Annotated in this window: 50 protein-coding genes and 1 riboswitch; of the genes, 22 read left to right on the top strand and 28 right to left on the bottom strand. The window is 33.3% G+C overall.

The window, feature by feature from the left end:
• The 6 genes from OH814_RS19915 to OH814_RS19890 form a co-directional block, all read left to right on the top strand.
• A partial coding sequence (locus OH814_RS19915) for an Rrf2 family transcriptional regulator (protein WP_308829374.1) occupies positions 1-252 on the top strand: 252 nt, incomplete at its 5' end.
• A gap of 81 nt (positions 253-333) precedes the next feature.
• Entirely contained in the window at positions 334-1,026 is a 693-nt protein-coding gene (locus OH814_RS19910) for a phosphoadenylyl-sulfate reductase (protein WP_308829373.1), read from the top strand.
• A 25-nt stretch (positions 1,027-1,051) separates the two neighbouring features.
• Positions 1,052-1,960, top strand: a complete 909-nt coding sequence (gene cysD / locus OH814_RS19905) for a sulfate adenylyltransferase subunit CysD (RefSeq protein ID WP_308829372.1) — start codon at positions 1,052-1,054, stop codon at positions 1,958-1,960.
• Between the two features lie 75 nt (positions 1,961-2,035).
• Complete coding sequence (locus OH814_RS19900; protein WP_308829371.1) at positions 2,036-3,277, top strand: GTP-binding protein; 1,242 nt, start codon at positions 2,036-2,038, stop codon at positions 3,275-3,277.
• A 26-nt stretch (positions 3,278-3,303) separates the two neighbouring features.
• A complete protein-coding gene (locus OH814_RS19895; RefSeq protein WP_308829370.1) occupies positions 3,304-4,188 on the top strand; it encodes a sulfite exporter TauE/SafE family protein in 885 nt (294 codons plus the stop codon).
• A gap of 83 nt (positions 4,189-4,271) precedes the next feature.
• Positions 4,272-4,562 carry a putative quinol monooxygenase gene (locus tag OH814_RS19890; protein WP_308829369.1) on the top strand — a complete coding sequence of 97 codons (291 nt, stop codon included), beginning with the start codon at positions 4,272-4,274 and terminating at the stop codon, positions 4,560-4,562.
• 231 nt (positions 4,563-4,793) lie between these two features.
• On the opposite strand, the gene OH814_RS19885 is transcribed toward OH814_RS19890, so the two are convergent.
• Positions 4,794-6,095 carry a T9SS type A sorting domain-containing protein gene (locus OH814_RS19885; RefSeq protein ID WP_308829368.1) on the bottom strand — a complete coding sequence of 434 codons (1,302 nt, stop codon included), beginning with the start codon at positions 6,093-6,095 and terminating at the stop codon, positions 4,794-4,796.
• 199 nt (positions 6,096-6,294) lie between these two features.
• Entirely contained in the window at positions 6,295-7,119 is an 825-nt protein-coding gene (locus OH814_RS19880) for a T9SS type A sorting domain-containing protein (RefSeq protein ID WP_308829367.1), read from the bottom strand.
• A gap of 252 nt (positions 7,120-7,371) precedes the next feature.
• Here OH814_RS19880 and OH814_RS19875 point away from each other — a divergent pair, with 252 nt between their 5' ends.
• The 9 genes from OH814_RS19875 (at position 7,372) to OH814_RS19835 (ending at position 17,251) form a co-directional block, all read left to right on the top strand.
• A complete protein-coding gene (locus tag OH814_RS19875; RefSeq protein ID WP_308829366.1) occupies positions 7,372-9,492 on the top strand; it encodes a TonB-dependent receptor plug domain-containing protein in 2,121 nt (706 codons plus the stop codon).
• A 10-nt stretch (positions 9,493-9,502) separates the two neighbouring features.
• Positions 9,503-10,612 carry an HmuY family protein gene (locus OH814_RS19870; protein WP_308829365.1) on the top strand — a complete coding sequence of 370 codons (1,110 nt, stop codon included), beginning with the start codon at positions 9,503-9,505 and terminating at the stop codon, positions 10,610-10,612.
• Positions 10,613-10,635: 23 nt separating this feature from the next.
• Positions 10,636-11,514: an ABC transporter substrate-binding protein gene (locus OH814_RS19865; protein WP_308829364.1), complete on the top strand. Its 879-nt coding sequence runs from the start codon at positions 10,636-10,638 to the stop codon at positions 11,512-11,514.
• Entirely contained in the window at positions 11,498-12,538 is a 1,041-nt protein-coding gene (locus tag OH814_RS19860) for an iron ABC transporter permease (RefSeq protein ID WP_308829363.1), read from the top strand. Before OH814_RS19865 ends, OH814_RS19860 begins: the two co-directional genes overlap by 17 nt.
• Positions 12,538-13,311, top strand: coding sequence for a heme ABC transporter ATP-binding protein (locus OH814_RS19855; RefSeq protein ID WP_201134874.1), 774 nt, complete (start codon positions 12,538-12,540; stop codon positions 13,309-13,311). Before OH814_RS19860 ends, OH814_RS19855 begins: the two co-directional genes overlap by 1 nt.
• Positions 13,312-13,962: a class I SAM-dependent methyltransferase gene (locus OH814_RS19850; protein ID WP_308829362.1), complete on the top strand. Its 651-nt coding sequence runs from the start codon at positions 13,312-13,314 to the stop codon at positions 13,960-13,962.
• 4 nt (positions 13,963-13,966) lie between these two features.
• Entirely contained in the window at positions 13,967-14,995 is a 1,029-nt protein-coding gene (locus OH814_RS19845; RefSeq protein WP_308829361.1) for a ChuX/HutX family heme-like substrate-binding protein, read from the top strand.
• Positions 14,996-15,363: 368 nt separating this feature from the next.
• The gene (locus tag OH814_RS19840) at positions 15,364-16,236 is read left to right on the top strand and encodes a ChaN family lipoprotein (RefSeq protein WP_308829360.1); all 873 of its coding nucleotides are present in this window, start codon (positions 15,364-15,366) and stop codon (positions 16,234-16,236) included.
• A 385-nt stretch (positions 16,237-16,621) separates the two neighbouring features.
• Positions 16,622-17,251 carry a peptide deformylase gene (locus OH814_RS19835; RefSeq protein WP_308829359.1) on the top strand — a complete coding sequence of 210 codons (630 nt, stop codon included), beginning with the start codon at positions 16,622-16,624 and terminating at the stop codon, positions 17,249-17,251.
• Between the two features lie 9 nt (positions 17,252-17,260).
• On the opposite strand, the gene OH814_RS19830 is transcribed toward OH814_RS19835, so the two are convergent.
• The 5 genes from OH814_RS19830 to OH814_RS19810 form a co-directional block, all read right to left on the bottom strand.
• Positions 17,261-17,887: a hypothetical protein gene (locus OH814_RS19830; protein ID WP_308829358.1), complete on the bottom strand. Its 627-nt coding sequence runs from the start codon at positions 17,885-17,887 to the stop codon at positions 17,261-17,263.
• Between the two features lie 64 nt (positions 17,888-17,951).
• On the bottom strand, positions 17,952-19,073 hold the full coding sequence (locus tag OH814_RS19825; RefSeq protein ID WP_308829357.1) for a lactonase family protein: 1,122 nt from the start codon (positions 19,071-19,073) through the stop codon (positions 17,952-17,954).
• Between the two features lie 726 nt (positions 19,074-19,799).
• On the bottom strand, positions 19,800-20,222 hold the full coding sequence (locus OH814_RS19820) for an organic hydroperoxide resistance protein (protein ID WP_308829356.1): 423 nt from the start codon (positions 20,220-20,222) through the stop codon (positions 19,800-19,802).
• Positions 20,219-20,656: a MarR family winged helix-turn-helix transcriptional regulator gene (locus OH814_RS19815; RefSeq protein ID WP_123885531.1), complete on the bottom strand. Its 438-nt coding sequence runs from the start codon at positions 20,654-20,656 to the stop codon at positions 20,219-20,221. The genes OH814_RS19820 and OH814_RS19815 overlap by 4 nt, the downstream gene beginning before the upstream one ends.
• 27 nt (positions 20,657-20,683) lie before the next feature.
• The gene (locus OH814_RS19810; protein ID WP_308829355.1) at positions 20,684-21,316 is read right to left on the bottom strand and encodes an NAD(P)H-dependent oxidoreductase; all 633 of its coding nucleotides are present in this window, start codon (positions 21,314-21,316) and stop codon (positions 20,684-20,686) included.
• A 280-nt stretch (positions 21,317-21,596) separates the two neighbouring features.
• Here OH814_RS19810 and pheT point away from each other — a divergent pair, with 280 nt between their 5' ends.
• The 3 genes from pheT to OH814_RS19795 all read left to right on the top strand — a co-directional run bounded on the left by pheT (position 21,597) and on the right by OH814_RS19795 (position 25,644).
• Positions 21,597-23,999 carry a phenylalanine--tRNA ligase subunit beta gene (gene pheT, locus OH814_RS19805; protein WP_308829354.1) on the top strand — a complete coding sequence of 801 codons (2,403 nt, stop codon included), beginning with the start codon at positions 21,597-21,599 and terminating at the stop codon, positions 23,997-23,999.
• A 69-nt stretch (positions 24,000-24,068) separates the two neighbouring features.
• Positions 24,069-25,148: a hypothetical protein gene (locus OH814_RS19800; RefSeq protein WP_308829353.1), complete on the top strand. Its 1,080-nt coding sequence runs from the start codon at positions 24,069-24,071 to the stop codon at positions 25,146-25,148.
• A gap of 85 nt (positions 25,149-25,233) precedes the next feature.
• On the top strand, positions 25,234-25,644 hold the full coding sequence (locus tag OH814_RS19795; protein ID WP_076562174.1) for an META domain-containing protein: 411 nt from the start codon (positions 25,234-25,236) through the stop codon (positions 25,642-25,644).
• Between the two features lie 51 nt (positions 25,645-25,695).
• Here the strand turns inward: OH814_RS19795 and OH814_RS19790 are convergent, their stop codons facing one another.
• From OH814_RS19790 to OH814_RS19745, 10 genes are all read right to left on the bottom strand, one after another.
• Positions 25,696-25,935: a hypothetical protein gene (locus tag OH814_RS19790; RefSeq protein WP_002977986.1), complete on the bottom strand. Its 240-nt coding sequence runs from the start codon at positions 25,933-25,935 to the stop codon at positions 25,696-25,698.
• Between the two features lie 156 nt (positions 25,936-26,091).
• Positions 26,092-26,982, bottom strand: a complete 891-nt coding sequence (locus OH814_RS19785) for a 3-hydroxybutyryl-CoA dehydrogenase (RefSeq protein WP_308829375.1) — start codon at positions 26,980-26,982, stop codon at positions 26,092-26,094.
• Positions 26,982-27,398 (bottom strand): hypothetical protein, encoded by a 417-nt coding sequence (locus tag OH814_RS19780; RefSeq protein ID WP_308829351.1) that lies wholly within the window; start codon positions 27,396-27,398, stop codon positions 26,982-26,984. The genes OH814_RS19785 and OH814_RS19780 overlap by 1 nt, the downstream gene beginning before the upstream one ends.
• Positions 27,399-27,428: 30 nt before the next feature.
• Positions 27,429-28,301, bottom strand: coding sequence for a CGA/CIA family class A beta-lactamase (bla-A, locus tag OH814_RS19775; RefSeq protein ID WP_308829350.1), 873 nt, complete (start codon positions 28,299-28,301; stop codon positions 27,429-27,431).
• Between the two features lie 173 nt (positions 28,302-28,474).
• On the bottom strand, positions 28,475-29,185 hold the full coding sequence (locus tag OH814_RS19770) for a response regulator transcription factor (protein WP_308829349.1): 711 nt from the start codon (positions 29,183-29,185) through the stop codon (positions 28,475-28,477).
• Entirely contained in the window at positions 29,163-29,933 is a 771-nt protein-coding gene (locus OH814_RS19765; protein WP_308829348.1) for a histidine kinase, read from the bottom strand. The genes OH814_RS19770 and OH814_RS19765 overlap by 23 nt, the downstream gene beginning before the upstream one ends.
• A 128-nt stretch (positions 29,934-30,061) precedes the next feature.
• Entirely contained in the window at positions 30,062-30,433 is a 372-nt protein-coding gene (locus OH814_RS19760; protein ID WP_308829347.1) for a hypothetical protein, read from the bottom strand.
• A gap of 79 nt (positions 30,434-30,512) precedes the next feature.
• A complete protein-coding gene (locus OH814_RS19755) occupies positions 30,513-31,706 on the bottom strand; it encodes an alanine dehydrogenase (protein WP_076562168.1) in 1,194 nt (397 codons plus the stop codon).
• Positions 31,707-31,773: 67 nt separating this feature from the next.
• A complete protein-coding gene (gene tsaE, locus OH814_RS19750; RefSeq protein ID WP_308829346.1) occupies positions 31,774-32,181 on the bottom strand; it encodes a tRNA (adenosine(37)-N6)-threonylcarbamoyltransferase complex ATPase subunit type 1 TsaE in 408 nt (135 codons plus the stop codon).
• A 123-nt stretch (positions 32,182-32,304) separates the two neighbouring features.
• Positions 32,305-33,234 (bottom strand): hypothetical protein, encoded by a 930-nt coding sequence (locus OH814_RS19745; protein WP_308829345.1) that lies wholly within the window; start codon positions 33,232-33,234, stop codon positions 32,305-32,307.
• Positions 33,235-33,386: 152 nt separating this feature from the next.
• On the opposite strand from OH814_RS19745, the gene dnaG reads away from it, so the two are divergent.
• Positions 33,387-35,372 (top strand): DNA primase, encoded by a 1,986-nt coding sequence (gene dnaG, locus OH814_RS19740; RefSeq protein ID WP_308829344.1) that lies wholly within the window; start codon positions 33,387-33,389, stop codon positions 35,370-35,372.
• A gap of 238 nt (positions 35,373-35,610) precedes the next feature.
• A complete protein-coding gene (gene clpP, locus OH814_RS19735) occupies positions 35,611-36,297 on the top strand; it encodes an ATP-dependent Clp endopeptidase proteolytic subunit ClpP (RefSeq protein WP_074231705.1) in 687 nt (228 codons plus the stop codon).
• 82 nt (positions 36,298-36,379) lie between these two features.
• Here the strand turns inward: clpP and OH814_RS19730 are convergent, their stop codons facing one another.
• From OH814_RS19730 to OH814_RS19695, 8 genes are all read right to left on the bottom strand, one after another.
• Positions 36,380-37,501, bottom strand: a complete 1,122-nt coding sequence (locus OH814_RS19730; RefSeq protein WP_308829343.1) for a T9SS type A sorting domain-containing protein — start codon at positions 37,499-37,501, stop codon at positions 36,380-36,382.
• 8 nt (positions 37,502-37,509) lie between these two features.
• Positions 37,510-38,781: a T9SS type A sorting domain-containing protein gene (locus OH814_RS19725; protein ID WP_308829342.1), complete on the bottom strand. Its 1,272-nt coding sequence runs from the start codon at positions 38,779-38,781 to the stop codon at positions 37,510-37,512.
• A gap of 102 nt (positions 38,782-38,883) precedes the next feature.
• Positions 38,884-39,080, bottom strand: a riboswitch (cobalamin riboswitch).
• A gap of 152 nt (positions 39,081-39,232) precedes the next feature.
• Positions 39,233-39,991, bottom strand: a complete 759-nt coding sequence (gene tpiA, locus OH814_RS19720; RefSeq protein ID WP_308829341.1) for a triose-phosphate isomerase — start codon at positions 39,989-39,991, stop codon at positions 39,233-39,235.
• A 2-nt stretch (positions 39,992-39,993) separates the two neighbouring features.
• Positions 39,994-40,674, bottom strand: a complete 681-nt coding sequence (locus OH814_RS19715) for a DUF4276 family protein (protein ID WP_115619603.1) — start codon at positions 40,672-40,674, stop codon at positions 39,994-39,996.
• A complete protein-coding gene (locus OH814_RS19710) occupies positions 40,671-42,050 on the bottom strand; it encodes an AAA family ATPase (RefSeq protein ID WP_115619602.1) in 1,380 nt (459 codons plus the stop codon). Before OH814_RS19710 ends, OH814_RS19715 begins: the two co-directional genes overlap by 4 nt.
• A gap of 17 nt (positions 42,051-42,067) precedes the next feature.
• Positions 42,068-42,418: a TerB family tellurite resistance protein gene (locus OH814_RS19705; protein WP_115619601.1), complete on the bottom strand. Its 351-nt coding sequence runs from the start codon at positions 42,416-42,418 to the stop codon at positions 42,068-42,070.
• 86 nt (positions 42,419-42,504) lie between these two features.
• The gene (locus tag OH814_RS19700) at positions 42,505-43,614 is read right to left on the bottom strand and encodes a BT_3928 family protein (RefSeq protein ID WP_308829340.1); all 1,110 of its coding nucleotides are present in this window, start codon (positions 43,612-43,614) and stop codon (positions 42,505-42,507) included.
• Positions 43,615-43,619: 5 nt separating this feature from the next.
• Complete coding sequence (locus tag OH814_RS19695) at positions 43,620-44,183, bottom strand: DUF1599 domain-containing protein (protein WP_308829339.1); 564 nt, start codon at positions 44,181-44,183, stop codon at positions 43,620-43,622.
• 112 nt (positions 44,184-44,295) lie between these two features.
• Here OH814_RS19695 and folP point away from each other — a divergent pair, with 112 nt between their 5' ends.
• Positions 44,296-45,144, top strand: coding sequence for a dihydropteroate synthase (gene folP, locus OH814_RS19690; protein WP_308829338.1), 849 nt, complete (start codon positions 44,296-44,298; stop codon positions 45,142-45,144).
• Between the two features lie 74 nt (positions 45,145-45,218).
• Here folP and OH814_RS19685 read toward each other — a convergent pair whose 3' ends face one another.
• The 3 genes from OH814_RS19685 to OH814_RS19675 form a co-directional block, all read right to left on the bottom strand.
• Complete coding sequence (locus OH814_RS19685; protein ID WP_308829337.1) at positions 45,219-47,672, bottom strand: DUF5686 family protein; 2,454 nt, start codon at positions 47,670-47,672, stop codon at positions 45,219-45,221.
• A gap of 134 nt (positions 47,673-47,806) precedes the next feature.
• The gene (locus OH814_RS19680) at positions 47,807-48,043 is read right to left on the bottom strand and encodes a hypothetical protein (protein ID WP_308829336.1); all 237 of its coding nucleotides are present in this window, start codon (positions 48,041-48,043) and stop codon (positions 47,807-47,809) included.
• A gap of 86 nt (positions 48,044-48,129) precedes the next feature.
• The gene (locus OH814_RS19675) at positions 48,130-50,535 is read right to left on the bottom strand and encodes a hypothetical protein (protein ID WP_308829335.1); all 2,406 of its coding nucleotides are present in this window, start codon (positions 50,533-50,535) and stop codon (positions 48,130-48,132) included.
• A gap of 642 nt (positions 50,536-51,177) precedes the next feature.
• Between OH814_RS19675 and OH814_RS19670 the strand changes: the two genes are divergently transcribed.
• The gene (locus OH814_RS19670; RefSeq protein WP_308829334.1) at positions 51,178-52,167 is read left to right on the top strand and encodes an IS110 family transposase; all 990 of its coding nucleotides are present in this window, start codon (positions 51,178-51,180) and stop codon (positions 52,165-52,167) included.
• Positions 52,168-52,725: the final 558 nt, after the last annotated feature.

The raw sequence follows: 52,725 nt of genomic DNA, 5'->3' as shown, positions 1-52,725 counted from the left end.
ATCCTTGATAGTAAAAAGGGAAAAGGAGGAGGCTATTTTTTCAAAGAAAATCCTCAAAATGTAAATCTGGCGAAGATTATTCGTCTCGTAAATGGTCCCATTGCAATGCTTCCTTGTGTAAGTCTTAATTTTTATGAAAAATGTGCAGATTGCAACGAAGATCACTGCAGTTTACACGATGTTTTGATAGAGGTGAGAGATGCATCGCTTAAAATTTTAGAAGAAAAAACACTTTTAGACCTAATTGATTAAGTCCTAATTTTGATTTTATAAGTCTACTTATTTGGTAGGATAACATTTTTGTTAGATATTTGCTGGTATCAAACAGAAATTATGTTTTCAAAAGAGGATATAGATACTTTACAGCAGCTTACTTTGGAGGACGGATTACAATTTGTTTCTTCTAAATTCTCAGAAGGGATTGTTTTCTCAACCTCGCTTGGTCAGGAAGACCAGGTAATTACAGATGCTATTTTCAAAAATAATTTACCGATAAAAGTTTTCACCTTAGATACAGGACGTCTTTTTTATGAGCATTACGATTTGCTTTCGAAAAATAATTCGCGTTATCAAAAGAAAACTGAAGTTTACTTTCCCGAATCTTGCGATGTTGAAAAATATGTGATGGAAAAAGGTATCAACGGTTTTTACCATTCCGTTGAGAACAGGAAAGAATGTTGTTTTATACGAAAAGTAAAGCCGTTGAACCGTGCTTTGGAAAATGCCAAAGTCTGGATTACCGGTTTACGCTCTGAACAATCTGAAAACCGTGAAAATATGCCAATTTTGGAGTGGGATGAAGAACGGAAATTATACAAATACAACCCATTAATTAACTGGACTTATCAGGATGTTCTACATTATTTAGAACAACATAAAGTTCAGGAATTGTCTTTACATAAAAAAGGTTTCATCAGTGTGGGTTGCCAACCTTGCACAAGAGCCATCGAAGAAGGCGAAAACCCACGGGCCGGAAGATGGTGGTGGGAAACTTCACAAAAAGAATGCGGTCTGCATTCACATTAATTCACATTTAATTTTTCGAATAATAATGAGTGACTATAAACTAAATTATCTGGAACAACTGGAAGCCGAAAGCATTTATATCATGCGTGAAATTGCGGCTCAGTTTGAGAAACCAGCTTTGCTTTTCAGCGGTGGAAAAGATTCTATTACATTGGTTCATCTGGCGAAAAAGGCTTTTGCTCCGATGAAAATTCCTTTTCCTTTTGTACATATTGATACGGGACACAATTTTCCTGAAGCATTGCAGTTTAGAGATTATTTTGCTGAAAGTCTTGGTGCAGAGCTGATCGTCAGAAAAGTTGAAGACACCATTAAAGCAAAAAAATTAACCGAGCCAAAAGGAAAATTTGCTTCTAGAAACTGGTTACAGACGCATACTTTATTAGATACCATTGAAGAGTTTCAGTTTGATGCCTGCATTGGCGGAGCGAGAAGAGATGAGGAAAAAGCCAGAGCAAAAGAAAGATTTTTCTCTGTTCGTGACGAATTCGGACAATGGGATCCGAAACTTCAACGCCCGGAATTGTGGAATATCTACAACGGAAGAATCAACAAAGGTGAAAATGTAAGAGTTTTCCCTATTTCAAACTGGACGGAACTCGATGTTTGGAATTATATTAAAAAAGAAAATATTCAGCTGCCTTCGATTTATTTTGCGCACGATCGTAATGTGATTGAGTATGACGGACAATTAATTGCGGTATCAGATTTCATTCAGATTGATGAGAATGATCAGATTCAAAATAAAAAAGTGCGCTACAGAACGGTTGGAGATATGACTTGTACTGCTGCAGTTGAAAGCGCTGCTGAAACTTTAGATCAGGTTGTGAACGAAATTACCGCTTCCCGAATTTCAGAACGTGGCGAAACCCGAATTGATGATAAAGTAACGGAAGCCGCAATGGAAGACAGAAAGAAGGGAGGTTACTTTTAATATAAATGATAAACGATTTTTAAAAGAAAGTTGAGATGATTTATCATTGATCAATTATCATTAATAAATAAACTTATGGACATATTAAGATTTATAACTGCAGGAAGTGTAGACGACGGTAAAAGTACGTTGATCGGAAGACTTCTCTACGACAGCAAAAATATATTGATCGACCAGCTTGAAGCGCTGGAAAAACAATCAAAAAATAAAAACGAAAACGGAGTAGACCTTGCGATTTTGACCGACGGATTAAGAGCCGAAAGAGAACAGGGAATTACCATTGATGTTGCTTATCGATATTTTTCGACTCCAAAAAGGAAATTCATTATTGCCGATGCACCGGGACATATTCAGTACACTCGAAATATGATTACGGGAGCTTCAAATTCGCAATTGATTATAATTTTGATTGATGCAAGACAAGGCGTTATTGAGCAGACCAGAAGACATTCCATCATCGCTTCATTATTAAAAATGAAAAATGTGGTAGTTGCGATTAATAAAATGGATTTGGTAGATTATTCCGAAGAAGTTTTCAATGATATTAAAGCTCAATATGAATTGGTTGCCAAAAAACTGAAGCTGGAAAACGTCAATTATTTTCCGATTTCGGCTTTTAATGGGGATAATATTGTTTCTAAATCTGAGAAAACAGATTGGTATCAAGGTTCAACACTTTTAGATTTCTTAGAAAATGTGGAAATCAATCAAGATCAGGAAAAAGAAAATCCAAGATTTCAGGTGCAGTATGTTATTCGTCCGCAAACTGATGAGCTGCATGATTACAGAGGTTATGCCGGAGAAGTGATTTCAGGAATTTACAGAAAAGGAGATGAAATTACGGTGCTTCCACAAAATATTCAGACTAAAATTTCCAAAATTGAAACAGGAGGTCATGAAGTAGATTTTGTATTTACCAATCAGCCTGCCGTGATTCATGTGGAAGATGATATCGACATCAGCCGTGGAGATTTTTTAGTAAAAACCAATCAACAGCCGAAAGTTGAAAATGAGTTTGAAGCTGTAGTTTGCTGGCTCGATAAAAAAGAACTCAACGAAGGAAACAAATATTTCATTCAGCATAAGAGCAAGACTCAGAAAGCTATCATTAAAGAAATTGAATATAAAATCGATGTTAATACTTTAGAGCAAACTCCAATTACCGAAAATGTAAAGCTTAATGAAGTAGTAAAAGTAAGATTAAAAACAGCATCGCCTTTGGTTTTTGACAGTTTTGAAGAAAGCAAGTCCACCGGAAATGCCATTTTGATTGATGAAACCAGCAATTCTACTGTTGGAGCGGTGATGATTTTATAAGTTTTTAATTTAACACACATGATGATATGATAATTTCGCAAAAAATTCAGTTCAGGCTCAATCTGCTATTGATTACAATTGCAGTTTTGGCAATCACATTTCTGTCGATGTACAGCTTAGGATATTTGGATGAACTTGAAATTATTCTTGCCAAAGACAATTACATTTTTTACTGGATGCTTTTGGTAGGAGTTTTTGCTGAAATTGTCGCCGGATCAATGGGGATGGGATATGGAGTGATTTGCACCACAACACTTTTATTTCTGGGAATTCCTCCGCATGCGGTAAGTGCAAGTATTCATTCTGCTGAAAGTTTTACAACAGCAGCCGGAAGTATAAGTCACATTAAACTAAAAAATGTAAGCAAAAGTCTGGTGAAAAGGCTCGCGATTCCTGCGATTATCGGAGCAATTATTGGAGCCGTTTCGTTGACTTATCTCGGTGAATATTATTCGAAAATTACGAAAACAGTAATTTCTTTTTACACTCTGTATCTTGGAATTCAGATTTTATCGAATGCTTTTAAACCTAAACAGAATAAAGCTTTAAAGAAAAAAACAAATCTTACCCGATTGGGAGTGATTGGTGGTTTTATCGATTCTTTTGCTGGTGGAGGATGGGGACCTTTGGTAACCGGAACTTTAATTAAAAACAGTTTTACGCCCAGATTTGCAGTAGGAAGTTCTACGGTTGCAAAATTTATTTTGACTGTTACTGCAGCAGTAACTTTCTTTTTAACCTTAGGAATTCAACACTGGAATATTATTTTAGGGCTTTTGATTGGCGGAATTATTACTGCACCTTTTTCTGCAATGCTTACTGCAAAACTTCCTGTAAAAAATATGTTTATTATCATCGGAACTTTGGTGATCGTGATGAGCTCGATTACGATATTTAAGTCGATCTTTTAGACTATTTTTTTGTGAAAAATTTAGGATAATTTGAATTCAATTAAAATCAAAAATAATTTACATTTACTGCCTAAAAATAATACATGAATTTACATATCGTTGCCCTTTTCAAATTTAAAGAAAACAACTTAATGGATGCTGTAGAACTATTTCAGACTTTGGTAAGAGAAACCAGAAAAGAAGATGGATGCCTGCAATATGACTTAATTGAAGATAAAGATAATAAAGGAACTTTTTTCCTGATTGAATTATGGGAAAGTGTAGAGCATCACAGCCAACACAACGGAACGGATCATCTAATGGATTTCAGAAAAAATGCGTCTAAAATACTGGAAGAAGCAACACAGGTTTATAAAGGCTTTAAGATTTATTAATTTTGCTAGATGCTAGATGCTAGATGCTAGATGCTAGATGCTAGATGCTAGATGCTAGATGCTAGAAAAAATGCAAAAGGCAGTTTCATCATTCTTGAAACTGCCTTTTTATTAGAAAAAATAGAAAGTATTAATTTTGTGGTGAATGGTCAATTAGTTTCGCTGTTAATGGTGAATTTAAAATTGACTACTGACAATTCACTGCGAAGAAAATTCACTTCTTCATGTTTCTTATTTTACAATAAGTTTTTTAGTTTCTGTCTTACCACCGTAAGAAATTTTCACCAGATAATTTCCTGCCGGAAGATGAGATAAATTAAGATCTTGTTTGTAGAAACCTGCCTGATTGCTCAGCTCTGCATTATAAACTCTCTTACCGGTAAGATCATAAACTTCAACGCTTCCTTTGTTGTTGTCTTTTTCTTTTACATCAAATAAAACAGTTACTTTTTTGTCGGCCGTTGTCGGATTCGGATAAATACCGAATGACGCTTTCTTGCTAACCTCTGTAATACCCAATGTTGAGGTAATATTTTTGTATTTGAAGTACATATTTCCTGTAGATGACCCATCATTTGAAACAAAGTACATTCTGTAATAATCAGAGCCTTGTTTTACATAATAAACAACATCGGAGTAAGGCAATCCTATTGTAGGTTTCCAGTAATGTCCGATTGTTGTGATATTGTTTGAAAATGCAGTTAATGCAGGCACAGCGGAAGTCGTGGTAGCCTGTGTTTCAGGTTTTACTCTTGCTACAGTAATATTTGGATTTTGAATAACGCCAGACAATCTGTATTTCATTGTTTGTGGGTTTCCTTGCTGATCAACATATGGATAATCATTCCAGTATCTTGTAAACATCATATCCCAATTGGCTCTCGGCGGCTCAAGATTTGCAACTTTATCTCCTGTGGCAAAAGAGAAATAGTTGAAGAAAGCATCATCAGTTCCGTTAGCTATCGTTTTTGTTTGTGTAGCATCCCAGGAAGAAGTGGTAGAATTCCATTTTGCATATTTAAAAGTGTACCCGCCAAAGAAATCTTCAATCATAAATTTATAGAAAACATCTGAAGGATATTTTAAAATAAAAACGACGCTTCCTACCACATGATGATTAGAAGGGTTATATTCTCCCCAGCCATAGGTTGCAGAACCTTGTTCAAAGGCACCATTCTCAAGAGCAGTTGTATTATCCAAATTATATAAAGGCGCTCCGTAGGTCGAGATATTATTAGTGGTAATCGTATTCCAGGCACTTGCTGTATTTGCGGCTTGATACACTTCTACATTCTGAGCATCATTCATTCTGGTTCCGAATCCGTAAGTAGAGTTTCTGTAGAATGCAATATCCCAAGAATTTGCTGGTTGAGAAACAATATTGTTTGCACTAAAATCAAAGAACACTCTGTTTTGATACGAAGGTCCCATTGTAAGGTTTACCGTAGTATATCCGTTTGCATCTGTCTGAGCCAATACAGTTTGCTGCACTGATAAAGCAAATACTGATGCCAAAAATAATTTTGTTTTCATAACCTTAATTTCCTTATTTAGAATTATTCTACAAAACTAGATAATTATTTTTAATAATTCTAAATAAAAACATGACATTTGTCTTGTTTTGAATTTTGTAAATAAGTATTTTACATTAAAGTGTTGGTTTTCAAAGATTTAAAACAAAAAAAAGTGAATTACATTAGTAACTCACTTTTTAGAATATATTTGAAATCAATTATTTCTTGATGAATTTTGATTGAATAGCTTTTCCATCTTTAGTCTGGGCTGAGATATAATAAACCCCGGTTTGAAGAGTGTTGATGTCAAAAGAATTATTATTAGGTTTCCCTGAAGCTACATTTTGACCAGCTGCAGAATAAACATCTACTTTTTTAATTTCTGTTTTACCCACAAAAAAAAGAGCAGTATTGTCTGCATTTACAGCGAACTGAATGTAGTTATTTTTTTTTGAGTTATCAGAAACAGATAAGCTAGCCGTTAAGTCATAAACCACGTCGTCAAAATCTGCTGCTGTGTGAGGTACACCTGTAACAGCATTTACAGTTTTAAAAACAATATAGCTTAAAGATGAGCTTGGGATTGCTCTTGTAATAGTCTGATAGGTATTGTCTGTAAGTGTAACGGGTGCTCCTACAGCTACAAAAGTAGTCATATCTGTAGGGCTCGATGCCAATCCTACTTGTACAATTATTGGAGCAGCATTTTGTCCATTTCTTCTTGCTTTGAAAGAGAGCGTTTTATTTCCTGTTGGCGCAACAATTTGTGGAGACACTAAATATTGCGGAGTGTCTTTATTACCTCCGGAATACGATGACACATATCTGTTTGTAGCATCATTTGCTTCTGCATATACAATCATCATTGGAGACGGCGGGCTCGGCGGAGTATTCATCGGAGGGAGTACGGCAGACCAACTATTCTGAGGAAATGTTGTATTTCCTATTGTAAAATTGTTAAAATTCTGGTTAATTGTAGCCACTTGTGCATTTGCTGTAACGGCTGAAAAAACTAATCCTGCAAAAAGTAATTTTAATTTCATTTTTTCTAATATTTATAAGTCACAAAATTACTGATTAGTTTTTAATTGTTCTAAATAAAATAATGATTTTTGTCTTGTTTTTAAATTTAATAATATTGTTGACATACAATGTATTATAATAATTTTCAGAATATCTGTTATCATTATCAAAATTCTGTTATCATCATTTTCAGTTAAAATATCATATGACAAAACTTTAATTATTTTTACTTATTCTAAATAAAGTCCTATATTTGTCGAAATTTTGAATCTATGAAGAAGAAAGTGTTTTCAATTGTGTCGTTATCAACAGTTTTATGGATTAATGCACAGGAAAAAGATTCTCTTAATCAAAAGAAAATAGAAGAGGTTGTTATCACCGGACAATACATGCAGCAATCGATCAATAAATCAATTTACAAAGTTGAGGTGATTGATGCTCAGCAGATTAAAAATATGGCTGTAACAAATGTTGCAGAAGTTCTGAATCAAAGTTTAAATGTTCTTATTGTATCGGATCGTAATTCAGGAAATTCTACAGCAAGTTTAATGGGTTTGGGTGGTGAATACACCAAAATTTTAATTGATAATATTCCTGTGGTAGGCGATATAGGCTTAGGAAATAATATTGATTTAACTAAACTTAATGTAAACAATATTGAAAGAATTGAGCTTGTAAGAGGTTCAATGGGTGTAGATTACGGTTCTAATGCTGTTGCAGGTGTTATTAATATTATCACTAAAAAAAATAGCCAGAAAAAACTAAGTTTATCAGCTTCTTTACAAGAAGAAACTGTAGGTAAAGAGTATGATTGGTATAAAAAAGGAGAGGGAAGGCATATTCAGAATTTAAATGTGGGTTACAATATCAATGAGAATTGGTATGTTGGAGCAAATATTAATCATAATGATTTTCAAGGTTTTAGAGGAGATCAAAATGGATATAAATATTTTAATGAATCTAATGACGGAAAAAGAGGATATGATTGGCAACCTAAAGATGTTTTGAATGTTGACGGTATTTTACGATATACTAAAAATAAAACGTCAATCTTTTATAAGTTTGGATATTTAAATGAAAAGCTAAATTATTATAATCCGATAATTACTGAGCTATATTTAGGTGAAGGAAACAGAACCTATACTGCAACAGATAGAGATTATCTTACTACAAGATATCTTAATCAGCTGAATGTACAGACAAAATTGGGTACAATCAATTATACAGGAGACTTTTCTTATCAAACTCAGGATCGAAAATTCAGAGATTTTGAATATGATGTTCCAAACAGACAGACGGCACAAAAAGATGAATACAAATCTTATAATAAAGCAGACGTAATTTACTCGAGAGGAGTTTTTAGTAATTTCCTAAACAGCGATAAAATTAATTTCCAATTAGGATATGAATTGGATCATACATCCGGTTTTGCAGGGAATGCTGCGGGGGTTTTTCAAGGAACCAGCGACGTAACAAGAAAAATTTTCAATTATGCCAACTTCATTTCTGCAGAATGGACTGCCAATAATTGGTTATCAATCCGTCCCGGTTATCGTTTGGCATTAAGTGATAAATTTGAGACGCAACATAATTACTCGGTTACTGCAAGAGCAAAAATTACTGAGAATGATAATCTTAGGCTGGTCGTTGGAAGCGCAAATAGGTTTCCAAATTTTGATGAGCTTTATACCTATCGAGTAGACAGTAATCATGATATACAAGGAAATCAAGATCTTGTTCCTGAAGAAGGTATGACGGTTTCACTAAATGGAGAAAAGAAAATAAATACAAGTTCGGGCTGGAATTTAAAAGTAGGAACAAGTGGGACCTATCTTAATCTGAAAAACAGAATTGAATTAGCACTTATTAATCAATCGCCGTTACAGTATAAATATATCAACATTGATAAATTTGAATCTTACTTATTCGAGGCAAATTTCAGAGCTCAGAAAAATAATTTTGTTGTCGGTGCAAATGCTTCTTACTATGGTATTTCCAGAGTGTTAAAAGCAGGCGGTGCTACTTCACCAGACGATTTTTTCTATACTTTAGAGGCTAATTTATCAGCAAATTATACACTTCCAAAGATTAATACAACTCTTTCATTGTACTATAAATATACAGGGAAAACTCAAATCCCTGTTTTGGTTTCAGATCTTACATCATCATATTTCGTAATCGGTGAGAGAAAAGATTTCAGCATGATGAATTTTATTGTTTCTCAGCCATTCTATAATAATCATTTTGAGCTAAGTGTAGGAGTGAAAAATATTTTTGATGTTTCATCCGTAAGAGATACTACAATAGGAGGTACAGCACATAATTCAGCCGATTCTGCAGCAAATCTCTTCTATGGCAGAAGCTACTTTGCCAGATTAAATTATAATTTTTAAATAAATTAAAATGAAAAAAATACTATTTGGGTTATTAATAGGAGCCTCTTTCATTTCTCAGTCTTGTATTAACGATAACGAAGATCCTGTACAAGTTTCAAAAACCGATGGTAATGTGGTAGACGCCAACGTTGGAGGTGCTGCACAGCCTAATCAGGTTTGGATAGATTTGGGAACTGATACCAAAACATATACAAAAAGAACCGATTGGGATTTGGCATTGTACTCTGGAAACGAATTTAAAGTAGTTCTCAACTCATCAATTATGATGGCAGCGGGGAAAATTGATGGTGCTACCAATATTGATTTGGTTACAGAAGCAAGTGTAGCTGCTTTGAAAGATCAGGTACAAGTTGCCAACTTTAATCCTGCAAATGTAGTTTACATTGACGATGTTAATGGAGATTTCCCGTCAGGAACTACTGCAATTGAAGAAATCAAAGCTAATGACTCAGAAAATGCTATCTATCTGGTGAATATGGGAAAAGATATCTTTCACGGAGTAACAGCTGTTGGTTCAATTACTACCGGAGGTGATAGTCGTGGCTGGATGAAAGTACAGATTATAAGATCTGGAGCAGGGTACAAAATAAAATATGCTGAAATGAATAAAACGGATCATAAAGAAATTACAGTTTCGAAAAATTCAGCTTACAACTTCAAATTTGTAAGTATGAAAGAAAATAAAGAGCTTTTTATTCAGCCAGAAAAAAAGAAATGGGATCTGTGTTTCACAGTATTTACTAATACGATTACAGGAGCAGGAAGCTATATTTACGGAGACTTTGTAACGAGTAATAATGTCGGAGGAGCAGGAGCATACGAGGTTGTAATTCCTTCACCTACTTCGGGAGTTGAGGCATATACGAATTTCAACTTTTCAGATATTGATCAATCGAAATTTATATACAATGATCAAAGAGTTATTGGTGCAAACTGGAGAAATCCTGTGGGAACAAATGGTCTTGAAGTGTATGGTGATCGTTTCTACGTGATTAAAGATCCTGATGGGAATTATTTTAAATTAAGATTCACAAGACTTACAAAAGCAGCAACCGATCAATACGGTCAGGCTGGTGAAAGAGGTTTTGCCCAGTTCGAATATAAACCATTGTATTAAAATCAAATAATAATTAGATAAAAATGAAAAAATTCATCCTTGCAGCTTCTGTTTTAGTGGCAGTATATTCTTGCAAAAAAGAAGTTCAAAAACCTACAGAAAACGGAACTGAAGTTTCTTCTGACACTCCGAAATCTGATAATAAAATCGTTTCTATCAGTGGAGGCATCACAGAGATTGTTGCTGCTCTTGGTCACGAAAACGAAATTGTAGCAACAGATGTTACCAGTACATATCCTGAATCTCTGAAAGCTACTGCTGAAAATTTGGGTCATGTAAGATCTATGACGATTGAGCCGATCATGGCGGTAAATCCAACTTTGATTTTAGCTTCAGATAAAGATATCAATCCAGATTTATTAGGGAAAATAAAAGCTTCAGGTATCAAAACTGAATTATTTAAACAAGAATTTACAGTTGACGGAACCAAAAAATTAATTGCTGATGTTGCAAAAGCTGTAGGAAACACAGATTATCAGAAATTAAACGATAAAATTGATACCGATTTAAAGCAAATTCAGCCAATTGCCAAAAAACCGAAAGTACTATTCATCTACGCAAGAGGAAATATGATGATGGTTTCTGGTAAAAATACGCCTATGGCAGCTTTAATTAATCTTGCAGGAGGTGAAAACGCAATCAATGACTTCGAAGATTTCAAACCATTAACTCCGGAAGCGGTTGTAAAAGCAAATCCTGATGTTTTATTCTTCTTTACGACTGGCCTTCAGGGATCAGGTGGAAACGAAGGTGCATTAAAAATGCCAGGTGTTTCTCAAACCAATGCAGGTAAAAACAAAAGAATTATCGCAATGGATGGAGGTTTAGTTTCAAGCTTCGGACCCAGACTTGGTGAGGCTGCAGTTTCATTAAATAAACTTTTAGTTGAAAGCACAAAATAAATTATATATTTATCTTATTATAAGTGCCCTTTTGCTGGTTATACTGGCAATTGTGGCACTTTATATCGGTGTCTACGATTTCAACGGCGTTTCACCTTTTACCGTTTTAGGTCAGTTCATTCAGGGGGATCCCAATCTGCAGTTAAGTGATAAATATGTACTTTGGGACGTGAGAGCATCGCGAATTATCATGGCTATTTTGGTAGGAAGTATGTTGGCGGTTTCAGGCACGAGTTTACAGGGATTGTTTAAAAATCCTTTGGCAACGGGAGATTTAATAGGTCTTACTTCGGGAGCAACTTTATTGGCGGCAATTGCAATTGTTTTAGGAGGGCATTTCAAAGAATATCTTCCTGAAATGGTACAGTTTTCACTGACGGGTATTTCAGCTTTCATAGGAGCTTTATTAGCAATGTTGTTGGTGTATAGGATATCTACAAGTGGTGGGAAAACCAATGTTGTGATGATGTTGTTGAGTGGAGTTGCAATTACCGCAATCGGATTTTCTATCACTGGTTTTTTGATTTATATCTCGAAAGACGAACAATTAAGAGATCTTACTTTCTGGAATATGGGAAGTTTGGCTGCTGCAACCTGGACTAAAAATATTGTTTTAGCAATCGTAATCGTAATTTCTTACACTATTCTTCTTCCGAAAGGAAAAGCGCTCAATGCAATGATGTTGGGTGAAAAAGATGCACAGCATTTAGGAATTAATGTTGAAAGATTAAAAAAACAGATTGTTATTTTAACGGCTTTAATGATCGGAACCTGCGTTGCTTTTTCAGGAACGATTGGTTTTGTAGGGCTTATTGTACCGTATATTTTAAGGCTTTTATTTAAATCGAATTATACGTTTATTTTACCGCTGTCTGCAATTTTCGGAAGCATTTTACTGTTGGTGGCAGATACGTTTAGCCGAAGTGTGGTGCAGCCTTCAGAATTACCGATTGGTATTTTAACGGCGTTAATGGGCGGCCCTATTTTTATCGCTATTTTAATTAAATTTAAAAAATCATTCTAATGTTAAAGGCACGTCAGATTGATTATAAGCATAAAGAATTTTTTATTCTGAATGATGTAGATGTCACGTTAGATTACGGGGACTTTTTGGCAATTGTTGGTCCAAACGGAGCCGGGAAGTCAAGTTTGCTCAGTATTCTGGCGAATGAAGTGAAGCAGGGACAGCAGAAAATAATGTTTAAAGATAAAGATATTTCTGAATGGGAAGTGAGAGAATTGTCATTACACAAAGCTAAATTTTCTCAGCATAATTCCAACGAGATTCCTTTGCAGGTAAAAGATGTGGTGATGATGGGGCGTTATCCTTATTTTGATTCTCAGCCAAGAAAAGAAGATTTCGAAGCGATGAACAAATTGATGTACGAAACCGACGTTTACCATCTTAAAGAAAGAGATTACAATACGTTGTCTGGTGGTGAAAAGCAAAGAGTGCATCTTTCGAGAGTAATGGCGCAACTTGAAAATGAGTTAGAGCAAAAACTTGTTTTTCTTGATGAACCTTTGAATAATTTAGATGTAAAGCATCAGTACAAAGCTTTAGAAATCATAAAAAAATTTACACAGCATGCCAATTCAGCCATCGTTGTTTTGCACGATCTGAATCTTGCTGCTCAGTTTGCAGATAAAATTTTATTGATGAAATCAGGAAAAGTTTCGGCGTACGGTACGCCGGAAGAAGTTTTTACTTCCGAAAATATTACGCAGGCCTACAACTTTCCTTGTACTATTTGTCCGCATCCGGTCAACTCAAACCCAATGATTATTTTTGGATAAATGGAAGAGAAAGATTTAAAAATATTAGCCCAAAATCTTGCCAACCCGCAAGGTGAAAAAGGTGTTGAAATTGGTGAAATGATGAATGCCACCAATATAGGAATGACGCTTGAAAGCATCAAAATACTTTTGATAGAAGATGATGAGCATATTCTTGAAATTGGTCATGGAAATGCAGGTCATCTTAAAAGTATTTTAAATAAAGCCAAAGACCTTACATATACAGGAATTGATATTTCTGAAACAATGCGTAAAGAAGCTCAGAATCTGAATACAGAATTCAAATCTCAGGCTGATTTTATTTTGTATGAAGGCAGAAAGCTTCCTTTTGAAGATGAGGTTTTTGATAAAATATTTACAGTCAATACCGTTTATTTCTGGGAACATCCGGTTGAGTTTCTCAACGAGATTTACAGAGTTTTAAAAAATACGGGAACCTTCGTCCTTACTTTCGCACAGAGAGATTTCATGGAGAAATTACCATTTACAAAATTTAATTTTACGCTTTACAATAACGACGAAATGGAAGAATTAATATCTGAAAGTCGTTTTAAAAGAATAAAAATCTCCGAAAAAGAGGAAAAAATAAAAAGCAAAACCGGAGACGAATTAATCAAAAGAAATTATACAGTTTTAACCATAAAAAAATAATAAAATGAATACAATAGTTAACGATCTGAAAGAAAAATGGGAAGCTCTGAAAGTAGAAAATCCACATTTGAGAATAAGAAATGCCGCTGAACAACTGGGTGTAAGCGAAGCAGAATTATTATTAACTAACGTAGGGGAAGAAGTTACCGTTTTAAAACCTGAATTTGCCAACATCTTAACGGAAGTTGAAAAATTAGGGAAAGTAATGGCGCTAACAAGAAATGACGAGTGTGTTCACGAAAGAAAAGGAACTTACTTAAACGGTGATTTCAGCAGTCCTCATGCACAGCTTTTTGTAGGTGAAGATATCGATTTAAGAATCTTCCAAAATCACTGGAAATTTGCTTTCGCTGTAGTTGAAGGTGATAAAAGAAGTCTTCAGTTCTTCGGAAAAGATGGTTTGGCGCTTCACAAAATTTATGTAACGAAAGACAGCAATGTTGAAGCTTTCGATCCTATCGTTGCTCAATTTAGAGCTGAAAATCAGAACCAAACTTTTGAATTTGAAGCGGTTGCTCCAAAAGCTATTGAAAAAGAAGATTCAGAAATTGATGCTGAAGGTTTTAAAAAAGCTTGGACTGAACTTAAAGATACACACGATTTCTTTATGATGACCAGAAAATTCGGGGTTTCAAGAACTCAGGCTTTGAGATTGGCGCCGGAAGGTTATGCTAAAAAAATAGATCCTTCAAAAGTGGTAAATGTTTTGGAAGATGCTTCTGAAAAGAATCTTCCGATCATGATTTTCGTTGGGAACAGAGGAATTATCCAAATCCACACCGGAGAAGTGAAAAAAACAATGTGGCACCAACAATGGTTTAATGTAATGGATCCTGATTTCAACTTACATTTAGATGTCACAAAAATCACTGAAGCATGGATCGTGAAAAAACCGACCGAAGACGGTGAGGTGACGGCAATCGAAGTATTCAACAAAGAAGGAGACTTTATTGTACAGTTTTTCGGAAAAAGAAAGCCGGGAATCCCTGAATTACAAGAATGGAAAGATTTGGTAGCAGATCTTGAAAAGTAATAATTAGATGATTTGATGAAGGCCGTTTTGTTTGAAGATTCAAAGCGGTCTTTTTTGTTGAACTTAAACACAAATGTCTGTCACAATAACACTGACTCCAAATTTAGATATAATGTTGGAAAATGCAAAGACGCAAGAATTTTTTAAATTTACGTTTTAAGTCGCAAGGATTTTATCTTCGATAAAATTTAAAACTGCATATTTGCATAATTCGATTAATAAATCACTTGCTGAAAATCTTTGATTTTCTTGCGCCTTAAAAACAAAATAAAGGTGAAAACTTTGCGTCTTTGCGAAAAACCAACAAACCTACATTTGCAGTACAGTCAATATAAATTTGTAATATTCTTGTTTAAAAACTTAATAAAATGAAAAATATTTTTATCGCCATATTAATTTTAGGCTTTTCTGTTGTTAAAGCGCAGAATTTTAAACCTTATCAATTTTACAGCAAAAAAGGAAAAGCCATCAAAACTGAGAAATTGATCAAGCAACTTGCTGATTACGATGTTGTTTTCTTTGGTGAACTGCACAATAATTCAATTGTTCACTGGCTTCAGTTAAAAGTAACAGAAGGGTTGTATGATCAAAAAAATAAACAGATTACTTTGGGAGCTGAAATGTTTGAAAGAGACAATCAGCCACAGCTTAATAAATATCTTGCCGGTAAAATTGAAGCAAAAAGTCTGAAAGATTCTGTTCGTTTGTGGAATAATTTTACCACAGATTACAAACCTTTGGTTGATTTTGCAAAAGATAAAAACCTGAATTTTATTGCGACCAATATTCCGAGAAAATATGCTTCTCAGACGGCAAAAGAAGGTTTGGAATCATTAAATAAACTGAGTGAAAAAGAAAAATCTTACATTGCTCAATTGCCGATCAATGTTACTTTAGACACGCCCGGTTATCCTGAAATGAAAAAAATGATGGGCGATCATGCAGAAGGAACCAAAGTGATGAATTTTATTTCGGCTCAGGCAACGAAAGATGCTACAATGGCAGAATCTATTCTCAACAACCTGCAACCCGGAAAAACATTTATTCATTACAACGGAAATTTCCACAGTAAAGAATTTGGCGGAATTTACTGGTACATCAAACAGAAAAATCCAAATCTAAAAATGGCGGTAATTTCTGTTTTTGAATCTGAAGATGATGAGTTGAAAATCCCTGAAAAAGAATATATCCCGACAGATTTTAATCTGATTGTTCCGGCGGATATGACCAAGACTTATTAGGTTTAAAGAAATAAGTGAAAAGAACCAAGTAAAAAGGTAAAAGAGATAAGTTGAAATATAAAGAAAATCGGAGATTTTCAAACTAATGTATTAAACCCTTTCCAAAATTACTTAGACTTTAATCAGTTTAATTTGCTTAATCTGCGTGAGAAAAAATATACACAATGTTGTCATTCCGTAGGAATCTAAGCAAAAATATTCAATAGAAATGGGCTTGTCGTCCTGAACGGAGTCTAATAAAGTCCTTTTTTTTGCAAAGTTTGCCATTCTGAACGAAGCAAAGCGAAAAATCTCTAAAAATAAAGCTTAGATTCTTCCTTCGTCAGAATGACAAATATTCTGTTTAAAAGACATTGATTATATTTGTTTATATTTTGTAAAAAAAATGAAAAAAATCTCCATACTCTTCATATTTTTTATCGGTTTTATCAATGCTCAAAAGTTAACAACCAACGAAATTTCTCTTATTAATCAGGGCGATATCAATTCTGCATTGCCAATTTATCAGACTACTGATGCTCATCAACATACCACTTTGCTTAATCTTTCAACAGAAATTGATCCGCTTGATAAAAACACAGCAATTTTGGTTAAAAGAATGGAGAAATCACTTCTTTCGACGGACGGTGGAGTAGGAATTGCCGCTCCGCAAGTAGGAATCAACAGAAAAATAATTTGGGTACAGCGCTTTGACAAAGCAGGAGAACCGTTGGAATATTTCATTAATCCTGTAATTACCTGGAGATCAGAATTACAGAATCTTGGTCCGGAAGGGGATTTATCGATTCCCGAATTTAGAGATCAGTTTTATAGAAGCAAAGTAATTCGACTTGAATATGTTGACTTAAAAGGCCAGAAATTCTCAGAAATGGTGGAAGGTTTTACCGCCGTGATTTTCCAGCACGAAATTGATCATCTTTTTGGAATTTTAATTTCAGATAAAAAGAAAAAAGAGGAGAATGATTCTTACCAAGCGGTAGATGCTTATAAGAAGAGTGATTCTGTAACGAGATAAATTACTTTTTTATTTGCTGATATCTTCAATCATTTTAATGATCTCTAAAAAATCGTTCTCTTTTTTGAAAGCTTTTATTTTGTCAACAATTTCTGGATGATCTTTAAAAAGAATATAAAGATCTTCTTTTGCTTTTTCGTATTTCTTTTCTTTCATTCTGATTCTGTAAGGATAGGCATAAAGCTTTTTCTCAGCATCACTAGCATCCTGAAACACAAAATTAGGATAATCTTCTAACGTTCTTGCAATTGGATTATATCCTCTGATTGATGTAAAATAAATATTGAATTTACCTTCCGAAACAACTTCTCCAAATGTCTCCGTAATCTTTGTTGGGGTTCCAACCAATGCATAGTTATCTGCATAAGCTTTGAAATTATACAAAGGAACAAACTTCAAATTTTCAGCAGAGAAACTTGTAATATCATTGGGAGCATATTTTGTGGGTTTTGCTTTTTCATCTGATCGGAAATGTAATTTATCATTTTGGGTGGGAAACCATTTTATCTGCCCATTAAGTTCAGATAAATCTTTAAGGATTACTTTACCGTTGACAAATTCTGTTGCAAATGGATAGTTTTGCCCGTAAGAGAAAAATACTGACAAAAGTAAAGAAACGCTTAAAATATATTTCATAATCTTGATGTTTTGAGAAAATTTTAAAGCCAAAAATAAGAAAATTATTCTTTTATATGGTGATTTAGTATTTCTTTATCTGTACACAAGAGACATTTTTTATTTTGATCTTTTTACCAACTTTTTTTAGTGTTCCTGTTTCAAAATTTCTTTTAAATACAACAACATTACCACTTCCTGTATTGGTTGCAATTAAGAACTTTCCACTCGGATCGAGACCAAAAACTCTTGGATGTTTTCCTTTTGTAGATTGATAACCGACAGTTTTTAATGTTCCGTTATTTTGAATTGAAAATATAGCAATATTATTTTCCTTTCCGCGGTTTGAGGCATATAAAAATTTTCCATCGGGCGAAATGTGAACATCGGAACTTTCAAAGCTATCTTTATATTTTTCCGAATGAGTATGAATTCGTTGAAGATTACTCAGCTTCCCATTTTTGTAAGAATATACACTGACGGCTCCTCCCATTTCTTCAATACAATAAGCATATTTTCCATTTGGATGAAACGTAAAATGTCTCGGTCCGCTTCCTAAGGTTGTTTTTGTAAAAGCAGTTTTAGCTTCTTGTAAAGGTTGAGCGTTTTCATTTTTAAATTGATAGGCTCTTATTTTATCTGCTCCGAGATCTGGGAGAAAAAGATAATCATAGTTAGGAGAAAAAACTGTTGAATGAATATGAGCACGATTCTGTCTCTTAACGTCTACACTTCCTTCTGAAAACTGAAAATTCTGAACATGAGGTTCGATTTTTCCACCTTCAGAAATAGGATAAACGGAAACACTTCCTTCCGTATAATTTCCATTGATAAGCCATTTGCCATTCTTGTGAACAGTAAGATAAACAGGGTTTTCACCACCGCTTTTTTCACTGTTGATAAAGGTTAGCAATTCATCTTTAGGTTTAAACTCAAAACTGCTTACGCTTCCTCCGTTTTCTGTTTTGCTTTCTGTGCATGCATAAATATATTTTCCATTGGGTGAAATTGTCAGAAAAGAAGGATTGAGAACACCTCTAACTGTGGTTATTTTTGATAAATTTCCGTTAATGGTATCTAATTTATAAACATAAATTCCTTCTGTATTTTTATCCCAATTGAAAGAGCCAAAAAAAGCATACGTGTTTTGAGAAAAAAAATAGATCCAAGTACAAAAAGTAAAAGTTAAGACGAAAAATTTTTTCAAAATATAAGGTTGAATGTGTTATATGAAGAGTGCAAAAATTAGTTTTTACTTTTTTGGTATATGCATTTTTTTAACCGCAAGATCCACAAAATATTTTATGAAGAAATAAGTTATTCAAAAGCTAATAAAACAAACAATAAAAGGAAAACTCTACACTTTGTAAACTTTTGAATATTCCTTTTTTGATCATTTCATTTGATTCTTTTCGGCCAAAAGACATTTTAAGTTTTTTGCTGTGTACTCAATTTTTATTTTCAAATATAATACAAATCCTTTAAAACTTGAACCAAAAACAAGGTATTGAAACTATTCAATGACTCATTATGAGCTTTAAAGTTATTGAATTTCAACCTACCAGCCATCAATTAAACCTATCAACCACTTAGTTAAGTCTTCTAAATTTAATACGGAATTTCTATGCTTTTGATTTGAAATTTAGCAAACCACTTTAGAGGCAAGGTTTCCCAATTTGGGACGAGGCAAACCTATTTCCGGGGAGACTTTCCCAATGTGGGAAAATGTAAAACTTTTTGCGAGGAATGTTTCCCAAGTTGGGACAGTGTAAACCAGTTTGAGGGAAGATTTTCCCAAATTGATAAGTATAAAAATTTCAGATGATATTCTACGTTTTGATAATATGTTTACGTCCAATTTTATTGTGAATTATTAAACAAAAAAAATCTGCTTCATACTGAAACAGATTTTATATCAAGTTTAGATACGATCTTAGTTATTCGTCACCGTAAGTTTTACCTCAATGTTATTTCTTGTAGCATTAGAATAAGGACAAATCTGATGAGCTTTTTTAGTCAATTCATGAGCTTCTTCAAGAGAAACTTCAGGAATGTTAACTTCTAATTCAACCGCCAAACCAAATCCACCGTTTTCTATCTGACCAATGCTTACATCAGCTGTCACGGTTGTTTCACCGGTTTTTACTTTAGATTTATTGATAACTAAATTTAAAGCGCTGTCGAAACAAGCAGCATATCCGGCTGCAAAAAGCATTTCAGGATTTGTGAAGTCGTCATTGGCTCCGCCTAAAGCTTTTGGCATTCTTACTTCAAGGTCAATAATTCCGTTTTCACTTTTTACCTGCCCGTTTCTTCCGCCTTTTGCGGTAACTTTTGTTGTATATAATGTTTTCATTTGTTGTCTAATTTGTTTAATATTTTTTTTACGCTGTTGCTGAGCTCGGCCCAGTCTTCCTTAGAAACTCCAACTTTATGATAAATTTTGGAAGGAATCTCACAAGCTTTCTGCTGAAGTTTTTTTCCCAAATCGGAGATAAAAACCTGAACAACTCTTTCATCTTCTTTCTTTCGTTTCCTAAGAATCAATCCCTTTGCTTCCAGTCTTTTCAAAAGCGGCGTTAATGTACCACTGTCCAAATAAAGCTTTTCGCCAATATGATTTACAGGAAGTCCGTCATTCTCCCACAGAACCATCATCACAAGATATTGCGGATAGGTAATATCCAGCTCATCAAGAAACGGACGATAGAGCCCGGTAATCTCTTTTGCAATTACATATAACGGAAAGCAAATTTGATTTTCTAATTTTAAAGATTCTGAGTTTTCCATAAGTGCGAAAGTGAAGTTGATGAATTGTTATTTTTTAATAATAAATTCCTCCATAGGAATTCTGACTTTTTTCATTGAAGCCATCCAGTCATTATCCTGATCTCTGTAGCCAAGATACAGCAAACTTACACTTTTCAAGCCTAATTCTTTTAGACCTAAAATTTCATCTACGACTTCGTTGCTAAAACCTTCAGCAGGTGTAGAATCTACTTTTAATTCAGCAGCCTGAGCCATCGCCAGCCCCAAAGCAATATAAGTTTGTCGTGCAGTATGTGCAAAATGTTGTTCCGGAGTCTGTGCACCATATAATTCTTTGATTTTATCGGTGTAGCTGCCAAAACGACCTCTCGGTAAGTCACGTTCATCCGTTGTATAATCATACACTTTATCGATTTTTTCGTTCGAATAACTATCCCAAGCTGCAAAAACCAATACATGTGAAGAATCTCTCATTACTTCAGGATTCAGTGCGCCCTTCACCATTTTATTTTTCAATTCCTGATTTTCTACGACTATAACTCTGAAAGGTTGCAACCCTGAAGAAGTGGGCGCTAATCTTGCTGCTTCTAAAATTTTATTTAAATCTTCTTGTGAAACCTTTTTTGCCGGATCATAAGCTTTTACCGCATGTCTCCAGTTTAAATCTTCAATTAATGACATTTTTCTTGTTTTAAATTATAAGACAAAGGTATAATGAAATTAAATTGCGTGCAATTTAATTTTGAGAAATCTATTTTAGATAATATCTATTGCCAATCTTAATCCCTACTTAAATATGTTTTTAATTCATCAATAAGCACGAATATGATTTTTTTAACCTTTTTGAATTTCGGTATTTCTCAAAAAAACACGACATTTGTAGACGCAAATTCGGAGGTGATTCATGGTTGTAAAAATGATGAATACATAATCTGAAGATTAAATATTTAAAATTCTACTAATGAAGATATCAAGCAACTGGCTGAAAGACTATATAAAAACAGAACTGAAAACCGAGAGAATTGGTGAATTTCTTACCGATATAGGTCTTGAAGTAGAAGGAATCGATAAGTTTGAAAGTGTAAAGGGAAGTCTTGAAGGCATCGTTGTAGCAAAAGTTTTGACTTGTGAGAAACATCCGAATGCTGATAAATTAAACAAAACAACGGTAGATGTAGGAAACGGAAAAGTTTTAAATATCGTTTGTGGAGCTCCGAATGTTGCAGAAGGACAAACTGTGCCTGTTGCGGTGGTCGGGACCAAAATTTATGCTAAAGACGGAAGCTTTTTTGAAATTAAAGAAGCAAAAATCCGAGGTGAGGTTTCTCAGGGAATGATCTGCGCAGAAGACGAATTAGGTTTGAGCGACGATCACGGCGGAATTATGGTTTTAGAAGAAACCAAATATGAAGTAGGAAAAAACTTTGCTGATTATTTTGAATTAACGAATGACGAAGTTCTTGAAATTGGTTTAACGCCAAACAGAACCGATGCAATGTCGCATTACGGGGTAGCAAGAGATTTGCACGCATTTCTTTCAACAAATCAGCAAAAATCTGAGTTTGAAAAAGTATCTTCTGTTGCCTTAAATAATGAAGGTTCGCACAGTTTTACGCTTGAAGTTGAAGATACTGAACTGACGCCAAGATACATTGGTGCAGTAATCGAAAACGTAAAAATTGCAGATTCTCCAGCTTGGCTAAAAGACAGATTGAAAGCAATCGGATTGAGCCCGATCAACAATATTGTAGATATTACCAATTATATTCTTCACGGTTTTGGTCAGCCGCTTCACGCTTTTGATGCAGATAAAATTGCAGACAAAAAAGTAAAAGTAGGAACTGTTGCAGAAGGAACAAAATTCACGACTTTAGACGGTGTTGAAAGAACATTAAACGGTTCTGAAATCATTATTAAAGACGGACAGGATAACCCGATGTGTATTGCCGGAGTTTTCGGCGGTGCCAATTCCGGAGTTTCTAGTGAGACAAAAACTATTTTCCTTGAAAGTGCTTATTTCAATCCGGTTGCGGTGAGAAAAGGAGCAAAATTCCATGGCTTGAATACGGATGCTTCTTTTAGATTTGAAAGAGGGGTTGATCCTAATATTACAAGAACAGCAATTACTCACGCCATCAAATTGATTGAAGAATTGGCTGAAGGAAAATTAGTAGGAGAGTTGTTGGAAGAATATCCTAAGAAAATTGAAGATAATTACATCATCATCAGATTTTCAAAAATCGAGCAGATTTTAGGAACAAAAATTCACAGAGAGAAAGTAAAAGAAATTTTAAAGGCACTTGAAATTCAGGTTTTAAATGATATTCAGAATGGTTTTGAAATCTCTGTTCCTGCTTACAGAGCCGATGTTACAAGAGAAATCGACGTTATCGAAGAGATTTTAAGAATCTACGGTTACAACAAAATCGATGCTCCGCAGAAAATTTCATTTACGCCTGTAAAATTAAGTGCAAATGATCAGGATGAGTTGGAAAACTCTTGGGCAAGAACTTTGCAGAGTTTAGGTTTCAACGAAGTGATGAACAATTCATTAACTTCTGTAAAAGATGAAACCGATGCGGTGAAATTACTGAATCCTTTAAGCGGAGACTTAGCATTTATGAGAAAGTCTCTATTGGAAGGGCTTTTGCAGAATGCGGTTTACAATATCAACAGAAAAAATCAGGATATTAAGTTTTTTGAATTCGGAAAAATTTACCATAAAAGAGAGAAGTACGAGGAAAGAAAACAGTTGGCTATTTTGGTTTCAGGAAGAAATGTTGCTGAAAACTGGTTACAGCCAAAATCTGCGACAGATTTCTACAACCTGAAAGCGTATGTGAAAGTTTTGTTTGAAAGATTGGCAATTGATTATAAAGAAGTTGCTTTAGATGACGAAAGATTCTCTGATGCAATTGAATACAAATCTGAAGATAAAACTTTGGTAAGAATCGGAAAAGTAGCGCCTCAAATGCTGAAAGATTTTGATGTAGATCAGGATTGTTTCTACGCAGAAATCGAGCTTGAATTTGCTCAGGAACTACGTTCTAAGAACGAATTGAAATTTAAAGATATTCCTAAATTCAACAAGATCAGAAGAGATTTAGCTTTACTGATTGACAAGAATATTTCTTATCAGGAGTTGTATCAGACGGCTAAAAAGAATAAATCTCCATTCATTAAAAACATTAATCTTTTTGATGTTTATGAAGGGAAAAACCTTCCGGAAGGTAAGAAATCTTACGCAATGAGTTTTGAATTGTTAAACGAAGAAAAAACTCTTGAAGAAAAAGAAATTTCTCACGTAATGGATTCTTTAATTAAATCTTTCCAAAAAGAGTTTAATGCTGAGTTGAGATCATAAAAGAAAATATCATATATTGGAAGCGGGCATTTTGTCCGCTTTTTTTGTTTTAAAAATAACTTAATTCATATGAAATCATTTATAGCTCTGGTTTTTCTGCTTGTTTACACTTCTTTTCATTGTCAAAATAATGAACTGACCAATAAGAAATTAATCAGCTATTATGAAGCCATAAATTCGGCAGAAGATAAGATTGTGACTAATGAGTTAGACGGTGCAGATTTTTATTATCAGAAGGCGTTTAAAATTTTTAAAGAACCTCATGCGAATGATTTGTATAATCATATGAAAGTTCTTCTGAACAAAAAGGATTACGAAAATGCTTTTAAACATTATCAGTTTTTAGATTGTATGAAATATAAATTTGAAGAAAATTTTCTTTCATCTCATTTTCCCAATATTAAACAATACAAAAAGCTAAAATGCAAAAATAAATTTGATGATAATTACCGAAAAGAACTGGATTCTTTATTTATGATTGATCAGCATTACAGAAAACTTTCCGGTGGAAATTATGCGAAATTTAAAAAGGAAATTACAAAAAACGACAGCATTGCGAGTACAAAACTTTTAAGTTTGATTCAGAAAAAAGGATTGCCTAATGAATATGATTTGGGTTTAAGCTCTGCCAACTTAGTTTTTTTTCAAAATTTTTATTTTATTATTTGGCATCAATTGGCAACTAATCTTTACAGTCCACAAGTTGTCAATTTTTCAGACGAAATTATAAAAGCTTTAAACAAAGGAAAGATTACTCCGGAAAACGCAGCTTTTCTTTTAGATTTAAACAACGGAACCCAGAATTATTCTAGCGGGCATTTCGATATAGTTCAAATTTTTAAAAATGAAGGTAATCCTGACAGGCCTCATGTTAAAGCAGAAGAAATGTTTGAAAAAGCAGATTGTTGCTATGTACATCAATGGTTTTATCCTGAAAAAAGAGGAGAAAAAGGAAATGCTTTGGTGAAAGATATAGACATAAGACGGAAGAGTATAGGAATGAGTACTTTAGACCAGGTTTTGAGAAAAAAAGTTTTTCTATTGACGAATAAAGATTATAAAATGGGACACGCCAATCTTATCGGGATGAATTTTCAGAATGATGAGGATGCCGAAAGTCTGAAAAAACATTTTATTAAAATTCAATAACTTAAAAATACATTTAACATAAATCTGTTTTTTAGAAATAAAGTATTAATAATTTCCGTAAATTTGAATTAAATCAAAAAGTAAAATGAAAAATCTTTTTTTAAGTATATGCACATTTGCCGTTCTGGCATCTTGCGGAACAATGAAAAACGCATCTTCATCGAAAGTTGGTAAAGCACAACCTTCAATTGCGAATACAAAATGGACTTTAGCTGACAACGTAAAAGGGCAGGTTCCTACTTTGAATGTAGAAGGTTCGAAGATCAACGGAAATGCAGGCTGCAACCGATATTTTGGCGGTGTAACAATGGAAACAGCATCAGGAAAATTTGAAGCTTCACAAATGGGTTCTACAAAAATGGCTTGTGCTAATATGAGCGTTGAGCAAAACTTCCTCGATATGCTTCACAAAGCTAATAAATATGTAGTTTCAGGAACTACTTTAGAATTGTATCAGGATAATTTGTTGCTTTTAAAATTCAACAAATCTGAATAAAAATAAAAAAGGAACTCAAATTTGAGTTCCTTTTTTTATAAGTGGTTTTTCTTAATCTTCCTCTTCTTCGTCGTACTTAGCCAACTCTTCGTCGCACCATTTGAACGCTGCTTCAACTACTTTAGTAGCTTCGTCTGCCATAGTTTCTTCATCGTCACCTTCCAAATCGTCAAGCCATTCTACTTCTTCCTCTTCAACGTTTAAGATGAATCTTGGATATTCTGTATGTACTACGAATAAATCTTCAGGAAATTCCGAATTGTCTGCTAATAAAAACTTTGGTAATTTCATTTTTTTTAATGTTTTAACTTTGAATCAAAGATAATAAAATTATTGGTATTTGTTCTCTTTGATATTTAATTTTTTGTTAAAGTCAGTTTATAAATCTTCAATCAATATATTTACATTAAAAGAGAAATTACTACTAACGATGCACTGTTTGCGTTATTATTTTGCAAACATTTTTGCTACTTTCTCAGCTTTTTTACTTTCAGAATAATCATAGAAACCTTCTCCGGATTTTACTCCTAATTTTCCTGCCATTACCATGTTTACCAATAATGGGTTTGGTGCATATTTAGGATTTTTGAATCCGTCATACATCACATTTAAGATCGCAAGACAAACATCGAGACCGATAAAATCTGCCAACTGAAGTGGTCCCATTGGGTGAGCCATTCCCAGTTTCATTACGGTATCAATTTCTTCAACTCCGGCAACACCATTGTATAAAGTTTCGATAGATTCGTTGATCATCGGCATCAGAATTCTGTTCGCAACAAAACCTGGATAATCATTTACTTCTACCGGAACTTTTCCTAAAGTTTTGCTCATTTCATAAATAGAGTCAAAAGTTTCTTTTGAAGTAGAGTAGCCTTTGATGATTTCTACCAGTTTCATAATCGGAACCGGGTTCATAAAGTGCATTCCGATTACTTTATCTGCTCTTTTGGTAGCAGCAGCAATTTTAGTAATAGAAATAGATGAAGTATTGGTAGATAAAATACAGTTTTCCGGTGCAAACTCATCCATCTGAGCGAAAATCTTTAATTTTAAATCCTGATTTTCAGTTGCAGCTTCCACTACCAAATCTGCGTTGGTTACTGCATCTTTTAGCTGAGTGAAACTTTTGATGTTTCCTAAAGTTTCTGCTTTTTGCTCTTCTGTAAGATTTCCCTTTGCAATGATTCTGTCAAGGTTTGTGGTAATAGTTTTCAATCCTTTGTCTAAAGCTTCCTGAGAAACGTCTACTAAATTTACACTAAAACCGCTTTGTGCGAATGTATGTGCAATACCATTTCCCATGGTTCCAGCTCCGATAACGACAATGTTTTTGATCATTTTAAATTTTCTTTTTTATATATAGTTAGATTATTTAATGTACTTAATTTTTCTTTTTTAATTGTTGTCTGGCTGTTAAAATCTACAATTCCGTCACTGTTTTCATTTCTGGATTTATTCTGAGAATTGATCGCAGCTTCAAGACCTTTTATAAACTTTGTTTTTTTGCTTTTTGAAAGAGCATCAGTTCCGATAAACAGTTTAAACTCACCTTCTCTTCCCAAACGTGATTGTCGGTATATTTCAAGTTTATTTTTTTTACCTTGAAAACTGTTGATATATTTCATTACAGGAGCCGTCGATGGAGTACCGCAACAAATGCTGTTGTAGCTTATTTCAATATAATTCTCGCTTTTCTGAGCAAAGAAAAATGTACAACTGAACACCGCTATTGTTAAAATTATTTTTTTCATTTTAATGGTTTTAAAATTAAGCTTTAAATTTTACTTATTAAAATGATCCCAAACTGCTTTTGAAATATTGGAAATCATCTTGCAATTCACTTCGTCTGTTTCGGTTGAATTGCTAATAAATACTACTATTGCATAATGCTTGCCATTGGGTAAAGTAACAATTCCCGAATCATTTTCTGCGATAGTTAAGTCTCCATCTTTTCCCGAAGATCCTGTTTTGTGAGCAATAGATTGTTTCGGCAACTGTTCTTTCAATTTATTTCCTCCGGTAGAGGTATTCAGCATGATGTCATATAAAAACTTTGTTGATTTTTCAGACAAAATTTTGCCATCGTAGAAGCTTTTGTAAAGCTGGCTCAAAGAATTTGTTGTGGTATAATTTTCATACAAATATTTCGCTCCTTTGTGCATTTGCTCTTCGTTATGTTTAATCTGAAAATCTTTCACTCCTTTAGAATCCATAAATTTCTGCACGACTTGTGTACCTCCGATTAACCTTAATAATACATCACAACCATTGTTATCACTCCATGCAACAGTATAATTGATGATTTCACTTAATGGGAGTTCTACATTTCCGTCAGGATATTTTTCCCGAATCGGCGACCATGTATTTTCCAGCAAATCGCTTTTTTTTATTAAAATTTTCTGGTCTAATGAAAGCTTTCCTTCATCTACTAAATCTAGAACTGTTGCTGCAATATGAAACTTAAAAACACTAAGCATGGGTAACTTTGTCTCTGCATTTTTATTGTATTTAAAAGCATCTTGAAAACCTAAAACAGAAACTCCGACAGTCGCTTTTTTATCTTTAATAATTGAATCTACCTTTTGCGCTAAAGCAGATTTCTGAGCAAAAGTAAATGCTGAAACCAATAGAAAAAGAAGTGCTGTTTTTTTCATAATATTCTGTTTAAAACAAATCCCTTTCAGATAATAAAAGGGATTTGCAATTTAAGATTTTTTGCAATTTTAAATCAATATAATTTACTTATTTAAATTTGTGTCCGATTCTTATGTTAGTAAAACTGAAATAATCTAAGCCGTGAGATTTTGGAAAATAAAATTTGAACTAACTATTTTCCAAACATTTCCATGAAAGAATTTCTATAGGTGTCACCAATCTGAAGTTTCAGAAACTGATCAGACTCATTGGATATCGTTGTGATTATTTCGTTGGTCGATAAAACTTTTACAGAAGATAAAGCAATAATCTCTTTTTTATTTACCTGCGCGAAATCTTTGGACGGAAGCATTTCCAGTAAAGATTTGAAATTAAGATTTTTAAGTACGATTACCGTTCCGTCTTTAAGGATAATATCTTTATCGCGGCTGTCGATTTCTGAAGTTTTAATGTAGGCAATCTGCTCTGTGAAAATTGTAGATTTACCGATGTTGGTATTCCATTCTATAAATTCTTTTTTCTTAGTATTACTCAAAAGATCTTTTGCTTTTTCAAATGCCTGAATCAGTCTTTCTTTTTTTATAGGTTTCCGTACATAATCTACCACATTCAGATCAAAAGCTTCTGCAGCATATTCTTTGTAGGCGGTTGTAAATATGATTTTTTTGGAATCTGAAATCAGTTCTGCCACTTGCAAACCGGTCATTCCCGGCATTTCGATGTCTAAAATACAAAGGTTGCAATCTATATTTTTTATTTCGTTGAGAAAGATTTTTGGGTCGTTGAAAGCTTTTACAACTTCTACATTTTCAATCTGTTCACATAAAAGTTTTAGGTAGCTTATTGCCAACAATTCATCGTCAAGAATAACGCATTTTATCATAGAATTCGCCTAAATTGATTGTTAATTCTGCAGTGAAGATACCGTTTTTTGAATTCTTTTGAAGCGAATAAAAATTGGTGTAGATCATTTTTAAACGTTGATCCAAAGATTGGCTTCCAAAACCGCTGTGATCTTTATGCAATACATTTTTAAGTGAGGCTTTATTGTTTATCTTCATCGAGAAAATTCCACCTTCAAGTTCCAATACGATAGAAATAAAAGAATCCTGAGCCAGAAAATCGGTGTGCTTAAAAGCGTTTTCAATTAAATCAACAGTAATGAGCGGAGCAAATATTTTTTCTTCGAAAACAGAATCGGATTTATCAATTTTCGATTTAATTCTAAAATCAAAAAGCGGATTAACCTTTATTTTATTAATTTCAATAAGACTTAATGCGAAGCTTAGTTCCTCTTTTGGGCTTACAAATCTGTTATTGCTTTCGTATAAAATATAGTCGAGAACATTGGCCAGTTTGTCAAGTGACATATAAGTTTGATAAGCGTGCGACTGTACAGAATTGAGAATGTTTTTAAATAAATGCGGATTGAGCTTGGTTCCTATATGTTCCAGCTGAAATTCATTCAACTTATGTTCAATGAGTTTATTGCTTTCGGAAAGTTTTTTGTTTTTATTTTTTAGTCGTTCATTCTGGCTAAAAAGGTAAATGCTCACCGTAAGAAAAAAGAAAATAGCAAAAACTCCAAAAAAGATCAGATAATCATGAATCATGTAGTAATTGCCATCCATTTTAAGTAAAATTTTTAGATGAAATTTATTGTTTTAAATATTGTGAAGCTTTAAATGCTAATCTTATTTGCCACGAATACACGAACAATAATCAATAAAAATTTGTGTATTCGTGGCTAAAGAATATTTTATTTAAGCTTTTTCAAAGAACGCAGAACTGCTTTTTCTTCACATTTCTCAAAAGTGATTTCGTAGACAGGATTTTTCTCAGGAGAAGTGATCACATAATCCGGACATGGTTTTTTCTGAGCATGACTGCGGTCAAAATCTATTTTTCCTAAAGTGATAATGCTGTCTTTTAAGAATTTTTCATTAATTTTTAGAGCATTCATTTCATTTTTGAAATTTTCAGAATACTCGAAATCTTTTGAAAGAGTTTCTGCAATGACACGGCTGTTTGGTAAATATCCGCTGCAGCTTGCGCCTTTTGCATTAAGGACAAAAAATACGATGATAAGTCCGGGAATAAGCCCGATAAGAAAGAATTTTATTTTCTTCATACGTTGATTTTACTATCTTTTAAAGATCGTATGGGTTTGCTAAAAATTACTGATGAATATATTTTTATCTTTTTTTAGACTAAAATAGTAAAAGATTAATGTCGTGATAAGTAAGCCCGAAACGGTCGCAGATAACTTTTTTGGTATGTCTGCCTTTATACATGTATAAACTTTGCTTCATTTCGTTTTTGCGAATCAGCATATTTTCAAAACCGCCTTCCAAATCGTAGTTTAAAATATAAGAAAGAAAGAAATTGGAAATTGCTTTTGTCGTTGTTCTTGGCATTTTTGATGTAAGATTCGGTAATCCGCAGTGAATAACGCCATGCTTGATGATGTAAGGATCATCCATGGTGGTAAGCTCGGAAGTTTCGATTGCTTTTCCGTTGTCGATTACAATATCAATGATAACGCTGCCTTTTTTCATGTTCATTACCATGTCTTCGGTAACGATTGGCTGCATATTGAGTCTTGGTAAAGCTCCTATCACAACGTCGGCTCTTCTTAAGCTTTTACTTAATTCTTTAGGATCAATGATCGATGTAGGAACTCTGCTGTCTACTAAAGTATGAAGTCTTCGCAGCTTTGAGAGGCTATTATCAAAAACTTTCACACTTGCGCCTAATCCGATCGCTGCTTTTGTCGCAAATTCACCAACGATTCCGGCTCCTAAAATCACTACTTCTGTAGGTCTTACTCCGGTAATTCCGCCAAGCATTAACCCGTTTGATAAAGCGAGTAATTCTGAAGCATATAAAATTGAAACTGTTCCTGCAATTTCCCCGACCAATCTTACCAAAGCCAGTTGTTTGTATTCGTCAGCAATAAATTCAAAAGCGATTGCATTGATTTTTTTCTCTGCCAGTTTTAAGAAATAATCTTTATCTCTTAAATTGATCTGAAGTGCAGAAACCAGATAGGTATTGGGTTTGAAATAATCGATTTCCTCTTCTGTAGGAGGGTTTACCTTTAAAACAAGATCTTGGGAAAACGCTTCCTTGGCATCCTGAGTTATTCTTGCTCCCGATTCAGAATATTGTAAATCTGTGAAAAATGAGCCTTGCCCGGCACCGGCTTCAATGATGATTTCGTGACCATGTTCTACCAAAACCTGTACTGCATCGGGCGTTATGCATGTTCTTCTTTCGTTGAGACAGGTTTCTTTAGGAATCCCTATGCTAAACTGTTTCCCTTTTTTGATAACTTCCAACTTCTCTTCCTTCGGAATTAATTCTTCTTCGGAAAAAGGAGTAAAAATATTTGTAGTACTCATTTTTGTTTAATTATGACTTACAGAATTTTTTTAATACAATCGATTTCTATAAGCAAAGATATAATATTTAATCGAATGTAATTTCTCTGTTTTCTCCTGTATTATTGATGCTCATTGAGTGGTAATTTAATCCGTACAATTCATCTTCATACACTTCCGGCCATTCTATAATACACAGATAAGCATTGTCGAGATACTCTTCAATACCAATATCATAAACTTCTTCTATGTTTTTTAAACGATACAGATCAAAATGATAGATTTTTCCTTTTGGTGAATTGTATTCATTAACAATAGAATAGGTAGGGGAGTTTACTTCATCTTTACTGCCCAGATTTTTAAGCAGGAATTGAGTAAATGTAGTTTTTCCTGCGCCTAAATTTCCTTTTAAAAGAAGAATATTATGTTTCAACTCCGGTAAAATAGAATCTACGACATTTTGCCAGTCGTTAATCTGATGAATAATAAATTGCATAAGCAAAGATAATTATTTGTGGTAAATTTTTAATAATGCTCAAAATAAAACTGACTGAATAACATTCAGCCAGCTTTGTTGCTATAATAAGGTTATTCTTCGAAAAAAATATCTTAATGATTATTAATTTGACATAAGTTTTTTCTTAAATTCCTGATATTCTAAAGAAGGTAGACCAATTGCTCTTCTATTGGTATTTATCTTTTTCTTATCAACATTTTCATCAATAGCTATAATTACGTGATAGTCTATTGGTTTATTATTAATTTCGTTTTTCCTGTCCTCCATCATCGCATAATTAAAAGGATCACAAGTTCCATTTTTAACTAAATTTGGTAATGTTCTCTTGAAATATTCGTAATCACCATTATAAGACAAATGATTGAAGATTACAGAAAGACTAACATCGGCAGATTTTCCTTGAACCATATAACCCCCAATTAAATTTTTATTTGGAAAACCATAGATTTTAATAATTTCTTTTAATCTTTCACTATGTCTCCGATCTACTTTTTTTATACTATCTTCAGTGTTTAATCTGTTTCTAACATCCTGATCATCAATGTTCATTTTATTTAATTCTGATCGGAGAGGCAAATTAATTTTACTTACATTTTCTTTTACAATCTTTTCAACGTCGTCTTTGCTTATATTTAGTTTTTCTAAAAGTTCAGCAATACTTTTATCTTTTAAAACTGCGTTAACATCATATGCTTTTTCACGGAGATAATTCTCAACGTCTTCACGTTCAATCGTTGATGCTTTACTTTTAGAAATTAAATAATTCCTTGACACATTCACAAACCATCCATCGACAGGTTTGTATGTTTTTAATAAGCGATCTAATATTTCGTAAGTTTCTTTATAATTTTTGGTTATATATAAACTATCAGCTTTGTAAATTTCATTATAATAAGGTATATAATTTACCTCTTTAGAAAAATGATTATTACCAATATCTTCTGTTTGTTTTGTCTGAACACTGTGTACATGATTATTTCTACAAGAAATAAATGACATCAGTAAAATGAAATGCACTTTGAAAACATTCATAAAATTGTAAAATTACTTTGAGTTTATATTGCAATATAAAAAATAAATCTCCATAGAAACAAAGTTATTTAGTAAATGAATAGAAGATGGTCTTCAAATTTATCTCAATTTCCTTCTGTGACTTCAATTTAAATTTATCTATTTTTGCCATTATGATTTCCAAACAGACCATAGATAAAATATTTTCAACAATCCGCGTAGAAGAGATTGTTGGCGAATATGTGCAGTTGAAGAGAGCGGGATCAAATTTTAAAGGTTTAAGTCCGTTTCATGAAGAAAAATCGCCAAGCTTTGTAGTTTCTCCAAGTAAGCAGATTTGGAAAGATTTCTCCACCGGAAAAGGAGGAACAGCGATTTCTTTTTTAATGGAAATCGAAAACTTCACTTATCCTGAAGCGCTGCGTCACGCTGCCAAAAAATACGGAATCGAAATTGAAGAAGACCAGCGAGAGTTTTCTGAAGAAGCAAAAAATGCTCAGTCTGAAAGAGATCTACTTTATAAGATACATGAAGTCGCCAATGATTTTTTTCAAAACATACTTTGGGAAAATGATGAAGGCAGAGCAATCGGGCTTTCGTATTTCAGAGAGCGTGAACTGAAAGATGATATTATAAAAAAATTTCAGCTTGGTTTCTCACCGGAAAAGAAAAATGCTTTTACCGAATTCGCCATTGAAAAAGGTTATACAAAAGAAGTTTTAGAAAAATCTGGACTTTCGATCTTTCCAGAAAATGCTCCCAACGGAATCGATCGTTTTCGTGAAAGAGTGATGTTTCCGATTCACAGTTTTTCGGGCAGAGTCTTGGGTTTTGGAGCCAGGATTCTAAAAAACAATATAAAAACCGCCAAATATCTCAATTCTCCCGAAACAGAAATTTATCATAAGTCAAATGTTCTTTATGGCTTAAATCAAAGCAAGCAGGCGATTTCCAGAAAGAATATATGTCTTTTGGTGGAAGGTTATATGGATGTGATCTCACTTCATATGTCGGGAATTGAAAATGTGGTGGCGAGCTCCGGAACTTCTTTAACGACCGAACAAATTAAGCTTATTAAAAGGCTCACCGAAAATGTGACGATTCTTTTTGATGGTGATAATGCGGGCATTAAAGCGAGTTTCAGAAGTATCGATATGCTTCTTACCGAAGGGATGAACATCAGAGTTTTGCTTTTCCCGGATGGTGATGACCCCGATTCTTTTGCCAGAAAACATCCGCAGGAATATGTTGAAAAGTTCATCGAAAATCAAGCGATGGATTTTATTGATTTTAAAGCTGAAATTCTTTTAAAGGAAGTCGGAAACGATCCTATTAAAAAGTCGGAAGCGATCCGGGATATTGTAAAATCTGTCGGATTTGTTCAAAACGCTTTAAAAAGGGAAGTTTATCTGAAAGAAGTTTCCAATAAATTTGGTCTTTCAGAGCAGAGTTTGTTTAATGAGCTTGATGTACAGAGGCAGGTTACCCAAAACCATAATCAAAATGCACAGCAGCAAAAGGAAAAAGCAGCTCCGGTAAAAATGGAGATTGTTCCTCCAGATGAAGAAAAAGGAGATCCTTATCTGTATGATGTTTTGTTTATGGAAAACAAATTGGTAGATCACATGTTGATGTTTGGCGATGTTGTTTTGAAACGACAAGATGATAATGAAGCTGAATATCAAATCACCGTAATTGAAGAAATTTTGCATCATTTTGAAGAAGAACAATATCAGTTTCTTGTAAAAGGAAACGAAATTATCATTGATCAGGTAAAAGAAGGGATTCAAAACGACGAGCTTCGAAGCGGAAGTTTTTTTGTCACTTTTATGGATGAGCAGATCACGACAAAAGTGGTTGACGCACTGATTCCTTTAGACGATCTAGAAAATTGGAGTTCAAGAAATATTTTCCCGCCGAATTACGGAGATAAAGTTGCCGAACAGATTAAAGGCGATGTTTTACTTCATAAATACCGTTACATTGATTATTTAATTAAAGAAACGATTGCTGAACTCGAAAAATACAGCAATACCGATGAAGTGAAATACTTTGAACTGATCAAAAAAATAACTTTATTGAAGCAGGCTTCAATGAGATTAAGTGAAATGATTGAGTATTCGCCAATCAAAGGGATTTATGTTGATAGAAAGCGATAGTTAGTTGATGGTTTTTAGTTGTCGGTTGATAGTTTAAATGTACTTTTTAAACTAATAATGTCTAATTTTCGTATGAAGTTAATACAATTAAAAATTCGCTATTAATTTTTATTAAAAAAAATCTACAGTTTTCAAACTAAATACGGCAACCTAAACTGACAAAAAGTCCTATAAAATTTTAGGAATAAAAGTTGTAATTTACAGTTTAAATAAATTTAAAAATAATACCGATAGAAATATGGACATTAAAAAAGAATTCAGAGATTTCTCTACAAAACACTTGGGAAATAACGGTTTGGTAACCGATCAGTATATGGGAATGTTTAATCCTACCAATCTTACGCCTTACATCATGGAAGAGAGAAGATTAAACGTTGCTCAAATGGACGTTTTCTCTCGTTTGATGATGGATAGAATTATTTTCCTGGGAACAGGTATTGACGATCAGGTGGCAAATATTGTAACGGCCCAGTTATTATTCTTAGAAAGTGCAGATCCTTCAAAAGATATTCAGATCTACATCAATTCTCCTGGAGGAAGCGTTTACGCAGGTTTAGGAATTTATGACACGATGCAGATCATCAAGCCGGATGTTGCTACAATCTGTACTGGTATTGCCGCTTCAATGGGAGCTGTTTTATTGGTTGCAGGTGAAAAAGGAAAACGTTCTGCTTTGAAACACTCAAGAGTGATGATTCACCAGCCTTCTGGTGGAGCTCAAGGTGTTGCTTCTGATATGGAAATCAATTTAAGAGAGATGTTGAAGCTTAAAAAAGAGCTTTATGACATTATTTCTGAGCATTCTGGACAAACTTACGAGTGGGTTGAGAAAGCGTCAGACAGAGATTACTGGATGACTTCTACCGAAGCGAAAGATTTTGGAATGGTAGATGAAGTTTTACAAAGATCAAAAGAGAAGAAATAATTTTTTCTTGAACTAAAATAAAAATCCCCGCTCACTGAGATTCTCGAAGTGAACGGGGATTTTTTTAATCCTAAAATTTGAATTACTTTTTGATGATTTTATGTGTCGTTGTCGACTGATTGGTTTTAATTTCAACCAAATAAACTCCCGATTTCAAACTTTGAATATTAATCTTTTTACTTTTTGTATTCAAAACTTTTTGACCTGAAATAGAGTAGATGTTGATAGTATTGATCTCATCTTTGGTTTCAATAATGATAAAATCACTCGCAGGATTCGGATATATTTTAAAGCTTTGCTTTACAGCATCCGAAACACTTAAATTAACATTGGCTTCTGTTGGCGTAAACGGTCTTCTTGTTCCGAAACTCAATCCAAACCAATCATTATTTGTTAAGGTTATTGTAGAAAGATTAGCATTGGTTTTCCAGTTTGATAGATTGGTTCCTTTGTATAATTTCCAGGTGTTTGTACCGTTTGCTGTTCCTGATAAAGAATTCAATGATAAAGTAGAAACCTGATTTGCAACAGAAGTATAATTAAAGGTGCTGCTTTGAGCATCAATCAACTGTAAAGCCTGTTCTGCGGTAATGGTTCCGTTGTATTGAATTCCAAAAACAAAAGAATTAGCATTTCCGTTAGAATTATCGGTTCCGAAATCGATAACAACTAAACTTTTATTGCTTCCTGTTCCAATCCAGTTGGTGATTTGTGAAAAATTAAACCATAACGAACTGTAGGCAGGAATTGGCGTTGCAGGAGCTTCAGCAGTAGGATTACTAAAACCGTAGCTTGCGCCATACCATTCTCCGTTTGAAATTGTTCCGCTGTTCATCCATCCTCCCATAGACCAATTATTTGTATCGCTACCTCCCCATAAACACCAATAGTCTGGTGCAGATTGTGCAACATGATCATTAAATGATACTTTATCAAGAAAGCCGTTATTGAAAGTAAGAATATAATCAAATGCCGGTTCTGCATTTTTTATCATTTGCATCATTTGAGGACCGGTAATATTTTGTCCGGGATTGAATTTTACTCCCCAAACATAAGATCTGTCATCAGTTCCGTCTTTAAAATCGGCAACAAAATAAGCGGTTTGAGAGCCTGTTCCCACAAAAAACTTTACATCGTTTGCTGTTAATTGTGCAAAACATAACGCAACAATAAAAGTGAATATAAAACTTAATATTTTTTGCATATCAACTATTATTTAATGATTAACTTTTCGCTGAAGTTGATATTTTTTTCGGTAACTTTTACAATATAAATACCTTTTGATAATGTGCTAACATTAATTCCTTTTTCAGTGTATTTCTCATTAATAACGATTCTTCCATTGAGATCATAAACCTGTACATTTCCAGAATTCAGGCCTTGTACAAAGAATCTGTTGCTTGCAGGATTTGGATATATCGTTAATTTTGAAACTTTACTATTTTCAGATGTAGAAAGGGATGCGCTATTATAAGCAATGATTTGATTAGGTAGAGAAGTTACTGTAAAAGTATTCAGTAAAGTACCTTGTAAATCGTACGTGTAAATTTTTCCCGGCGAAACATATCCTGAAGGATCGGCTGCATAAATTTTATTATTAATAACATTAAATCCGTACGCAGTACCATAGCTGTTTACGGTAATGGGCGTAACTGCAATAGGCGTGGTATTAATCGACGGTGCATCAATTGGTGTTTTGTAAATGGAAGCTTCATTCATGTAATAAATGTTCGTTCCGTCAGTATCCATATAAGCTGGCTTTACGCCAGCCGGAAATGTAGTGCTAGAAACCGTAGTTTGATTCGTTGTATTATAAACAGTAAGTGTCCCAAAAGAAGTTTGTGCATAAGGATCTCCCGAACTCATTATGTACAAAAGATTGTCTTTTTCAAAAATACTGTTTGGTGAGTCACCTACATTTACCTGTGATTCGACAGTATTGGTTGTCGTGTTGATTACATCCATAAAATGATTGAGACCGTAACCTCCTTTCAACAAAACATATAGTTTGTTGTTTTTACTAAAAATCTTTTCGGGGCCATTTCCTACAGGAATATTAGCTTGATGAGCGTAAGTGTTTAAATCATAAACCGATACGTAGTTTGTTGGACCATTGTTTCCCCAATTGGTTACATAAAATTTGTTTCCGCTGAATGCGATGTATCTTGGGTTATCAAGATTGGTAGAAATAGTTGTAATCAAAGTAAAATCAGATTTATTAATGACTTTGATTTGATTGGAAATGTTTAAAACCACAAAAATCTTATCACCAAAAATTTTAATGTCCTGAGCAGTATCACCCAGCGTAGCATTATTGTTTTTAAGTTTAAAATAATTGTTGGTAACAACAGATTGATTGTTGATCAGCGAAATTTCAGCATTATTGCTTCCGGCGCCGCCTTCGTTGAGCACTAAAACTCCTTCAGTTTGAGCATTTGCAAATGAAAATACAAAGGCAAGAATAAGAAAATAGATTTTCTTCATGATATAATTAAATTTAAAGTTTTGTTCCCGAAACTTCACTGCAGGAAAAAACAGTCATGAAAAAATATCCGAAGATGTGATCTCATAAACTTTTATTCCCGAAAGTTGAAATTAATCTAAGGCAGGTCTCCTGGCTTGCATCTTATTATAACCTTCCCATTTTATTAACACAAAACAGTGGTTTTTATTTATAATAAGTTGAATAGCTTACAGTTGCGGGTACAGCTCAAGAATTATTTTACTTCACTTGATTCCCTATTAATGAACGCATGGGTTCAACCTTAAACTTGTGCAAAGATATTATTTAAATTTTGAATAATATTATTAGTAATAATTTAATGATTTAAAATTATTGTAAATAGTAATGTGATTTTTGATATTTATTTTATTAAATTAATGAAAAAAGACATACCTAATGATATGTCTTTACTTTTTTGATAAGAATTATTTCTTAATTAAAACCTTCAATAATTTTTGAGAAATCTTCAAGTTTCAATGCAGCTCCACCGATAAGACCACCGTCGATATCAGGTTGAGAGAAAATTTCTTTAGCATTATCAGGTTTTACAGAACCACCGTAAAGAATAGAAACTTCGTCAGCAACTTCCTGTCCGTATTTTTCTGCAATAATTCCTCTGATGTGAGCATGAATTTCCTGAGCCTGCTCCGGAGTTGCCGTTTCGCCAGTTCCGATTGCCCAAACCGGTTCGTAAGCAATAACCACTTTTTTGATTTCTTCCGCAGAAAGAGTGAAAAGCGCTGTTTCTGTCTGAGTTTTTACAACATCGAGATGCTCTCCTGCTTTTCTTTGTTCTAAAGTTTCACCATTACAATAAACCGGGATCAAACCTTTATCTAAAGCTAATTTTACTTTTTTGTTGCAGCTTTCGTCGTTTTCACCGTGATATTGTCTTCTTTCAGAATGCCCGATCAAAGAACCTGTCGCATCGATAGACTCCAACATATCTGCAGAAAGCTCGCCTGTGTAAGCTCCGCTTTCGTATTCGCTCATATCTTGTGAAAAAACTCCGATTTCGTCTTTTTCAAAGATATCTTTTGCCATCATTAAATATAAAGAAGGCGGCGCGATCCAAACTTCACAGTTGGTTGTATTATTAGTTTTATAACTAAGTAATTGAATCATTAATTGTTGAGCATCAATTACATTTTTGTTCATTTTCCAGTTTCCTGCAACTATTTTTCTTCTCATAGTTAAATATTTATATGATAATCTATTAAGTTTAATTGTTTTAAAAATTCAAAAGAATTAATGTAAAATTCTTTGAATGAATTAAGCGTCATTAATTTATTAATTTCTATTTTTTGACCAATGATTTGATACAAGTCACTAATTGCTAAATCTTTTCTTCTCTTTTTTGGAAGCTCATTGTTAGTAATTCTTAAAGCTTCAATGATTTTAAGCTTAGGATTTGTAAATTGTTCTGGATTTCCTGAGAGATTTAATTGAGCTTTTGTTTTAGTTGTTGAAATTTCCTTTTTAAAAAGATCAAAATCGGCTAGCATCCAAGACTCAGTCATATAAATAGGAATTATTGGAATAATTTTACATTCATTTATTTCTGTAATGGAAGAAGTTGCTTTAAACAAAGGTTCAAATTTATTTTTAATTACATCATCTATTGAAGAATCATCAGCATCAGAATGTATGTAAAATATATCTGTTGAATTTTCACTGTATCCTTTTTTAATACTGTTAATAGATTGTTCAACAAATGAATCACCATCTTTATTAAGTGGAGTAAGTATAATCTCAACATCTTTGTTACTATAAGAGCATAAAATATCTGAAATAGTCTTTTCAATTATACTTTTATAAAAAACTTTGTCGGTTGTTCCTTCAAAAGTATATCCTAAAAAAAGTTGGTAACTCATACTATTAAATCAAATTTTCCCATATTTAAATAATCTTGAATGTCAGAAAAAGTTACCCGATCTTTAAATAAAGTTGCTTGTTGAGTTTTTTCTGACAAAACAATTTTTGTAGTTTCGATTTTATATTTTTTATCATCGACATTAATTATTGAAATTCTCATTTGGCTAAACCATAAAATCTTTAACTGATCGTTTTTATAGTTTTTCATTAAATTACCTACTAAAACAGGAGAGTGAGTATTTACAATTACCTGACGTAACGGTGCTTGATCATCTGAAAAGTCTGAAGATAAATCTGTTAATAAATCCAACATTGTGGACACTCTCTGAGGATTTATTCCATTTTCTGGTTCTTCAAAACATAAAAGACCTGAGAATTCTTCATCATATTCTAAAATACATAGAGTTAATATTCGTAATGTCCCTTCAGATAATACTCTTGAGGTATATTCTTTCTTATCAACATCAATAAGTTTAATAATATACTGCCTATTTTCTTTGTCATCGACAATTTTTACTTCAACAAAATTGGGTAGAAACTGATTTAGCTTTCTTGAGATTTCACCAATTGCAAAAAGGTTATTTTGTGATATTCGAAATAAAGCTGCAGCTAAGTTTTTACCTGTTTGAGAAATTTCATCTTCACCATTATTTTTACTCGTTGGTTCTCTTAAATCATCAGGATTGAGTTGTAGAAATTTCCAAGATCTCATCTCTTCTTTTGCGGCCAGTATATGCTTGAAATCAACAGTATCAATACTACTTAGAACTGTTCTGTTTGCATTTACTAGTGGGATATGTCTAATTGATCCACCTTTAGAGCCATCTTGATGAATTGATACCGTATCAATTTCATTAACCTTAATTGTATCAAGGTATGGTTTTCCTCTGTTCCCTTCTACCTTAGGTATCCAATTTTCAGTATAGCTTTTAGGTATATATTTTACCCATTCATCATCTTTATTTTTTTTCAGATTTACGAGACTTTCATATATTAATTCAACATCATCTAAACCAGATTTATTTATGAATCTTTTAAGTTTTATATGGTATCTTAATCGAGTGTATTTTAAAACGGCTTCATTTCCCCATGCATCTTTTACTTTTTTATTTACTAACATTTCAACCTCAAATTCCATCATATTTGAATAATGATTAAGATCGTACATTGTAAATAATTCTAAAAACTCACCTCTTTGCTCACTTAAAGCTCTTTTGATATTATCAGTTTCTGCTAATTTTGATAATAGTATAAGAGCGTCGAAAAGATTACTTTTTCCGGATGCATTTGTACCAGCAATTACCGTAAAAGGAGTAAATGACATTTCAAAATTATGAAATGACTTAAATCCATTTATTTTAATTTTTGTAATCATATTCTATTTTTGTAAAATTATTTAATATTCCAAAGGTTTTTCAAAATAACATAGAAAGTATGTTCTTCATCGGTTACTTTGTCATCAGCTTTAATTAATGTTTTTGCAAATTTGATGAAATTTAAGCGTTCTTTTTCTGTAGAATCATCTAAAAAGCAACGACCGTGAAATTCAAAATGAGCCTTCCATTCTTCGGGTTTAAGTAATGCAATAGTTTCCAGTTCGTCATCTAGATTGATCTTAAATGGAAATTCGTCAGCAAGATATTGCTGTACCAACATTCCTTCTTCCGGAGCAAATTCTCCGTCTACAGATGAAAGAATCATCAGTAAATGGTAACCTGCAATAGATTTATTTGATTTATGCATTGTTTTATATTTAAAGTTTAATGTTCAGTGTTTAATATTTTCAAAATTAGTAATTGACAATTCACCATTCACCATTATTGACAGCTTTAGTCAACATAATATTTTGCAGGTTGTTTGTCTACAATTTTTCCTTTTTCTAAAACCAGCACAAAAGGATTGCTTCTTGCAATTGTTTTGATCGCAGTGCCGTCCATCATTGCATTTTTAATGGTTTTAAAAGTGTTTTGGTCAGTAGAAACACCGTAAATAACAGCTCCTTTTTGAGCATTTACTTTTGCTTCTACTTTTTTAATCAGTTCTGGAGAAACCTCTTTTGGATGATACGCAAAAACTAAAATTGCTTTAGGAGCATTGATAATTTCATCGGTCAAATCAATTCCCGTAGCATCTTCAATTTTAAATTTCACTATTTCAGATTTGTAGCCTTCTTTAACGAGTTTAGATTCATTTTTACCTTCTTCAATTTTCCATGGTGAACCTTCTTCCCAATATTTTGTTTCGTTTACATAATCGTCAGAATTAATCTTTAAAACTTCGCCTGTTTTAGAGTTTTTCATTGAATAGAATGTCTTATATTCAAAAGGATTTTTGATGATTTTTGCTTTTTCAGCTTTCAGATCGGTTCCGATTTTATAATCACGGAAATCAATAATCGGCTCGTTGATGATTCCAATGGACATAATAACAATCATAATTCCGCAGAATGCTCCAAAAGCAATTGATTTAAATTTATTGTTTTCAGGTTTATTATTATCTGAATAAGCATCTTTTTTAGCGAATTCTTTTCTATACAAAACAAAAAGAATAATCAAACCGACCAAAAGAACAACGTCTTTCACAAAACTTTCCCAAGGTGTAAATTTAATCGCATCACCAAAACATCCGCAATCGGTTACTACATTAAAATACGCTGAATAAAACGTAAGAAATCCGAAGAACACGCAAAGAGCAATTAATGCAGAAAGTGTGAATTTCAGTTTTAATTTTAATAACAATAAAAATCCTAAGAATAATTCAAGAACGACCACGATAATCGAAAAAAGCAGGGCAAATTTTTCTAAAAACGGCATATTGAAAACCGATGGCGAAAAATATTCTTCCATTTTAAAGGAAAAACCGACCAAATCGACAGCTTTTACAAAACCTGAAAGGATGAAAATAACAGCAATAATGAAACGTAATAAACCTTTGATCATATTAATTAGTTTTTGGGTTCGGTGGCAATTGTTTGTTCAGAAAATTTAATCAGACAGAAAACTGCATAATTCAGCATGTCAAAATAATTGGCATCCAAACCTTCGGAAACCAAAGTTTTCCCGTGGTTGTCTTCAATCTGTTTGGTTCTTAAAACTTTCTGGTAAATCAAATCAGTAATGGAAGAAATTCTCATATCTCTCCAGGCTTCACCGTAATCATGATTTTTCTTTTCCATTAAAGCCTGAGCTTCAGCAGAATATTTATCGTAAAGATTCAAAATTTCTTCAGGATTTTCATTAAAATCATTCGAAAGACCTTTCTCCAGCTGAATCAATCCGATAATTGAATAATTAACGATGGCAATAAATTCTCCTTCCTCGCTTTCGTCAATCATCTTTACATCAGTCATCTGTAACGTACGGATTCTGTTGACTTTAATATAAATCTGATCCGTAATTGAGCTTGGACGTAAAACTCTCCACGCTGCACCATAATCATGCATTTTTTTACTGAAAAGATCACGACACTCATTGATGATTTTACCGAACTGTTCTGAAGTTTTTGACATACATTTTCTTAATCTTTCAAAGATACAAATTAGGTTTTAGGTAGCAGGAATCAGGACGGAGTTTTTTGGCTATAAGTTGGAAGTAAGAAGCCGGAAATTGTATTTTTGTGTTATGGGAAATCATTCATCATTCATCAATAATCATTCATTAAACTGTAACGGAAGATTAGTCGATTTAAGTTCACCAAAAATCATGGGAATTCTGAATCTTACACCCGATTCTTTTTCTGACGGCGGAAAATTTAATAATGAAAAATCGGCATTGCAGCATGCTGAGAAAATATTAATAGATGGTGGAGAAATTATTGATATTGGTCCGCAATCTACAAGACCGAATAGCGAATTCCTTAGTAGTGATGAAGAAATCAAAAGAATAGGAACTGTAATATCAGAAATTAAAAAGGAGTTTCCCGAAGCATTAATTTCTTTGGATACTTTTTATGCTGAAACCGTGAGATTTGGTTTTAATGAAGGAATTGATTTTGTGAACGATATTTCAGGCGGACAGTTTGATGAAAAAATGTTTGATGTTGTTGCTCAAACTAAACTTCCCTATATTTTAATGCATGTAAATCCTTCTTACAAAACAATGCACGATAAAGTAAATTTTGATGATATTACTTTAAATGTCAATCAATATTTTACAAAGAAGACCAACGAACTTCTGCAAAAAGGAATTAAAGATATTATTCTGGATCCCGGTTTTGGATTTGGAAAAACCGTTGAAGATCAGATGAAAATGATTGGTGAAGTTGAGTTTTTAGGTTTTGACAAATATCCTTTATTAATAGGGATTTCAAGAAAATCTTTTATTTATAAACCCTTAGGTAAAGATCCTTTAGATATTAATGAAGAAACTCAGAAATTACATTTAAAAGTTCTGCAGCAAGGAGCTAAAATTCTCCGTGTGCATGATGTATTTGAAGTTAAGAAAACAGTTGACGAGTTTTTGAGTAATTAATTCAAACAAAAAAACCTCTCAAATATAATTTTGAGAGGTTTCCTAATAAAATAATAATATCTATTTTACCATCCTTAAAATCCTAATAATTTCAATTTAAATTGAATGGCAAAGTTATCTTTAAATTTTGGGGTGTTGTAATGCCCGACTCTGTAGAAAAATCCTAGGTTAAATTGTGAAGACAGAAAGTTATTCCATTCTAAACCTAATTCATTATACAAATGATCCAATTTTTGGAACTCAAATTGATGGAATTCTTTGTTTTTCATATCGCCAATTGTTCCTCTGTAGATAAAATCAAAACTTGAAACGTTCTTCCCGAAGCTTTTAAAATACCAAGGCAATCTGTGCGTTAAGTATGCGCCGACAAATTTGTCGTTATAGTATTTTCCGCCTTCCATCGTAGCAAAACCAAGGTATGAAGTCAGGTTAAAATTCAATCCGCCGTGACCATTTCCTAAGCCGTTCATTGTGAAATTTTTCCAAATCGGTGCATCGCCAGTAATAATTCCACCGTAAGCTCTGATTCCTGTAACTCCTAATTTTGTTTTGAAGTTGTGGACGAAAAGTGCATCAAATCTGCTGAAATTAAAATCTCCGTCTAAAGTTTTAAACCCTTGTTCATAATTCAGATATAATTCAGGAAGATTTTGTTCGTAAGTGTATTTTCCGGTCGGTGTCATAATATTCTTCGAATTTGGAGAATATTTTAAGGTAATTGTTGATGAAGTAATGTCAAACTCATTTCCTAAACCTTTAAAATTGTAAGCAAATTTAGATTCTTCCTGCGTCTTTTTTGCCGAAACGTTTACGGTTAATCCGTTTGTAATATCATTTTCATAACTCACTTTAAAACCTTCATATCCATAGAAAACGCCATTATTTAATGCAACTCCGGAGTTCATAATTTTCATTCTGAAATTCCATAAGTTTTCTGAGAAACGACCGGCAGCCATTACATCATTAAAATATTCAACTCTAAAAAAAGAGTTCTTTTCTAAAGTCGTGCGAACATCAACTCCGGCTCCGTATTTAAAGTCTTTATCATAAATTCCGTAAGCAAAATAGGCGTCAGGTGAAATGTATTTATTGAATTTCTCGTTTAGTTTAGCACCGGCTCCAAAACGGAAATGCTCATATTTATTGTAACCAATTATTCTGGCTAAATCAAAATCAACAATTCCAACTCTTATTTTTCCCTTCAATAGGCCTGTTAATGCTTTTGCTTTTTGGTCGAGTTTGTATTTACTGCTTAAACTGTCAATTTTATTATAAGTCGTTGCTTCACGGTCCGTTAAATTTTCCGTACGGTATTGATCAATGAGTTTTCCGTCAGAGTTTTTTACATCAATTGTGTAGCCTTTAAAGTCTTTCGGATTTTCTTCAATTGGTGTTTTAAAATCAAAATAATCTGCAGTGGCATAAGCGTAACTTCCAAATTTCTTTCGGGTGTTTTTGTCTTCTTCTTTTTCAGCTTTTGATTTCTTTTTATCTGATGTATCGTCGGTATCGAAAGAGGTGGATCCCATTTTTATTTTGTAATTTTCTTTTACCAAAAACCATTTATTTTCGATCGGCTTCCAGATGCTGGTGATGCTTCCTTCATTTTTAATTTTGCTGTTGCTTTCGATTTTTTTCAACGCATAAGTTTCTTTGTCTACATAAAGATATCCGTTAAATTTTCTTTTGTTAGCCGCTGCTTTGTAATCAACCTGGCGAAAACGGATGACATAGTTTTCTCTGCCGTCAATCTCAATAGAATCGGTAAGGAAGAAACGGTAAAGATTTCTATTTTCTTCTTTTATTTCTTTCGGAATGACATTTCTGTTGGAACGGAAAGCCATTAATTCGTAGATAGGCTCCTTTAAACCCGCGATTTTATTATCTAAAATATTGGTTTTCTCACCATATTTTTGTGAATATAGACTTTGTGAAGCCCTTTCCCATAAAAACATCTTGCTTTTACCTACCAGCTTCATCAGATTGACAGATTCCAGAGAGTCTTTTTTTTCCTGAGCTTTCATTGGCTGCTGAGGAAGACTTTTTAATGAATCAATTCTGTTGGCAACATACGCATTATAGGCCTTAATGCTGTCTTCATCAAAATCTAAAGAAATTTTTTCATAAGATTTAAATGAATAAGAATCTAAGCTTAACGGAGAATTCTGTTTGTAATTATCGTTGATTTTTCTGAGTATTTCTAAAGCTCTCGGATCACTTTTATCTTCAAGAATTACCGTTTGAATGTTTTGAGTTTTCGGATCGGCTTTCGTTAGAAAAACTTCCATCACTTTATCAACCACCACATCGTCTTCAAAATAGCCTTTTGCAGAAACTTCGACTTTTTTACATTTAGTCTTAAAATTAAGTATGCCGGAAATGTCTGTTTTTCCTACAAATTTTTCGTTGCAAAATACTGATGCATTAGAAATGACGGCATTATCCACAGAACTTTTAACAATAATTTTAGACTGCGAGAAAATGCTGATGTATCCGAATGATAATAGCAGGATATATAATTTTTTCATAAAAAATTTCTAACAATTAATTGAATGGGCTGATATTGAGTTATTTTTTAGTAAAATCTAAAAATATTCAATTCGCATCAGCTATGGCAAATAGAGTGCCGCAGACGTTAGAAATTTTTAATATAAACTATTTATCAGTTAAGATGAGCGTGCTTTTCTGCAAATTCTTTAGAAAATTTTATTCTGTCTTCTTCCAGTTTTTCCTGATTATCGGGTAAAATATAATTGAAAAGGATTTTATTTTCACTATCCAGAAAAATCATTTCTTTTTCTTCACCATCAATCATCTGGGAGAAAATAGCCCACATTGAAGTGTCTTTTAATCTCAACAGTTCAAAAAATTGTTCTGCTTTTATTTCTATTTTTTTCATTGTTTTAGTTGTAATAATTATATTTAGTGTAATATCATCTCTTCAAAAATTCCTTGAATTTTCGCCACTACTAAAAGCGGGGATTTCTAAAATTCCAAAAGTTTTAATTTAAACTGTATTGCAAAATTCTGTTTAAAATTGGTTGTGGTGTAATATCCAACTCTGTAAAATAATCCGAGGTTGAAGTAAGAAGATAAAAAATTATTCCATTCCAAACCAACTTCCTGATACAAATGATCGAGTTTTTGGAATCTGTAATCATGATATTCAGGATGCTTCGTATCTCCAATTGTTCCTCTGAGAACGAAATCAAAGCTTGTCACATTTTGCCCGATACTTTTAAAGTAAAAAGGTAATTTGTGAGTGAAATAATAAGCGATAAATTTATCGTTGTAATATTTTCCGCCTTCCAAAGTGGCAAAGCCGAGGTATGAAGTAAGGTTAAAGTTAATATCCCGACTTGGCGAAGCCAATCCGTTTGTTGTGAAATTTTTCCAAATGGGTGCTTCTCCCAAAAGAAAACCTCCGTATAAACGAACTCCTGTTGTGCCTAATCTTGTTTTAAAATTGTGTACAAATAAGGCATCAAAACGGGTATAATTAAAATCTCCGCCAACAACCTTCATACTTTGCTCATAATTAAAATAAAGCTCGGGATATTTCTGATCGATCAGTGATTTTCCCTGTGGCGTCATAATATTGGTAGAGTTCGGAGAATATTTTAAAGTGACCAAAGTGTTGAAGTTTTCAAATGAACCACCTTTTCCACGAAAATTATAATCAAACAAAGCTTCTTCAGAATTTCTTCTTGTGGCAAAAGCGAGTGTCAAACCATTATTTATATCATTCAGATAAGACAAAGAAGCACCTTTGTATCGGTAGTACTTATCGTTGTTGATGTTGTTTCCATAGTTCATCATACGCATTCTGAACGTCCAGAGTCGGCGATAAAATTCACCCGAAGAATTTACGTCATCATAATATTCTAGCCTGAAATAAGAATTTTTTTCAAGCGTGGTTTTCATATCAATTCCGATTCCGTATTTGAATTTATCGTCTCCTAAACCGTACGCAAAATAATAATCCGGGGAGAAATAAGGATCGAAATTTTCGTTTAGTTTTCCTTTTAAACCAAGCCTGAAACCTTCATATAAATTGTAATTGACGATTTCACCAATGTCAAAATCAAAGCTTCCTACCCGAACTTGCCCGTTAATTAAGCCGGTTAAAATTCGTGCTGTTCGATCAATTTGATAGACTTTTCCCAAACTGTCAATCGTCTTATAAGTGTGACTTTCTCGTAAAGATAAAGGTTCCGGACGATAGAGGTGAAGGGTAGACCCATCGGTGTTTTTCACTGAAAAAGTGTATCCTTTAAAATCTTTGGGATCTTCTTCAATAGGCGAAATGTAGTTGAAATATTTTGAGTTGAGATAGACATAGGTGCCGAAGCTGCTCTTTTTTTCTTTCTCTTTTTCGGGATTTTCATCGTCTTGCCCCATCATCATTCTGCTCATGCGAAGTTTTATGCTTTCTTCAGATAGAAACCATTTATTGTTAAAGTACATCCAAATGCTTGTGATATTCCCTTCATTTTTTTCTTTGCTGATGCTTTCGATCTTTTTTATGCCGTAGGTTTCCGTATCAATATAAATTACGCCACTGAATTTTCGCCTCTTCATCGGTTTTTTATAATTGACTTCTCGAAAACGAATTACATAATTCTGCCTTCCATCGATTTCTATACTATCGGTAAGAAAAAATCGGTACAATCCGCGATTTTCCTGTTTAATCTGGCTAGGGATTTTATTTCGGTTGCTTTGCAACGCAATCATTTCATAGATGGGTTGTTTCAGACCGGAAATTCGATTGTCAAGAATATTTATTTTTTCGCCGTATTTTTTAGAGTATAAAAATTCCTGAGCTCTTTCCCAAAGAAAAAGCTTGCTGTTGGCAAATATTCTTTTTGCCGAAATATCATTTGCAGAATCTTCTTTTTTGTTATTTTTAAATAATCCTAAATTATTGGTAAACAGATTATTAAAGGCCGAAATACTATCCTGATCGATATCTAAAGAAATTTTTTCGTACGACTTATAGGCATAAGAATCAAGGCTTTCCGGTGAGTTACTTTTGAAGAGCTGATCTGCTTTTCTAAGGATTTCCAAGGCTCTCGGATCGCTTTTGTCTTCTAGAATTACGGTTTCTATCGCAAAAGTTTTGGATGAAGTTGGCGTAAGAAAAATCTGAGTGGTATTTTCTAAAAAAACACTTTCTTTGTAAAAACCGGATGCTTCAATCTGGATATCTTTACATTTTGTTTTAAATTCCAAAAAGCCGGCAGTATTGGTTTTACCTAAGACCTTACCGTTGCATAAAATAACTACATTATGAATAGGAGCGTTGTCAGCTTCATTAAATACGGTGATTTTTGATTGTGAAAAACCAAAAATAAACGCCCATAAAAAAATAAAACTCAAACTCCTTTTCATACCATTATGCTCGGTCAAAATTACTGATATTTCTTCTTTTGAGAAAGCTTTTAACTTATTTTAAATCGGAAAATCTCTAATTATTCACTACCTCATTGAAAGCTTCTAAATACGAGTTTTTGTAAATCGTCATGCTCACCAAAAAAATTATACATATATATAGGATACAAAAATATTATATCCTGTAAATTTGAAATCCATTGTTTTTAGTTTTTTATAATTCATCCATAGCTATAATATGATCTTGTTAAGGTGTTTTTTTAATCATATATAGGTATTACCACCGTTTGCATTTTAACCCTCAAACTCTCAAATTCTCCAACCCTCCAACTTTTTTCTGTAGCTATTTCCGGCTTTCACTACTCGCTTTTTTGCGCCGAGCTTTTCCTTTGCGGCAAAAAGAGCTCATACATGCCGTTCAATGGTAAGTTTGCATTAGTAAAAATAGATTAATAATTTGGTTAAAAAATCAACCAAAGAGCAAAAGCAGCAGGATAAAGGCAGACGCTTCACTGATACTAAGATATCGCCCCGGATTTTATTCCCCTGCTGCTGTTTTTCTTCCAAATCCGGATAGAACATTGTTGGTAAAACTTTTACCATGGTGGATCAGAAGAAAACCTCTTTAATAAAGAATTTGTTATGTCAAAATTATCAAAAAAAGTGATTGGTGTAGATGTAGAAGCAAAGTTTTTAACGGTAAGTTTTACGGATAATGTAAATCAAGATCAGGTTTTTAATATCCAAAACAATCAACGCTCGATTTTATCGTTTCTCAAGAAATTTCCCACAGAAGATTATTGTTTGGTTATCGAAGCCACAGGTAATTATAGTAGTCGCATACTCCATCTTTCTTTGGATAATGGTTTTGAATCAAGTTTGATTAACTGTATGTCTGTTAAATATTTTTCAAGGATGAAAAATATCATCAGCAAAACTGATGCAGAAGACGCCAAAGTCATCAGACTTTATGGAGAGATTTTTCGTCCGGAAGTTTATATTCCCAAAAGCATCGAGATTGAACATCTTGACCAAGAAATAAAACTTCTGAATGATCTCAAGGAAGAGAAGCGACGGTATTCGGTAAAGCTAAAGTCACTTCGTTACAATCCTCAGCTCAATCCCAACACGGAAAAACATTATGAAAAGAGATTAAAACAATTAGATAAAGAAATACGGGAAGTAGAAATGAGGCTTCCACAACTTCAAGATGAAGAATTTAGAGAAATAAAAGGTTTGATACAAAGTGTTTCGGGAATTGGGGAGAAGACCTCCCTTCAACTGATGACCGCTACATCGGGTTTTAAAAATTTTGATTCATCGAAATCACTCGTAAAATATTTTGGATTGGCTCCACGTATTTATCAATCAGGAAAGAAATCATATTCTCCCGGTAAGTGCCGTACATCCAAAACGCACATTAGAAGTTTGCTATATGTTTGTTCCTGGACGGCAATAAAACATAATACGCAGTGCAAAGAACTTTATCTGCGACTATTGGAAAAAGGAAAGCCTAAAAAACTTGCATTAATTGCAGTTTGTAACAAGTTACTGAGGATTTGTTTTGGTGTTGTGAAAAACAAAACTGCATATCAACAAAATTTTCAAAAAAACTTTAAAATTTTAACCTGAATAATTTGCATAGTAACATAGAACATCTGGGCTATGACTGCAGTTCGTTATAAAGCCTTTAGTTATCTGTAGAATTTCTATTTCAAAGTTTTAAATTCAAAATCTAAGATTTAGATTATTCTTTTATAATTAATTGGATATATACATTCAGTTGACCATACCCGATGCGCTAGAAGTAAAGATTGAAAAGCCACAGAGTGGCGACCAGTTAATAGAACATTACATAATAGGAAACTAAGCTCCGTGGGAGCGACCTGTAAAAATTAAGAATATATCATATATAAAAGGTACTGTTTTGTAAACCTTGCCCTTGCCCGATCCGAACCCTCCCATACAACTCTCCAACCCTCGAACCCTCTAACTCTCCAACCCTCAAACAGCCCAAACCCTCTGCCTCCTTAACCTGTCACCGCTTCCTACCAAAACCCCATAAAATTATTCTCTCAGAAGGTCAGTGACTTAGGATTAAATATGAATTAAAAGTAAACATAATGTTACATAAATTAGGATTGTGTTGTATAAAAGTTCTACTTTTGCCCCACTGAAAAACGAGAGTGA

Source organism: Chryseobacterium sp. CFS15 (assembly GCF_031118795.1).
GTDB classification, from domain to species: Bacteria; Bacteroidota; Bacteroidia; order Flavobacteriales; family Weeksellaceae; genus Chryseobacterium; species Chryseobacterium indoltheticum.
Note: the sequence above shows the minus strand (reverse complement) of the source record. Positions and strands in the feature narration are given on the sequence as shown.

What these genes read in the sequence shown, in the direction of transcription:
- OH814_RS19845 (WP_308829361.1), top strand. Translation starts at nt 13,967, where the DNA reads ATGAATACAATAGTTAACGATCTGAAAGAAAAATGGGAAGCTCTGAAA.
- OH814_RS19835 (WP_308829359.1), top strand. Translation starts at nt 16,622, where the DNA reads ATGAAAAAAATCTCCATACTCTTCATATTTTTTATCGGTTTTATCAAT.
- OH814_RS19910 (WP_308829373.1), top strand. Translation starts at nt 334, where the DNA reads ATGTTTTCAAAAGAGGATATAGATACTTTACAGCAGCTTACTTTGGAG.
- bla-A (WP_308829350.1), bottom strand. Translation starts at nt 28,301, where the DNA reads ATGAAAAAAACAGCACTTCTTTTTCTATTGGTTTCAGCATTTACTTTT.
- OH814_RS19865 (WP_308829364.1), top strand. Translation starts at nt 10,636, where the DNA reads ATGAAAAAATTCATCCTTGCAGCTTCTGTTTTAGTGGCAGTATATTCT.
- clpP (WP_074231705.1), top strand. Translation starts at nt 35,611, where the DNA reads ATGGACATTAAAAAAGAATTCAGAGATTTCTCTACAAAACACTTGGGA.
- OH814_RS19755 (WP_076562168.1), bottom strand. Translation starts at nt 31,706, where the DNA reads ATGAGTACTACAAATATTTTTACTCCTTTTTCCGAAGAAGAATTAATT.
- OH814_RS19895 (WP_308829370.1), top strand. Translation starts at nt 3,304, where the DNA reads ATGATAATTTCGCAAAAAATTCAGTTCAGGCTCAATCTGCTATTGATT.
- OH814_RS19870 (WP_308829365.1), top strand. Translation starts at nt 9,503, where the DNA reads ATGAAAAAAATACTATTTGGGTTATTAATAGGAGCCTCTTTCATTTCT.
- pheT (WP_308829354.1), top strand. Translation starts at nt 21,597, where the DNA reads ATGAAGATATCAAGCAACTGGCTGAAAGACTATATAAAAACAGAACTG.
- OH814_RS19890 (WP_308829369.1), top strand. Translation starts at nt 4,272, where the DNA reads ATGAATTTACATATCGTTGCCCTTTTCAAATTTAAAGAAAACAACTTA.
- OH814_RS19820 (WP_308829356.1), bottom strand. Translation starts at nt 20,222, where the DNA reads ATGAAAACATTATATACAACAAAAGTTACCGCAAAAGGCGGAAGAAAC.
- dnaG (WP_308829344.1), top strand. Translation starts at nt 33,387, where the DNA reads ATGATTTCCAAACAGACCATAGATAAAATATTTTCAACAATCCGCGTA.
- OH814_RS19840 (WP_308829360.1), top strand. Translation starts at nt 15,364, where the DNA reads ATGAAAAATATTTTTATCGCCATATTAATTTTAGGCTTTTCTGTTGTT.
- OH814_RS19790 (WP_002977986.1), bottom strand. Translation starts at nt 25,935, where the DNA reads ATGAAATTACCAAAGTTTTTATTAGCAGACAATTCGGAATTTCCTGAA.
- folP (WP_308829338.1), top strand. Translation starts at nt 44,296, where the DNA reads ATGGGAAATCATTCATCATTCATCAATAATCATTCATTAAACTGTAAC.
- OH814_RS19850 (WP_308829362.1), top strand. Translation starts at nt 13,312, where the DNA reads ATGGAAGAGAAAGATTTAAAAATATTAGCCCAAAATCTTGCCAACCCG.
- OH814_RS19680 (WP_308829336.1), bottom strand. Translation starts at nt 48,043, where the DNA reads ATGAAAAAAATAGAAATAAAAGCAGAACAATTTTTTGAACTGTTGAGA.
- tpiA (WP_308829341.1), bottom strand. Translation starts at nt 39,991, where the DNA reads ATGAGAAGAAAAATAGTTGCAGGAAACTGGAAAATGAACAAAAATGTA.
- OH814_RS19875 (WP_308829366.1), top strand. Translation starts at nt 7,372, where the DNA reads ATGAAGAAGAAAGTGTTTTCAATTGTGTCGTTATCAACAGTTTTATGG.
- OH814_RS19725 (WP_308829342.1), bottom strand. Translation starts at nt 38,781, where the DNA reads ATGAAGAAAATCTATTTTCTTATTCTTGCCTTTGTATTTTCATTTGCA.
- OH814_RS19710 (WP_115619602.1), bottom strand. Translation starts at nt 42,050, where the DNA reads ATGATTACAAAAATTAAAATAAATGGATTTAAGTCATTTCATAATTTT.
- OH814_RS19670 (WP_308829334.1), top strand. Translation starts at nt 51,178, where the DNA reads ATGTCAAAATTATCAAAAAAAGTGATTGGTGTAGATGTAGAAGCAAAG.
- OH814_RS19695 (WP_308829339.1), bottom strand. Translation starts at nt 44,183, where the DNA reads ATGTCAAAAACTTCAGAACAGTTCGGTAAAATCATCAATGAGTGTCGT.
- OH814_RS19715 (WP_115619603.1), bottom strand. Translation starts at nt 40,674, where the DNA reads ATGAGTTACCAACTTTTTTTAGGATATACTTTTGAAGGAACAACCGAC.
- cysD (WP_308829372.1), top strand. Translation starts at nt 1,052, where the DNA reads ATGAGTGACTATAAACTAAATTATCTGGAACAACTGGAAGCCGAAAGC.
- OH814_RS19760 (WP_308829347.1), bottom strand. Translation starts at nt 30,433, where the DNA reads ATGAAGAAAATAAAATTCTTTCTTATCGGGCTTATTCCCGGACTTATC.
- OH814_RS19810 (WP_308829355.1), bottom strand. Translation starts at nt 21,316, where the DNA reads ATGTCATTAATTGAAGATTTAAACTGGAGACATGCGGTAAAAGCTTAT.
- OH814_RS19765 (WP_308829348.1), bottom strand. Translation starts at nt 29,933, where the DNA reads ATGGATGGCAATTACTACATGATTCATGATTATCTGATCTTTTTTGGA.
- OH814_RS19770 (WP_308829349.1), bottom strand. Translation starts at nt 29,185, where the DNA reads ATGATAAAATGCGTTATTCTTGACGATGAATTGTTGGCAATAAGCTAC.
- OH814_RS19675 (WP_308829335.1), bottom strand. Translation starts at nt 50,535, where the DNA reads ATGAAAAGGAGTTTGAGTTTTATTTTTTTATGGGCGTTTATTTTTGGT.
- OH814_RS19795 (WP_076562174.1), top strand. Translation starts at nt 25,234, where the DNA reads ATGAAAAATCTTTTTTTAAGTATATGCACATTTGCCGTTCTGGCATCT.
- OH814_RS19830 (WP_308829358.1), bottom strand. Translation starts at nt 17,887, where the DNA reads ATGAAATATATTTTAAGCGTTTCTTTACTTTTGTCAGTATTTTTCTCT.
- OH814_RS19685 (WP_308829337.1), bottom strand. Translation starts at nt 47,672, where the DNA reads ATGAAAAAATTATATATCCTGCTATTATCATTCGGATACATCAGCATT.
- OH814_RS19855 (WP_201134874.1), top strand. Translation starts at nt 12,538, where the DNA reads ATGTTAAAGGCACGTCAGATTGATTATAAGCATAAAGAATTTTTTATT.
- OH814_RS19730 (WP_308829343.1), bottom strand. Translation starts at nt 37,501, where the DNA reads ATGCAAAAAATATTAAGTTTTATATTCACTTTTATTGTTGCGTTATGT.
- OH814_RS19780 (WP_308829351.1), bottom strand. Translation starts at nt 27,398, where the DNA reads ATGAAAAAAATAATTTTAACAATAGCGGTGTTCAGTTGTACATTTTTC.
- tsaE (WP_308829346.1), bottom strand. Translation starts at nt 32,181, where the DNA reads ATGCAATTTATTATTCATCAGATTAACGACTGGCAAAATGTCGTAGAT.
- OH814_RS19700 (WP_308829340.1), bottom strand. Translation starts at nt 43,614, where the DNA reads ATGATCAAAGGTTTATTACGTTTCATTATTGCTGTTATTTTCATCCTT.
- OH814_RS19880 (WP_308829367.1), bottom strand. Translation starts at nt 7,119, where the DNA reads ATGAAATTAAAATTACTTTTTGCAGGATTAGTTTTTTCAGCCGTTACA.
- OH814_RS19815 (WP_123885531.1), bottom strand. Translation starts at nt 20,656, where the DNA reads ATGGAAAACTCAGAATCTTTAAAATTAGAAAATCAAATTTGCTTTCCG.
- OH814_RS19745 (WP_308829345.1), bottom strand. Translation starts at nt 33,234, where the DNA reads ATGAATGTTTTCAAAGTGCATTTCATTTTACTGATGTCATTTATTTCT.
- OH814_RS19705 (WP_115619601.1), bottom strand. Translation starts at nt 42,418, where the DNA reads ATGCATAAATCAAATAAATCTATTGCAGGTTACCATTTACTGATGATT.
- OH814_RS19900 (WP_308829371.1), top strand. Translation starts at nt 2,036, where the DNA reads ATGGACATATTAAGATTTATAACTGCAGGAAGTGTAGACGACGGTAAA.
- OH814_RS19885 (WP_308829368.1), bottom strand. Translation starts at nt 6,095, where the DNA reads ATGAAAACAAAATTATTTTTGGCATCAGTATTTGCTTTATCAGTGCAG.
- OH814_RS19800 (WP_308829353.1), top strand. Translation starts at nt 24,069, where the DNA reads ATGAAATCATTTATAGCTCTGGTTTTTCTGCTTGTTTACACTTCTTTT.